Below are 40,802 nucleotides of genomic sequence, written 5' to 3'. Positions count from 1 at the left end.
CCATAAACCCCTACTTTAAATTGGTCTAAAGATAATACATCCACACCCATTTCAATCACTGATGTCTTCATGTCTATTGATTGTCTACCATTAAACATATCAGTCTGAGTTCGGTCATAGCTATAACGCATCCAAACATTTGAATCCGGTACATAAATTGAGGTATCACGGTCGTGAGCACTATGACGGAACATATTTAATGCCGCTAATTGGTTACCAAATACTGATGCTACTATCGGTGATTTATAAACATTTGAAAATGCGTTGGTATATTCAATGACTAATTTGCCATTTTCATCACGTCCAATTGTATAGTCAAATTCACTATCTTTTTTCTCAATGATATTCCAGATAGCATCATCTTGACCGACAACATCAACTAGATTGATTTTACCGCGTTCTGAATTTCCTCGGCCGATTTCAGTTATATCAATATTGGTTTTTCCTGACGTATTACCTTTTACGACAAGTTTATCTGACTCACCTTTTTCTGTATCCACATACATATTCAGTTTGCCATCTTCACCACGGTAATCACCATTGACAGTTAATACTGTATTTGCTGAGTCTTTACCTAAATCGATAGTTCCACCATTGACTAAATTGCCAATTGTTTGGTTATGATCTTCTAAATTAAGTGAACCTTTCTTATCAACGTTATAGTTAGATTTTTCGCTAAAGACATTCTCGGCTTTCGCGTTCCAAGAACCACCAGTTATATTGGTGTTTCCTTCATAAGTATGTTTACCACTAATAAAGTTATCACCAGAGATTACATTGACATTGCCTTTTCCATTTGCTTTGCTATCAATATCCCAGCCTACTTGATAATCATTATTAGTATGATTGAAATTAAGTTCACCCGCTGGTAATGATGGATCTTGATTTGCAAAATGGATAACCGGCACATCAATTGCTCCCGCTTTTTGTGGCGCTTCATTTGGTTTACCACCAATATTTAATTTACCGCCCTCATTGATGGTTATACCATCATTTTCACCATTAGCGTTTTTAGTTGTGTTTATTTTGGCATCATTAGAAACCGTGATTTCACTTTTATTACCAATTGATATATCCTTAACCACATTCAATGCAGAATCAGTTCCATCAACAAATACTTTACCGCCATTTCTAACAACTAAAGTACCGTTGACTGTATCACCAATATTGGCTTTAGCACCATTTAAAATATTTAGCTCAGCATGACCCGTATTTACATTTTTTTCTGGCCCTATACGCATAGTGGCCGCATTTAATGTTGAATCCTTACCTATAACATTAAAAATTGCAGTACCATTTGCAAATCCAAGCAATAGCGTATTTTTTGCATCAAATAAGCCGCCCTCTATGACATCAACTTTGGCATTACCATTAGCGCCAACAAATACTTGAATTTTCGATTTTTGAATGAATGCGCTTCCTTTACCTTTCACTGTTAGGGTGGTATTAGAACCAGCTTCACTTCCTATACTTGGCGAAGCCCAAGCAGTATTAGTGAAAGTACCACCATTTGTGATTAATACATTCGCATCACCACCTTGGAAACCAAAGTATGCAACACCCTGAGCATTAATAAGATGTCCATTATCAAGAATTAATTCACCTGAATTTCCTGCGCCTCGACCAACTAAAATTCTTGCTAACGATAGCGTACCGCCATCACTAATCGTTAGACGTCCTTTTCCATTTGTCCCTGATCCTAATGAATATTCCTCATTGGTTATTTGACCACTTTGAATTGTGCCAGTACCATTACCTTTGATTGTTTCATTCGAATTAATATGAATTGGTGCAGCTAATGCACTTTCAGACATCGCAGCTGTAATCATGATGGCTGCTGCAATTTTACTTACTGAAGATTTTGTTTTGCCTTTGGCTAGTTCCGATACTGCCAAGCTTATTCCTTGTCTATTTTTTAAAACTTTGTAGATTTTATTCATTTATTAAATTTCCTTGATTTTACGATATTAAACATAACCACTAGTCTTTTAGAAAGTTATGTAAAAATATTATTGATCGGATTAAATGATCAATCAATATTCAATCGATCGAAAATTTCTTATAAATATTGTAAGCATTATTTAATCTATTGTTTTTGTTTATTAAATATTAATTAATTCAATGAAAAAACAATGAAAATTTTTGATGAGATAATTTTCAGATAAACGTAAAAACCGCTAATCTAATTTTCGCTTAAAAAGTGATAAACATTGGACCTATTTTGCACACCAAACTTCTCAATTTATAACGGTTGATAACTTGGCTAGCTGACATAGACAACGCAAATAAATTTTTAATAAAATTTAAATGGTAAGCCATTATTTTATTTTTTCTCTATGATATTTATTAAATTTTTTTAACATTTACAGCGCTATTAATTAAACGATTTTTATAACAACATTATTTTTTTAGATTTAACATTGGGAAGATAACATTTTCGATGTACTGAGTTGAGGAAATAGACTTCAGCTAAAATATGGGTTTTCAGGCACTCTTAAGAGTACCTGATTTTAAAAGAGAATAGTTAATCGTTGTGATACTAGATTTTTGTTGAAAAAAGTTGATCTGATTGGTGATCAAGATAAGCTTGATTGACAAGTATTCCATCATTCACACCTTCAACTTCAGGCCCTTTATCCGTTTGTTTTAACATTTTTTTCGTAATGGTTAAAATACTTTTTTGCTGACATTTTGGACATTGGCAATATTCATAATTTAGCATTGACATTTTATCGTCAGTCTTTTTAACGAGCAAATCCCGAATATCTTTTTGAAGTTCTACATTGGCTAATGCATCGGCATAATTACCTACACGACTATTATTAATATTGTTTTCTAATTCTTCACTAGACAAAGAATGGAAAAAATATTTTTTGTACCAAGTTTGGCAATCTTCACAAAAGGCATCTTCTATGAATAAAGCTGTCAAAATTGGGTAAAAGAAGACTAAGAATTCAATCAGATAAACGCCAGCTAATAACATCCCTGAAATTGAACCTTTTGATGAGCTACCTTTAGTAATCGTGATTTCACGATAAGGAATGATATCATCTATTAATAAAGTTATAGTATCAATAGGCGATAAAAACAGTGAAATCCAATTGGACAAATAATGAGTGTCAAATAACAAAACTTCAAAAGTAACCAAATTTGAATAATAGGCAAACAAGCAGATTAAAAAAGTCATTAATATATTGATTTTGACATTACGGATCTTCGCTAATTGAGATAAATTAGATTGCAACATGATTATCACATAACACATCCCCACAATAAGACCGATATCAATAAGAATTAATGGAGAAAAATGAGAGATTATGGCATATACAACGCCAAGTAAAATAGCCACAAAAATACCCAGCAAAGTTAAAACAATCGTAGAGCCCAGATTGAATTTATTTGAAAATTGATAGTGTTCAGTTGAGGTGTTCATTATTTTTCCTTATATTTATAGATAAATCTACTTTGATTATTTCAATAGAAAAATTAGATAATTTATATTATTGACAGCAAGTGAAACCGTCATTATTTTCATAAAACATATCAAAGCTTTTTTGGGAGCGGCGTATTTTAGTATGAGTAAAAGGAAAGAAAAAGGGATTTTTTTAAATGTTAAAATCGAGCTATTTTTAAATTCATTAACTTCTCAATATTTTATAATAAAATCAATTGATATTGAGAAGAATTACGTTGTTATATCTAATTAATAAAATTATTCGATATTTTGTACTTGTTCTCGAATTTGTTCTATTAAAACTTTTAATTCAATGGCACTAGCCGTGACATCGGCATTAATAGATTTTGAAGCAATGGTATTCGATTCACGGTTGAATTCTTGCATCATAAAATCAAGTCGACGTCCAACGGCTTCATTTTTCTTCAAAATTACATAAGTTTCTTTAACGTGTGTCATTAGACGATCAAGCTCTTCAGCAACATCAATACGTTGAGCCATCATGACAATTTCTTGTTCAAACCTTGAGCTATCTAATTCGATATTGGCTTCAGCTAATTTAGATTGTAGACGCTCTTTTTGCCATTCCAAAATCTGTGGCATCCATTGACGAATCTTTTCAACTTGTTCCGTTATCCCTTCGAGCCGTTGGATGATAAGCTCACCTAATGCTTTACCTTCACGTTCACGTACAGTAATAAATTCATCAATTGTCGAATCTAATATTGCTAAAAGTTCTTGCGATATGGTATCTAAATTTTGCTCTTTAGCTGATAATACACCTGGCCAACGTAAAACATCGATAGGATTGACTTCGCCGGATTTGTGCTCTGACTGAATCCAATTAGCTGCATTTAAAATTTGTTTAGCTAGATCTTGGTTTAAAGATAATTCTTGATGTTGAGCAGCAGGATCCAATTCAAAACGCAAATGGCATTCAATTTTACCCCGCGTTAAACGATGACGAAGCCGTTCACGAATAATAGGCTCAAGTGAGCGAAACTGTTCAGGCAAACGAATGTAAGTTTCTAAATAACGTTGGTTGACCGAACGAAGCTCCCAAGAAGCGGTCCCCCATGGTTGATTTACTTCTTTTCTGGCATAAGCGGTCATACTGGAAATCATAATGGCTTCCTAAATTTAGTAAAAAACTTGCTGGGCATTGTATCACAAATTCTGTATAATGCGCTCTTAGCTTAGGCTAAACATCAACCTTTTCTTGTTGATGTCCTCCTAAATGGTAAATTCAAATAATTTTTTAAATATAACTGCTGGAGAAATGCATGCGCCCGTCAGGTCGATCTGCGGAACAAGTCCGCCCTATCAAAATTACCCGTCATTACACTAAGCATGCAGAAGGTTCTGTATTAGTAGAGTTCGGTGAAACAAAAGTACTGTGTAATGCAACTGTCGATGAAAGCGTACCCCGTTTTTTAAAAGGTCAAAATCAAGGTTGGGTCACGGCTGAATATGGTATGTTGCCTCGTGCGACTAATTCAAGAACGCAACGGGAAGCGGCAAAAGGTAAACAAACAGGTCGCACAATGGAAATTCAACGATTAATTGCTCGTTCATTAAGAGCAATGATAGATCTTAAACTTTTAGGCGAATATACCATTACCTTAGACTGCGATGTCATTCAAGCTGACGGTGGTACAAGAACAGCTTCAATTACTGGCGCGTGTGTAGCGCTAAATGATGCGATAAATAAAATGATTGCCGAAGGTAAAGTTAAACAAAATCCGATTAAATCATTGGTCGCAGCGGTGTCTGTCGGTATTGTCGATGGTCAACCTGTATGTGATTTAGAATATATTGAAGATTCTAATGCTGAAACTGATATGAATGTAGTAATGACTGATGACGGACGAATTATTGAAGTTCAAGGGACTGCCGAAGGTGAACCTTTTAGTCATGACGAATTATTAAAATTATTAGAATTAGCCAAAAATGGCATTGCAACAATTATTGATGCACAAAGACAGGCCTTAAAAGATTAATTGGAGAGGATCGATGAAATCATACAAAAGTGAATTTATTGAATTTGCTTTAAATCGGCAAGCATTGAAATTTGGAGAATTCACCTTAAAATCAGGTCGAAAAAGTCCTTATTTTTTTAATGCGGGTTTGTTTAACACCGGTAAAGATTTAGCGCTTTTAGGTCGCTTTTACGCTGCTGCTTTATTAGATGCCAAGCTCGAATATGACGTAATTTTTGGTCCTGCTTATAAGGGGATTCCGATTGTATCATCAACTGTCGTTGCATTATCTGAACATCACAACGTTGATGTTCCTTACTGCTTTAATCGTAAAGAGGCAAAAGATCATGGTGAAGGAGGCAATTTAGTCGGCAGTTCGATTTATGAGCAACGTGTTATGCTGGTTGACGATGTTATTACTGCCGGAACCGCAATACGTGAATCGATGCAAATATTGGAAGATAATAAATCAAAATTAGCTGGCGTATTAATTTGCTTAGACCGACAAGAAAAAGGTCGTGCCGATCTTTCTGCAATTCAAGAAATTAAACAAACTTATCATTGCGAAGTGATTTCAATTATTACACTTGATGATTTGATCCAATATCTTTATCAAGATCCAACCAGACAAGATCAAGTAAAACTAGTTGAAGCTTATCGTGAGCAATATGGTATAAACTAAAGTAAACTCTTACACAATCAGCTAATGAAATAAAAGCGTTGAAAAACGCTTTTACATCTTTTTACAATCCAATACATTTTTTAGACATTTAATTTGCTTTTTATCTATAATCTAGATTAGATTTATTTAGCCTTTTATTAGCAATTCAACAAGTATTTTTATAAACAAATAAACATTAACTAAGGATAATAAGATGAAAAAAACAATTTTATTTGCCATGTTACTCAATATTGGTATCGCCTTTAATAGTTATGCTGCTAACTCAGTTAATCAAGAATTGAATGTCAATAATACTTATCTTCAATTACAAGAATTAAAATATGGCAAAAATTTAATACCTGTTGGAAAAGTTGAAGCCAAAATTTCTGAAACTGTCGTATTAAAACCTGACACAGTACAATTTTCTGTAACTTTACTAACTGATGCCGCAACACCTAACGATGCCTCAGATCTCAATGTAAATATAATGAAACAATTTAAAGATGAATTATTGAAGTTGGGCTTAACTGAAGACAATTTAGAGACAATTGGTTATCAAAACAATGTGAGAGAGATAAATCAAGAAAATAGTCAAGAAAATTCAAAATATCAAGCAAATATGAATATTGTTATAAAGATTGATAATAACGATAGCTTTGTTGATCTCAATAAAATATTAGATAAATATAATATCAATGATATTCATCAAGTAAAAAGCGATAAAGTTAAAAATCTCTATGCTTTCAATATTCGCGAAACAGCCCAAACTTTAAATAACGCCAAAGATAGTCTTTATAAAAAATATTCAACCATTACCGATGAATTAAAAAAACTTCAATTAACTGATTTCACCATAACCAATTCAGATACGGATAAAATATCACCGGAAAGAATTACGGTAAAACAATATTATGTTCAGCATAATCTTATGGTCAAAACAACTAAGCTTGACCTTATTGGTAAAATTATTGCTAAAGCTCAAGAATTAAAAATGGTTGTCAATGATGATACTTATTACACCGTTTCGAAAGAAGCCGTTCAAAAAGCAGTTGAAGAGCATGAAGCAATATTATTAGCTAAACTTAAAAATAAAGTTGAAAGACTACTGGCGAAACAATATCTGTTAGGTGCACCAATACAACTTGATATAAGCGGTGGAGAATTTGATTTGCATTCTGAATACAATCCATCTCAACGTTATGCGAAAAGATTGTATGCTGATGGAAATATGAGGGCTGATGTTAATATTTATGCTCCAACAGAGTATAAAATAAATCTTGTTTTATCAGGTATTTTTGAAACACTTAAACCTATACAATAAACTTTTAAGATAAACCTATCATCAATTGAACACGCTCTCCTTAGTTAGCTCTTTAATTAAATGGTAAATAGTCGGAGAGCGTTTAACCCCAAATATACTTACCATTTTATTTATAATTTAAAGTAATTATTGTACAAATAGTTTACTAAATCAATCATCCATTTTTTCAAACTACTCTTTTAAAACTTCGATTCATTTAGAATGGCTCTGCACATAAAATTTAGCATTATCATAATGGTAGATAATTGTTGAGAAATCGAATGGTTCTCCTGCCGATGTATAAAATATCTCTTCAACACATAACGCCGGATCGCCTGCTTGTAAGCCTAAGTATTCCGCTATTTCAGCGTCTAATTTTATCGCTTTGAAATACTTATCTGAAAAACCAATGCTAATTTTACAGATATCTTTCACATAACTAAATATTGAATGCTCAGCAATTTCTTTATTCAAATATGAAACCAGTTTTTTGCGATAATAAGATTGTTCAAATCCATATATTTCGCCGTCCACATATCGCAAACGCTTGATGTAATAAACGTGTTCATCATCACTACATCTTAGATTTTCTTTTACTTTTTTGTCTGGTTCAATAACATCTACGTTAAATACTTGCGATGCACCAGGAAGATCGTTTAAATCTACACTAAAGCCGTGACTCTCTAGAAAATTGAGATATCCACTTTTTTTAGGCTGTCTGACAAAAATACCACTACCTTGTATTTGATAGATTACGCCATGGCGTTCAAGTTGATTTAAGGCTTTAATAATGGTTGTCCGACTAACTTGATATTGGTTAATTAACCCTTCAATATTGGGTAATTGGGTATCTTTTGGCAATTTTTGTTGATAAATTGTTCGTTTAATTTTTTCTGCAACATCCTGATATTTTAACATTTATTTCCCTTCTCTGTTTTTTAGATAGGCATATCCCATTTTATACAGGTTATTTTAATATTAAAGCAAACAAATTTAAAATTAGATCTAGATCACAAACAATAAAATTGGTAATTAACAATTTTCAATTTGTCGATAAGATAAGCTAACTGTATTTTTTATAAGGAACTTTAAACAATGTCATCAAAGATTCGAGACTATAATAAGTTGGCTGTTGATATTTTGAATGAGCTGGGTGGTGAAGATAATATTGTCACAGTCGCTCGTTGTGCAACACGTTTACGTTTGGTAACCCAAAAAACACCCGAAAATGCTAAAGAAAATATTGCTAAATTCCCTGGCGTAATAACCGTTGTTGAAAAAGGTGGACAAATTCAGGTGGTGATTGGCACAAATGTCGATAAGGTCTACAATGCTTTTATACAATTAATTAAAACAGATAATAAAGTTGCAAGTTCCGAAAATAAAAATATATTAAATCTTATCATTGCAACTATGTCAGCCGTTTTTGCGCCTTTCGTTTATGTTTTAGCCGCATCGGGAATATTACAAGGGATTCTAATCTTAATTAAATTAGCCTTTCCTGATTTCGGAACGACAGGCACTTACCAAGTATTCAATTTCATTTCGTGGGCACCCTTCGCCTTTTTACCTATTTTTATTGCGATTACAGCATCACAACATTTTCGCTGTAATATTTATATCGCCGTGGCGTGTTGTGCAGCCTTGTTATCACCAACATGGGCTGAACTGGCTGCACTCATCAAATCAGGACAAGAAGTTAATTTATTTGGTTTGGCATTGTCTGAAACTACTTATACATCTACGGTTTTACCCCCTTTATTCTTAGTTTGGTTGTTATCTTATTTAGAACGATTTTTAGAGCCACGTTTACATAGCATCATCAAACCACTCCTGATGCCTCTTATTTGCTTAGTCATTATGGTTCCGCTTACTTTGCTTGCAATCGGTCCGCTGACTGCAAATGCTGCACATTATATTGCTAATGGGTATAACTGGATTGTTAATCTTGCACCATCTGTGGCAGGTGGATTAATCGGTGCAGTCTGGCAAGTATTTGTTATTTTCGGTGTTCATTGGGGAATCACACCCGTTATCATTGAAAATATTAATCAATACGGTCAAGATTCATTCCAAGCTTTCCAAACAATTGCTGTTATTGGTCAAGTGGGCGCGGCGTTAGGATTCTATATCAAAACCAAAAATAAAGATATGAAAGGGGTCTCTTTATCCGCATTTGTTACCGGTATTTTTGGTATTACTGAACCGGCTATATATGGTGTGAACTTACGTTTTAAAAAACCATTCATTTATGGCTGTGCATGTTCAGCAATAGGCGGAATTGTTGCTGGATTTTTTACACCTTATTACTATACCTATGCCGCTTTGCCGGGTCCATTAACCATAGTTAATGCAATTAATCCTGAACATCCCGGCTCATTTATAGGCGTTTTAATCGGTTCAACAATTGCCTTATTTGGTCCGGTATTATTAATTCAAATTTTAGGTACCGGTGAAACAAAGTCATCGTCAACTGAGCAGATCGAAGATGATACGCCAAATGTTTTACTTGATGAAATTCAAATTACCAGCCCAATGACAGGGAAAGCGCTGCCACTGAGTGAAGTCCCTGATCCTGCCTTCGCGCAAAAGTTAATGGGAGAAGGTATCGCAATTGAGCCAACGGATAATCGCGTTTATGCCCCTGATGATGCGCAAATTACTGCAGTATTTGAGCGTTCAAAGCATGCAATTGGTTTGACCTTAAATAATGGTGTAGAACTATTAATCCATTGTGGTATCGATACAGTTAATTTAACAAATAACGAATTTAATTATCATGTATCATTAAATCAACAAGTTAAAAAAGGTGATTTGCTTATCAGTTTTGATACAGACGCAATTATAAAAGCGGGTTATCCATTAATCACCCCAATTATTATTGTTAATAGTACGCAGTATCAGCAAATCACTTTAACCGATAAAACAGACGTTACAACTCAAGATATCGTATTTGACATTAAGCAATAACAAGGAACACAGATATGAAGCAAAAAAATTTTTTATGGGGTGGTGCATTAGCTGCCCACCAATTTGAAGGCGGTTGGAATGAGGGCGGTAAAGGCCCAAGTGTCGTCGATGTTATGACAGCAGGTGCACACGGTGTGCCAAGACAAATTACGCAAGATATTGAAGCAGGAAAATTTTACCCAAACCATACCGCAATTGATTTTTATCACCATTATAAAGAGGATATTAAACTATTTGCGGATCTAGGACTTAAATGTCTTCGTACTTCGATTGCTTGGACAAGAATTTTCCCTAAAGGCGATGAACTACAACCTAATGAAGAGGGATTACGGTTTTACGATGCGGTATTTGATGAATTAATTGCCAACGGAATTGAACCGGTCATTACCCTATCCCATTTTGAAATTCCTTTGCATATTGCTCGTGAATATGGAGGATTCCGTAATCGTAAAACGGTTGAGTTTTTTGAACGATTTGCGATCACCTGCTTTGAGCGTTATAAAAACAAAGTTAAATACTGGATGACATTTAACGAAATTAACAATCAAATGGATACGAGTAATCCTATTTTCTTTTGGACTAATTCTGGTGTACAAGTCAAAGCAGGCGAAAATCCGCAAGAAATCCTTTACCAAGTTGCTCATTACGAACTCTTAGCCAGTGCTAAAGCCGTGATCGCGGGTAAAAAAATCAACCCCGATTTTCAAATTGGCTGTATGATTTCTCATGTACCAATCTATCCATACTCATGTAATCCTGAAGATATGATGGCTTCAGAAATTGCAATGCATCAACGATTCTTCTTCCCTGATGTTCATGTCCGAGGTTATTACCCTGCTTATGCATTAAAAGAGTTTGAGCGTGAAGGTTATAAACTTGATATTACGCAAGAAGATTTAGCATGTTTGAAACAAGGCACAGTTGATTACATTGGGTTTAGTTATTACATGTCTACTGTCGTTAAAGCCGATGTCAAAAATGATAACCGTGACAATATCGTCAATGGTGCTTTACCAAATGCGGTTGAAAATCCTTATATTAAAAGCAGTGACTGGGGATGGCCAATTGACCCTGAAGGCTTACGCTATACATTAAACCGTTTATATGATCGCTATCAATTGCCGTTATTTATTGTAGAAAATGGTTTCGGGGCAATTGATCAACTCGAAAATAGTCATCAAATACATGACCAACCTCGAATTGAATATCTCGGTGCACATATCAAAGCAATGTTAACAGCAATGGACTATGACGGGGTCGATGTTATTGGGTATACCGCATGGGGAATTATAGATGTTGTATCCTTTACTACTGGCGAAATGAAAAAACGTTATGGTGTGATCTATGTTGATCGTGATAACGAAGGTAATGGTAGCATGAAACGGTATAAGAAGGATTCCTTTGATTGGTATAAACAAGTCATTCAGACCAACGGTGAAAACTTAAAATAACGACTTAGTTAAGCCAAACTCATTTATGGGGATTTTGTGATATTTCAATCATCCCCATAAATTCAGCTTAACACCTTAGTGCTTTAAATAGCTAAAAAGGGAAGATTAACTGTTTGTCTAATTGTGGATCAATAAGGGTAACATGAAAGCCAATTAACCTAACCCCCCTATCATTTCGTCGTTCTTGCCAAACTTTGTACGCTTGTTCAATCAAATCTTGTTTATCCAACTTTGCCCAGACATGTTCTTGTGTCGTGAGTTGAAAATCATCAAATTTAAATTTTACCCCTTGTCGGGCAATCGATAAATCTGTTCTGACTTTACTTAATCGTTTTTCTAACTCATCATAAAGTGGATCGAGTTGCAGTAAACAGTCATCCCAAGTATGAATATCATCAACCAAAGTACGTTCAACCCCCACTGATTTACGTTGCCTGTCATTACAGACTTCACGCTCATCAATGCCTTGACATCTTTCATAAAGCACTCGACCAAACTTACCAAATTGATTAAGTAATTTGGTTAAATCATACTTCACCACATCTCGACAAGTAAATAACCCTAGTTCAGCCAGTTTTTTTTCGGTGACTTTCCCCACCCCCGGAATCTTTTTAAGAGGGAGTTGCTGTATGAACGAATCAACTTCGTCAGGTGTAATCACATACTGACCGTTAGGCTTGTTCATATCTGAAGCAATTTTAGCTAAAAATTTAAGTGGCGCAACACCAGCTGACGCAGTTAAACCCAGTTCATTAAATATAGCTTGGCGAATGTCTTTGGCAATTAATGTTGCCGAACCATGGCAAAGTTGACAATCAGTCACATCTAAATAAGCTTCATCAAGTGATAAGGCCTCGATTGCTTGGGTATAACGCTGAAAAATTTGATGAATCTGGTTTGAAACTTCTTTATAAACAGCATGTCTACCCGGAATAACTTTAAGATTTGGACACAGTTTTACCGCTTGTGCCATTGACATAGCACTATGAATACCAAATTGTCGAGCAAGATAATTGGCTGTTGCAACAACACCTCTTTTTCGTGGGTCACCCCCAACAGCAATGGGGATATTACGGTATCGAGGGTTGTCCCGCATCTCAACTGCCGCATAAAAACAATCCATGTCAACATGAATGATTTTTCGCATAATCTGAATGATAGTATCTAAAATATAACTGTATAAATATACAATACCATACCTTAAATGCTTGTGCAATCAGGATATCAATTACTTAACCAATTTATCAAAATCCACTAAACCTTTTTTATCATAGGGATCGCCAATCCAACGTATTGATGGTTTAAAGTTAGGATTAACTAAACTTTTTTCAGGCTGATATAAATTGTAACGTAAGCCTGCTAAATCAGACCAAGTATGAATTAAATCTTGTGAGCTAAATTTGCGATCAACGTAAGCTTGATAATCATTAGGATGTGTTTTCAACCAACTTGGTGATTGCCAAAGTATAAAGGGAATGGTATACATCGGTTTGGTTGGTGCTTTTTCATTTCGTCCTAAGACATCATACGGTGGTGTTTGATAAACCTCTTCACCATGATCGGAAAAATACAACATAAAACCGTTATCATGGCTCTGTTTAAAAGTATTAAACAATGTCGTTATTACATAATCATTATAGCTAATTGCATTATCATAGCTGTTGTAGACTTTGGCGTTATCATCGCCAATATTGAATGGAATGCCTGTCTTATCTTGAAAAACATTATATTCACTACTTTTCGGATAACGAAATTCATATTTCATATGCGTACCAAGTAAATGAATAACGATAAATTTCTTTTTAGCGGGATCGGTTAACACCTCTTTAAAAGGCTGAATCACAGCATCATCATATTGTCTGGCACTTTGGTTACGATCGTTATTCATATAATATTGTTTATCTGTTTGCTTAGAAAACATGGTTAACATCGTATTTCGTTTAGTCATTGTTTGTTGATTGGTAATCCAAAATGTTTTATACCCTGCTTGTTTCATAAGATGAATGAGTGAAGGTTGTGTTAAGTATAAATCAGGATGCCGCTCATCGGCGAAAGTCAGGGCTTGTTCTAAAATTTCGATCGTATATGGTCTGGATGAGACAACATCGTTGAAAACCAATAAATTTGGATTTTCTTTTTTAAATTGTTCAATCATCGGGGTGGTATTGCGGTTATAACCATAAATCCCCATTCTTGTACGGGTAGTCGATTCCCCAATGATTAAGACTAATGTTCTTGGTGTCTCTCCATTACTATCTGTTAAATTTTCTAATGAAGGCAAAGATTGCAAATTATTCAAAATATTTTCCATATTAGAAAGTTGTGAACGGTATGCAATATAGCTGCTCATTAATTGCCAAGGTACTGTCGTTTCCATACGGCTTAATAAATGTGCTCCCGCTTTCTCAAAGGAAGTTTTTTTTACCATTACACTGATTGCTAGTGGCATCAAAGCATAAATAGCAATCAATAGTGAAACCATCCACTTAGTTTTATTTTGAACATAAACCGGTTTGACTTGTTTCCAAAGAAATAGCGCCACTAAAATATAGACGACTAATACGGCAATCAATTTAAAACTTAAGTATTGCTGAATATATTCATTAGATTCATTGAAATTTGATTCAGCCATTATAAAAAAAACACTTTGTGAAAACTCCTGCCGATAAATCACAAAATAAGCTAACGAAATTAAAGACAATCCGCCAACTATAATCCCATAAATGGCTGCAATTTTACGAGTATGATTCGGAAAAAATAACACCGGTATGAGCCAAATTAAGCTATAAATAATAGAATCTCTTAACCCAATAAAATTAGAGTGTCCCGACAGAGAAATATAGAGTTGCAAAGCGGATGAAAAATAGGTAAAAAATAATATAATCAAAAATAACGAGGAAAAACTAAATTTCTGATCTTCTTTCAAATTTTGCATAAATATCAATAACGAATCATGATGAATAAGTTTTTATAAGATACATTGGGTAGATTAATAAAACCTTAAGCACTCACATTCGATATTGAAACTAACAAAAGCCAACGGTAATCATTAATGCTATGAAAGCAATATGAAGCATATTTTCAATGAATATACTGCTTAGCTAAAGATTAATTTTAGCGGATTAAATCGACTTCAAGCCTAATAGCTGAGCAACATGTTGATGTTCTGAACAGGTTAACTTTTTGGGTGAATGATTAAAAATAATCTGCCCTTCATCGACAACTAAACATCGTGAAAAATAATACAATGATTCATCCAGATAATGGGACACCATCATTAATGTTAATTCAAATTCTTCACAGATTTGGTTAACTAATTCAAGCATTTCAAAACGTAATGATTGATCCAGCGCTGAAAAAGGCTCATCTAAAAGTAAAATCGGACGATGTTGAATTAGACACCGCGCTAAAGCAACCCGTTGACGTTGACCACCCGATAATTGTTCAGGGTAACGTTGATTAAATCCTGTTAATCCAACTTTTTCTAAAATATCATCAATAATTTGCATTTGTGAAATATTCAGCTTTAAAGAAGGTTTTAATCCTAAAGCGATATTATCTTGAACCGTTAAATGGTCAAACAAATTATTATGTTGAAACAACATAGATACTGGGCGTTTTCCGGGAGTGACATTCGTCATATCTTGATCATCGAGTATTATTTTTCCTGAATCAGGTGAAATAAAACCGGCGATTAAACTCAATAATGAACTTTTACCCGCACCACTTGGCCCAACAATGACGACCCGTTCTTTTGCGGCAATACCAAAATTAAAAAACATTTTAAAATTATCATAATGATAATTAATATGATTGAGTGTGATCATCATCCACCAAAACCAATAAACTAAAAGAGATAATTAATAATATTGCCGCTGTGACACTACCATCTTGATAATGATAATGTGATAGCTGCTCATAGAGGTAATAAGGCAATGTGATGACTGACTGCCCACCAAATAGTGCGATAATGCCAAAATCCCCTAAAGATAAGATAGCCGAAAAAACAAAACTTTTTAACATTAATTTGTTTAATGCTTTATATTCAATCAAATAAAAATGGTTAACCCCGTCAATGCAAAGGGATTGGCTTAATAGCCAATAACGCTTAGTGACATCGAACATGGGGGTAGCCAGACTTTTAATGACAAAAGGTAATGCCATTAAAGCATTACACAATATTAATAAAATGCAGATAAACCAAGTATTACCTGCATACTGATAAAATAATATAAACAGTCCTGACGCTAAAATCATGCTGGGAATCGCTAAAATTAACGAACTGGCTAACATTAATCGATTACTCCACGTTACCTTTTGATAAATGAGCAATCGACTATTTGTCCAAAGAATAAATAGTGCCATTAACAGGGTTACGATGGCTGACCCCAATGCAATGAAAAGTGAAAACAGTGTTGCATGTTGAAAGGTTGGCGTAAACAGTGACAAACGGAAAAAATAAACACCATCAATCACGATATTTATCAAAGGAAGTAAAATAAATAATCCCCCCATAATAATCACGATTGAACTTAGCAAGGCAGCCAATCCAGAAACAGGAAAACGGTAGTTTTGCTTTATAAAGCGCATTGTGACTTGTTTATTATTATTAAACTTTTGCATTATTCCCATAAAACCTACGCAACAAAGCAATTGCAATAAGGAAAGCAAAACCGCTTGAATAAAATCAAAATCACGAATGGATTGATAAATTGCTACTTCAATGGTGGTATATTTGGGGCCACCGCCTAAAGCCAATACAATCGCAAAACTTGAAAAACAGAGCATAAAAATCAGCGAAGCCATAGGCAATATTTGCCGACGAAGATGTGGCCATTCAACCAATCGAAAAAAAGTGTAACCAGAAAAATTCAATTGAGCGGCTAGCTGTTTCTGTTCAACAGGCACACTCATCAGCGTACGGTAAAATAGACAACAAGCATAAGGAAAATTCAAAAATACGTGTGCTAATAAAATTCCTTGTAATCCATAAATTGACCATGAAAATGGCAAGCCGATATATCCAACAAAGATTGACAGTAATCCCTGTTGCCCATAAACGGATAAAAGCCCTGTCACAACAACTAGTGCAGGTAAAATAAACGTCACCGGCATTATTCGCAACAATAGACCTTTACCCCAAAACTCAACCATGGATAAAGCTTTTGCCATTAATATAGCCAAGAAAATAGAAAGACATGTTGATAGTGTGGCTTGATAAACAGTTATCCACAAAATATGTAATAAATAGCTGTCAATATAACTGTTTATCTCACCTGAAGTTATTGCGTAATAACCAATGGATAATAATGCACTACCCAGTACAACCATTATGCTACTGGCGGCAAGAATACCCGGCATTAACGTTCTAAAATTCAACATGTTAATGTCTATAATTACTTACTGATCGCTGATTGCCACTCACGAATCCAAGCTTTTTGTCCTTTTTCAACTTGCTCAGATCCAAATTCTAACGCCTTAGTGACAGGCTTTATTTGCTGATAAGCCTCAGGTAATGTCGTTTGAATAATCGGGTACATCACATTCTTTTCAGCAATCTGACGTTGTACTTCAGGTAAGAGTAAATACTGTAAAAACTGACGTGCTAACTCGGGTTGCTGACTGTATTTGATTATACCTGCTACTTCAACCTGACGGTAATGTCCTTCATCAAAAATGGCTGCCTCATAGCGATGATCATTTTTCATAATATGAGCAATCGGCGATGTACTGTAGCTTAAAACAAAATCAGCTTCGCCTTTCAAAAACATACCATAAGATTCACTCCAGCCTTTGGTGACGGTTACCGTATTTTTAGCAATCTTTTTCCATACATTGGCAGCATCATCGCCATAGATATTTTTGATCCAAAACAGTAGACCTAGTCCTGGCGTACTGGTTCTTGGGTCTTGATAAATAATTCGCCAATTGGCTTTATTATCAACAAGTTGTTGCATACTATGGGGAGGATTTTTGATTTTATCTTTGTTATAAATAAAAGCAAAATAACCATAATCATAAGGAAGAAAATCATTATCCCACCAATCAGTGTTAAGATTATCAGGTTTAATGATTTGATGAGGAATAACAATATTGGCTAACTTAGCTTGCTGTAAAATGTTATTGTCTAAGCCTAAAATAACATCGGCATTGGTCTTTTTCCCTTCGAGCCGGATCCGATTTAAAATTGATACACCATCCCCTAACGAAATGATATCCAACTGACAATCACACTCCGCTTCAAAATCTTGCTTAATGGCCTCACCTGGGCCCCACTCAGACATAAAAGAATTGTAACTATAAACGGTTAAAGTTGGCTTAGCATTGGCGGTATCAATCAAGAAAAAAGCTGAAAAAACAAAAAACAAAAGAAGATTCTTACGAAACATTTTGCCTCCAAAATAGTAAATAAAAGACAAAAGGTTTGAGCAGACACAATAACTCAAATCCCTCCGCTGGCATGATCCAGTTCAGGTTCGACGGGTTATGTTAACCAACATTCTCAGCCATTTGGGCACCCCGTTGAGAACGATAAATAGTTTAGTGTTTACCTCATTAATTGTAAACAGTTGTAATTGCGATAGCATGAATAATAACAAGCAAGTTTAATCACTGTTAAGGTAAAAAGGTAACGAATTAATGCTCAAAAATTAGATAATTTTAAAGCGATTTTAATTGTCTCTTATTATGATTATTACCTAAGTTTAATCACTGTTTAACGGATTGAGTATTCAAGAAATCCAAATAAAAATAAGTTATTAATTAAAAAAATAGTAGATGTTACTCAATTGCTTTGTATATAATAAAAACGTCAGTTATTTGATTTTTATTAAAGGATTAATTATGTCTCAATCTTTCAAGAGCCCTCGCTGGATGCGTGATTTAAATCGCTATCTAAATTCAAAACCTCAATTCGTTTTATCCGGAAACATTCATGATCGACAACAATCGAAAATTGATACTGAAACCATCATTTCCGAAACATTAGTCTTGTCGATTTATCGAATATTAAAAAATGCAAAATTTAATCACGTCTTATTGTGGAATTCAGCTGTTGGATTCGAAGAAATTCAAACACCAGACTTACCCGCAATTAAAAGCGATACGTTGTTTAAACGCCTAAGATTAAATGCTGTTCCCAAAAAAGATTCCGCAAAAATAAATCATTTAAGTAACACGTTAGATCAACTAGTCAGCTATGATCAACAGCCTGTTGCGTTGATAATTGATTATGAATCACATTTGTCTAAAAATCGTCATAATATGAGTTTTAGTGAGCATCAACTTTTTGCGCGTTCTTTAGCACTTTCACAACTTGAATACCCAAAACCTAAAGGTTCAAACGATCGGTTATTTATAAATACCATTATTTGGCTAGTTGAAAAAGAAAGTAATTTACCCGATTGGTTACTCATTAATAACCCTAAGATTCGTCATATTCCTGTGACAGCATCCAGTTAAGCAATCCGTAAAAATATAAATGATGAATAACTAGAGTAGCTCGTTTTTTAAAAGATCATCGCACAAAGCCAGTTTACTTAAGAGGTCATAATGAATTTAAAATAGATTGATATTGATTTAATATAGATAAATTAAAAACCAATAAGAGTTTTCGGGCTTTTTTTGAATTGTATATTTAACAAAATAATAGATGCCATTTGCTAACCCAAATCGGGCTAAAATGCGTGTTTTCTATCGACTGTATTAAAATTAATCTTTATAAATAATCATTGTCATTCTACAATTCAATATAAATAAAAATGATAAAAATAACATCAACATTGAGTTGAATATAAGGAATACAAAATGGAGTTAGAGCGTCACTGTGGTCATTGCCAAACTGAACGATTCGATAATGAAATGCTAAGTAAGCAAATGATCGATGATAAAACATATCATTATGACCTATTATCCGTTTCATTCAAAAATTCTATTGATACAAAACCATTAAAAAAATTTCAATTGATTAGTGAAACTATGCCTATTAAAGAGCATAAATCTAAACTAGGGTTATGGCAATTATCTATACGCGCCAATAATGTTCGCTTACGTGCATCAAATTTACAAATCAAATTGGATGAAAACCGACTAAAAACACTTCAATTAGCCTGTTCTAAAAACCAATTAATGGCAATGTGGACTAAACGCTCATCTTTCTTTCCTGATGCCAATAATCTTGGATTATTATCATTAATGGAACGTAACAATATTAGTGAAGATGATCTAATCATTTTACTCAGTGCACAAGAAGATCAATTTAAAACGGCAAATAACGTCATCAATGAATGTAAACAATTAGCCAATGATTATGATATTGATATATTAAGCGATGAAGAGTTAGCAAATTATTTTAAGCAACCTAGATTAAGACTATATCAACTATTGGATGAGCGAATAGAAGGATTTGCCGAACTGGGTCATGAAGAGCTCGATCAGTGGACACAGCAGTATCGTTTTGAAAAACGTATACCATTTTGTCGGCTCTTGGTTTTATTGAGCATTCCTAATGAACATTGGATTAAACCGCCGTTAAAAAAATACTCATCTCGAATTATCGATTTCTTTCATAAAAAAGTATCAATGAGTATCTTGCAAGGCCCGTTAGTTAGGATGAACCTAGGTCGTTTTACACCACGTATTGATCTTAACTTATTAGGAACCGCATCTTTACCGTCAAATAAACTACTTGATCATATTCTTGCTCGACAACCTCGTCAGCAACAAATCGATATTAAAGCCGTATTCGAAACGAATGAACTTCTTGAAATTAAATTACGCAACTTATTTCGGGCAACCACTATTTATCAACGGGATACGGGCATTGACAGTCTTTATATGGGCTTTCCTTTTTTAGTTTATCAAGAAACCAGTGGCAATCGGTTACCCAGAATAGCACCATTATTACTTTGGCCCATAAAAATGAATGACGATATAGCATCAATGAAACGACTTACACTCGCCTTTGATCGTCAACGAGAAGAAATAAGAATCAATCCCGCACTTAAAGGGATTTTGGGCAAAACACTTTTTAATCAATGGAAACATGTTTTTGATGACTTATTATTACGTTCAACGTTAAATACCCTTGAGGTTATGAATGAATTAAAGTCGTTAGGACAAATTTTGTCGAGTCAAATCGATGATTTACCAACATCCTTTGAACCAGAAAAAGGTAAAATCTACTTTGCTTGTTCCGCTGTGTTATTTGATGCCAACTTTATAGGACAATCAATTGGTGAAGAACTTAGTCAATTAAAAAAACTCGACTACGACAACACAGCACTTGAAACCGCACTAAAACTGAAATCCAATTCTCAAATCGATGAGCAAATTGAAAAACCAGACGTACAAAATTGTTTTTTTTCGGTTGCCAGTGACCCAAGCCAAGAAAACGCTGTTTTACAAGCACGATTAGCGCCCGGTTTGTTAATTGAAGGCCCACCAGGAACCGGAAAAAGTCAAACCATTGTTAATATGGTTGGCGACGCAATTGGACGCCATAAAACGGTACTGATTGTTTGTCAAAAAAAAGCGGCCCTTGAAGTTGTTCATAAGCGTTTAACTGCCGAAGGCCTTGATACGCGCAGTATAATGATTAACGATATTAATGCTGATCGATCCAAATTGATCAATAGTATTCGTCAACAGCTTGATTTGCTGGACAAAAACCTGCCTTCAGATGACTACATTAAAGCGCGCATCAAACTGGCAAAAACAGTAACAAAACTGGAAGCACAGCTCGATCAATATGATGAGGCATTATATACTCAACAGACCCACTTTGGTTTAAGTTATCGGGAGTTAATCGCTGATTTAATCACGATTGCCAACAATCCACCCAAATTAACCGTACCGGAATTAGGCAAAGTATTTCAGAATCTTGATGTCAAACAACTATCAATGATTAAAAATCAGTGTTCACCCTTACTTTCACTGTGGTTACCGGCAAAATTTGAACATAGTCCATTATCAGAATTAACAGAATTTTCAAATGATCCAATTACGATAAATTTATTTAATCAATCACTGACTCAATTTATTCAAGTTGAGCACGTTAGAACAGCAAATCTTGATAACCAACCTATCCAATTTGATGTTGATGATCCCCTCCCTCATCAACAGTGGCTTAAAAAAGAGAGTGAAGCTTTTTTAAATATCACGGAAAATCTTCGGGAGCGATTATTAAAATGGTTACCCTTGTTCAAAATTCAAAATATCCAAACCGGTAACTTAGAAGGTAATAGACTCATCAATGGGTTAAAATTTTTGCAAGATCAGCTATCTTATTTAAACTCAGATGGTTGGTGCCACCTGTCTCAAAAATTATGTTATTTAGAGCCAAAGATACTAGAAGATTTACTGAGTAAAGCAAGAAAACTCATTACCCCTAATGCTTGGTACAAATGCCTGAGTTTGCAACGCTATTTAGCAAAAAAAGGACTTTTTAACTTTTTAGCTATGCACGGTGAGGAAGCAAACATTAACCGCATTCCAATGCTTTATGAGTCGCTATTATTAGAGTCTGAATATCGGCCAATTCGCAAAACGTTACTGAGTATCTTTGTTGATTTGCAATTACCTCAACACAATTTAACGCTTAATCTTGATAACACTCAATACTTGATCGAGGAAACATTATCGGAACTTGAAGAAGTCAAAGCATGGGCTGATAAAATTCACCAAGCACCTTATAGTCAGTATGTGGAGCAATCATTATTGAAAAGTAGCGACGCTTTTCAAGATTTAATTAATGAATACGAAGCGGCCTTTGTTCGTTATCAATATCGTCAAGATTCAGAACAACATTTATCCTTGCTCAATCAATTTTTAAATGAAAACCTGTATCAAAACTGTTTACAGGCGATTGTTAAAAATCAACCAACACCTTCAACTATTGACGCTATTTACCATGTTTTACCTTCATTAAAAGCGTATCAATCATTTCGTAAAGAAGCGATTCAATTATCTGAAACTGCACTTGAAGTATTGGCAAAACTAAGACCTTTTGAATCCGAACTAGCCTTATTAAGTCCAGAAAATCAACAATATCAATTCAGACAACTATTGGATTATGAAGCTAAAACGATTTGGAAATTGTACATCGAACAAGAAAACCCGATATTACAGATTGATCAGCAAGTTATCAATCAAACCATTGAACAGCTAAAATCTTACGACGAACAGCTGCATCAACTGAATAAACAGTTACTACTTAATAATATAAAATGTAATCAGATAGCTGATCCCAAAAGGTGGGAAGGAATAACAAGGCTAACAGGTCAACGCGCCAAACGATTACGTGAATTCATCGAGCAAGGTATACCGCTTGGATTAATGTACTTAAGACCAATTTGGTTAATAAATCCCGACACCGCAAGTCGCTTATTGCCATTAAAAGCGGGATTATTTGATTTGGTCATCTATGACGAAGCCTCACAAATGCCCATTGAATACGCTATACCTACTCTTTATCGGGGCAAAATTGCCATAGTCAGTGGTGATGATAAACAGATGCCACCCACTACATTTTTTGGTGTACAAACAGACGCTGACATAGACGAAGAGGCTGATGATGATACTATTCAAGCACTATCAGAAGAAGTTAACGAAAATCCTCTACTCAATCGTTGGAATTTAAAAGAAATTATGGATTGTCCGGATTTATTACAACTTTCTCGCACTGTGTTGCCAACAACTTATTTACAAATTCATTACCGTTCCGCTTATCGTGAGCTGATTAACTATTCCAATACCGCTTTTTACCATAGCCAACTAAACGTACCTGTCAGACATTCAGCTAATATCATTAAGCAAATCAAACCACTTGAATATATTTGGGTAAATGGTCTATATGAAGATCAACGCAATTATAGTGAAGCAATAAAAGTTGTTGAAATGGTCGATAACATTTGGAAAAAAGATGCGACTCATCGTCCATCCATAGGCGTTGTAACCTTTAACAAAAAGCAGGCAGATCTGATTGAAAAATGTTTTTATGAAAAAGCCAATTTAGATAAAAAATTTTCAGACATTTTTGAACAAGAAAATCAACGATTCGATCAGGGTGAAGATGTATCAATTTTTATCAAAAATGTTGAAAATGTGCAGGGCGATGAACGTGATGTTATCATCTTTTCAACGACATTTGGTCGTAATAAACAAGGTATTTTCAGGCGAAATTTTGGCATACTAGGGCAACAAGGTGGCGAAAGGCGCTTAAATGTAGCAATCACCCGAGCTCGCCAAAAAGTCATTTTGATCTCATCAATGCCTATTGAAGATGTTTCTGATGCGCTAGCCAATAAACGTGCTCCAACATCCCCTCGTGATTACCTACAATACTATTTAGCTTATTCTAAAGCATTATCTGAAGGTAATTTTACTTTTGCTGAATCATTACTTAACCTGATCGAACAGGCACATAAGCAATCTGATTTGCCAATACCAACACAACACGATGACGGACTGCTTGACGATGTAGAAACTTTTATTCGTTCGCTCAATTTATCCTATAGCCGCCACTCAGGCAGTGGCGTATTTACATTAGATTTTACGATTGAAGATCCGAGCACTAAACTTTATTGTATTGGCATTGAGTGCGATGCGCCAATTCACCCGTTATTATCCAATGCACGATATAGAAACATTTGGCGACAATCGGTATTATCTAGAACCATTCCGCATATATTTCGCCTATCTTCACGTAACTGGTATGAAAATAATGATCATGAAAAGCAACGACTACAACATTATATTGAAAATATATTGGGAACAAAGATCAAGCACACACTCAACGACTAGAATGTCAATCAAATTTTGACTCTGTTTATCACCAAATTGATCGATTAACATCGGTCATTTTTGTCAATCATGCTTTTGATTGAAAAATACCCTAATAGGAAATCAAAACCCTGTTAAACTAAAGTAAACGACATCATCTGAGCCGTGACAAGTGTTTACTTTATCGGTATTATATTGGGCATTTATGATAATTGATTAGGTTTAGTGTGAATATTCAACAATTACTAACTCAACGTGTTTCGCAAGCAATGATAATGGCCGGTGCTGATAATAACTGTGATGCCTTAATTAAACAATCAGCTAAAGTACAATTTGGCGATTATCAAGCTAATGGCATCATGGCAACCGCCAAAAAACTAGGAATGCCACCAAGAGCGTTGGCGGAAAAGGTTTTACAACATCTAGATATTGATGACATTGCCGAAAAAGTCGAAATTGCTGGCCCCGGTTTTATTAACATCTTTTTAAAAAATAGTTGGATTGCTCAACAAAATGAAGTTGCACTGAGTAGCGATAAACTGAATATTACCTTACCTGCAAAAGCACAAACGATTGTTGTAGACTACTCAGCACCGAATGTTGCCAAAGAGATGCATGTCGGTCATTTACGTTCAACAATCATCGGGGATGCCACTGTACGAGTTTTAACTTTTCTTGGTCATAATGTTATCCGTGCTAACCATGTCGGTGACTGGGGAACACAATTTGGGATGCTCATTGCTTATCTGGAAAAAATGCAAAATGAACATGCTAATGATATGCAACTATCCGATCTGGAATCGTTTTATCGAGCAGCAAAAAAACATTACGATGAAGACGAAGTTTTTGCTGAAAAAGCACGTAATTATGTTGTAAAACTGCAAGGTGGTGATGAATATTGTCGTGAAATGTGGCGAAAATTGGTCGAGATTACCATGACGCAAAATATTGCGACTTACAAACGGTTAAATGTCACACTTTCCGTTGAAGACACCATGGGCGAAAGCATTTATAACAAAATGTTACCCGGCATTGTGGCAGATTTAAAACATAAAAAATTAGCGGTAGAAAGCGAAGGGGCAATCGTTGTATTTTTAGATGAATACAAAAATAAAGAAGGCGAACCAATGGGCGTGATTATTCAAAAACGCGACGGCGGTTACCTTTATGCAACAACCGATATCGCCTGTGCCAAATATCGTTATGAAACACTACATGCCGATCGCATACTTTATTATACCGACTCACGTCAGCATCAGCATTTAGAACAAGTTTGGACAATTGTACATAAAGCCAAATATGTGCCTGATTCTTTAAAACTCGAACACCATATGTTTGGTATGATGTTAGGAAAAGACGGTAAACCGTTTAAAACACGATCAGGTGATACGGTTAAATTAAATGATCTTTTAGATGAAGCGACTGAACGGGCAAAAGTCTTAATTCAAAGTAAAAATCCAGAACTCACTGAACAAGAGTTAGCACAAGTCGTCGATGCCGTTGCAATTGGTGCGGTTAAATACGCTGATCTTTCTAAAAATCGTACCACTGATTATGTTTTTGATTGGGACAATATGCTTTCTTTTGAAGGTAATACGGCACCCTACTTACAATATGCTTATACTCGTGTGTTATCGGTATTTAGAAAATCCAATATTTCAGAAGATGACTTATCGGGAAGTATTATTTTAGAAACAGAAAAAGAACGCGCATTAGCCACTCGACTAATTCAATTTGATGAAACTATTTCAGTGTTAGCAAATGAAGGCACGCCTCACGTGCTTTGTGCTTATCTTTATGACATTGCAACGCTTTTTTCAAGTTTTTACGAAAACTGCCCTATTTTAACAGCTGAAAATGAAAACCTAAAATTAAGTCGCTTAAAACTGGCTTCTTTGACAGCTAAAACACTGAAAGTAGGATTAGATATGTTAGGCATAAAAACCGTTGAAAAAATGTAATTTCAACAAAATAGATGCCTGATGTTATAACGCCATTCATCACTTTATTAAATCGGTTGTCAACAAAAGTTTTGGCAACCGATTGACCTGATTAAACTGCTCCAAACTTTATCGCATCCGCGTTATTAATATAATATTTCTTGACCAATTTTCTTTCTCACACAATTTGGTTAATCGCTTGTTCGGTTTAATCTTATAACACAGGTTTCACAATACAAATTTCGAGTTTTTCGCAATGCTCTTTAGCAAATGCGGCGAATTCAATAAAATGTGGTGTATGATTGTGCAAATCAATTGCTTGTTTCGAAGCCCATGTTTCAATGACGACATAAACATCGAGATCATCGATGCTTTGATTAAGTTCATAACGAATACATCCCGCTTCTTTACGGCTTGCTTCAACAAGTTTTTTAAAAAGCGTTTGAAAAGCGGCATGATTTTCTGACTTGATTTTTAGCGTAGCAACAATATTTAACTGGCTCATAATAACCTCTTATCTTAGGCAAACTTTATCAACTTTATACTAACATAGGTTGTTTTAACATCAATAAAAAAGCATTATGGAAAATCTCATTTTTTTGACAATCGCTTATTGATAAAAATTAATCCGTTATCCTAATCATGTTACCCAAAATAAAACCAAAATTGTTAATGACCATCAAATGATGACAAGAAAATCTAAAAAATAATACTTTAACCATATCATTTATTTGCATATTTTCACTGTTAAAACGCTTGATCTTAATCAAGATAGGTTTAGAATTTCTGCTACTAAATAACCTGCTAGAGTCTTTAAACTATGAAGCCATGTGAATCAACAATCCAGATTTTAAACATTGTTGGTTCTATTTTTAATCCTCCTTTATGGAGGATTTTTTTTAGCTGTTATTTTTGAATTTTTAAACCAACTTTAGGTAATTTATTTGTAGAGGCATATTATGACAGACAACAAAAAGATGTTATTAACCAGTCGAGATCAAAGTTTAAAAGCATTTTTAATGAACAAAATCAAGCAAAATGGCGGTTGGGTTAATGCACATATGCACGCTGATCGTGCTTTTACAATTACCGTTGACAGTTTTGATGTGTACCAAAAACAGACATTGATTGAAAAATGGGATACGTTAGACAAAGTCAAAGCCGCCATGACCGAAGAAGACTATTATCGTCATTTTAGTATGGCTGTTGAACGAATGATTGAACAAGGTGTTAGTGCCATGGGCTCATTTGTGGATATTGACCCTATCGCTGAAGAACGTGCAATCAAAGGCGCATTACGAGCACGAGAAACCTATAAAAACGATATCACCATTAAACTGGTGAATCAGACCTTAAAAGGCGTGATTGATAAAGAGGCCCGCTATTGGTTTGATAAAGGAGCCGATCTTGTCGATATTATTGGTGGCTTACCTCGCCGTGATGAACGTGATCATGGTGAAGGTATGGGACTTAAACATCTGGATGTATTAATGCAAACGGGCAAATCTTTAGGCAAAATGGTGCATGTTCATGTAGATCAATTTAATTCATCCGATGAGATAGAAACAGAGCAATTAACAGATAAAACCTTAGAACATGCAATGCATGGTCGTGTAGTGGCAATTCATAGTATTTCAATTACTGCCCATAGCTTAGAATATCGTCAAAAATTATACCAAAAAATGAAAGAAGCCCAAATGATGGTGATTGCCTGCCCGTTTGCGTGGATTGACAGTCCAAGGCGTGAAGAACAAGGCCCAACCCGTAACTCCTTAACCCCTGTTGATGAATTAGCCGCAGCAGGAATTCCTGTTGCGATTGGTACTGATAATGTCAGTGATTATATGCTCCCCTTTTCAACGGGTAATATGTGGGAAGAGCTAAAACTGCTTGTAACCGGATGTCGATATACCGATTTAGATAATGTGGTTAACGTCGCCACTCGGAATGGACGTAAAGTGCTGGGACTTGAGTAATTAACGCAAAACGTTATAAACCAAGTTTTTAAAGCAAACTATTCCCTTTAAAGATTAAAAATCCCAACAACGCTGAAATTGTAGGGATTTTTACTATTACTGAACAGCGTCAATGATTAACGACGCTTTAATATTGATAAAAAATTAAGATCCAGCTCGATAATTTGGTGGCTCTTTGGTTATTAGCACATCGTGAACATGGCTTTCTTTCATGCCAGCGCCGGTTATTCGATAGAATTTAGATTGCGTTCTTAACTCATCGATAGTGGCACAGCCAGTTAATCCCATACAAGAACGTAATCCTCCCATTTGTTGGTGAATGATTTCTTTTAATGGGCCTTTATAGGCAATACGGCCTTCAATACCTTCAGGAACTAATTTATCAGCGGCATTATCAGATTGGAAATAACGATCAGATGAACCTTTCGCCATTGCGCCAAGTGATCCCATACCTCGATAAGATTTATAAGCTCGACCTTGATATAATTCGATTTCACCAGGGGCTTCTTCTGTTCCAGCAAACATTGAGCCAACCATAACACATGATGCACCTGCGGCAATGGCTTTAGCAATGTCACCCGAAAAACGAATACCACCATCAGCAATAACAGGAATATTATGTCGTTGAGCCATTTCAACTGCATCCATAATGGCACTAATTTGTGGCACACCAACACCTGTCACAATACGCGTAGTACAGATAGAACCTGGACCAATACCGACTTTAACTGCATTTACCCCTGCATCGATTAATGCTTTTGCACCTTCCGCAGTAGCAATATTCCCCCCAATAATTTGTAATTCCGGATACGCCTGCCTTGTCTGACGAATACGCTCTAATACACCTTCTGAATGTCCATGAGATGAGTCAATCAATAAAACATCAACACCTGCTTCAACCAATGCCGCAATCCGTTCTTCATTGCCTGCACCAGCGCCCACCGCTGCCCCTACGCGCAAACGCCCTTTTTCATCTTTGCAAGCATGTGGTTTTTGTTCTGCTTTATTGTAGTCCTTAACCGTTATCATTCCTTTAAGGTGAAATTTGGAATCAACAACTAACACTTTTTCAACACGGTGTTCATGCATTTTTTTCAGCACAATTTCACGTTGTTCGCCCTCTTTTACCGTAACAAGTCGTTCTTTTGGTGTCATGACTGCCGTTACCGGTAACGATAAATCAGTCGCAAAACGAACATCTCGAGCGGTAATAATCCCGACTAACTCTTGAGATTGAGTAACCACAGGGAAACCGGCAAAACCATATTCTTTAGCAAGTTCGATAACATCTCGAATCGTGGCAGTAGGTAAAACGGTCACGGGATCTTGGACGATACCGCTTTCATGCTTTTTCACCCTTTTTACATGGTTAGCCTGAGCTTCGATTGACATATTTTTATGGATAAAACCAATTCCGCCTTCTTGCGCAAGGGCGATGGCTAAATCGGATTCAGTCACCGTATCCATTGCAGCTGACAGCATCGGAATATTGAGTTTAATTGTTTGGGTTAGCTGAGTAGAAATAACAGCAGTGTTGGGTAATACCGTGGAGTGGGCAGGAACTAATAACACATCATCAAATGTAAGTGCTTCTTTAACTATACGAGACATGACAATATTCACCATTGAGTTGAATTGTTGATAAAATATTGCCGATGTATTCTACTGACTTTTGCGATAAAAGACCAGCGGTATTTTGATTCTTGAAATAGTTTGAACAGTTATCCTTCTTATTATTTCATCAAAAATAATTATATCTCATACAAACTAACCTTATAAAAAAAGATTAATGATCAAACAGCCGATTAATCCACTGACAGATATCACTGTTTCGAGTAAAGACCATGATTTCAATGTTTCGGTAATGCTCAGATTAAAATATTCTTTAAATAACCAAAAGCCAGGATCATTTACATGCGAAAAAACGACACTACCCGCACCCGTTGCAATAACCATTAATTCTGGGCTAACACCCGTTGAAGCAATTAATGGGAAAACAATCCCACCTGCCGTTAGTGCTGCAACCGTTGCCGACCCTAAGGCTAATCTTAATAAGGCTGCAATTAGCCACGCCATAACAATGGGGGAAACAGTCGATCCATGCATTATCTGTTCGATATAAACTTTCACGCCACTATCGACAAGAACTTGTTTAAATGCCCCACCACCCCCAATAATCAATAGCATCATTGCAATAATTTTAATTGAATCAACTAAGCTAGTATTGATGTCTGACATGCTACGGCCACGTAATAAACCAAAAGTGAATATGGCTATTAATACTGATATCAGCGTTGCAATGACTGGATCCCCAAAAAATTCAACATAGGGTAGCAACCAATGCCCATTATTTAACGTCATTTCACTTATGGCTCGGATTGACATTAATATAACTGGAATCAATGCGGTAATAAGACTGACACGAAAACTAGGCATCTGCTGTTCAGTAAATGTTTTAGTATTATATAAGCCTTCTTCAACAGGATGATTAATCGCACGAATAAAAGGTAATTTAGTTAAAATAGGCCCAGCTAGTATGACGGATGGAATACCTATAATTGTGCCATAAAGTAAGGTTTTTCCCATATCGGCTTTAAATATTTGTGCAATCGCTGTTGGTCCAGGATGAGGCGGTAAAAAACCATGTGTAACCGACAAAGCCGCCGCCATGGGAATACCAATATATAGCGGAGATATACCTAAGGTTGCTGCTATAGTTAAAATCAAGGGTAACAATAAAACGAAACCAACCTCATAAAACAGAGCAAATCCAACAATAAATCCCGTAAGCGTCACTGCCCATTGAATCTTTTTATCGCCGAAAGTGGCAATGAGCGTTGTTGCTATCCGCTGTGCACCTCCACAATCGGCGAGTAATTTGCCTAACATTGCGCCAAATCCCATAATTAATGCTAAGCTGCCAAGCGTGCCACCGACACCATTTTTAATTGATTTGATGACCTCCATAACGGGCATCCCTTCCAGAACACCGACACTAAGTGCCACCAAAATTAATGCGATAAAACCATTAACTCGTAAAGGTAACATGAGAATCAATAACATCAAGACACCAAAAGCAATAATGATTAATGGCATAATCAACTCCTCTTAATCAACAACATCCAATCTGGTTAAATTGACACAGCTAGACTTAAATACTTTAAACATAATTAGAAAATTGCAATTCAATTAAGATTTGAAAACATCGCATTTTATGGGTAAGTACGAATAAATTAACAATAAGTATTTACCCACATAGTATCGATATATGTGGGAATGTTAGAGGAAAATTTACACTATTTATTAGAAATGAGAATAAGATCACACTTTTAAATTTAAACTTCTTTTTGCGCCATTAAAATATAATTTACATCCACATTGTGACCTAATTTGAATTGATTTTTTAAAAGATGATATTCCATACCAATAATGCCTTCAACCGCTAATTTAGATTGCTCGACTAAGTCCATTAATTCTGAAGGTCGAATAAAGCGATTAAAATCATGTGTTCCTTTTGGGACAAGCCGAGCAATGTATTCAGCACCATAAATAAGTAATAACTTTGCTTTGGTATTTCGATTGATTGTCGATAAGAATAGTTTGCCACTGGGTTTTAGCAACTTAGCACAAGCATTAATGATGGAGAATGGATCGGGGACATGCTCTAATAACTCCATACAAGTAATCACATCATAATATTCTGATCGTTCTTCTGCATGCGCTTCAACGGTTTGTTTTTCGTAATCGATAGAAAGACCATTTTGCTCTGCATGCACTTTAGCAACGTTTAAAGACTCATCCGCCAGATCGATAGCGGTCACTTGCGCACCAAGTTTAGCAAGGCTTTCTGATAAGATGCCACCACCACACCCGACATCTAACACCTTTTTGCCAGTAAGAGATTCGCATTGCTGCAATATATAATCAACACGTAATGGATTAATGATATGCAAAGGTTTACATTGACCATTTGGATCCCACCATTGTGCGGCTAATTGTGAGAATTTATTTATTTCGTTAATATCGATATTTTGTGACATGCTGGCGTTTTTAAAGTGTAAAAAATGGGGTTTACTATATGCTAACTCCAATCAATTATCAATAAAATAGCTTACACTGCCCGCTTTTTATTAACAAAAAAATCCACTTAGTTTAATCGCTCAAATGATATACTTGTTACCAATAAAAAATAGACAATTAATTTAATTCATAAAAACGGTATAAATATAATATAAGGAAGAAGAATTATGATAATCGCGCTAAGAACAAATCGACCTAGTTTAATAAAAATAATGGATATACCAATTATAGGCAGTTTTATCATGTTTATTTTTGCACTGATTCCAATGTTTATTTTAATGATAACCGATGGTGCTTTTGGATACAGTTATCAAGATCTCCAAACAAATATAATATATTTTATAGTAGGCGTTTATAACTTCATTTTAGCCTTCTTTTTTGGTATCAGTATTTGGATTATGATATTACCTTCCTGGTTACTTTTTAACCTTATCGGTATATTGAAACTCATCGGTTGGATCTAATAATAATCGAATCATTTGATTCATTTTAATGATTGACGCCAATTCTAGTTAAATTTTTAAACAATATTGTCAATGACTGTAATGATTTCTTGTGAATAGTTTGATTTCATGGCATGATTTAAAGTTTTAATTAAGACATAATTTTACTAAACGCAAATTAAACTATTTATTAAGAATCAAAGGAAAATTCATGAGTACAGGTACTATGAAGAAAAGTCATTCCCAATGGAGCTCACGCATGGGATTCATGCTAGCAGCAGCTGGCTCTGCTGTGGGTTTAGGTAATATTTGGAAATTTCCCTATATGGCGGGTGAAATGGGTGGTTCAGCATTTGTGCTCACCTATTTACTCTTTATGTTTATCATTGGGCTACCTATCCTTGTTTTAGAATGGTTGATCGGGCGCCGAGGGCAAAAAAATCCGATTCATACCATGCAAGATGTGGCCGTTTCTGAAGGTCGTTCAAAATTATGGGGCTGGGTAGGAATAATTGGGGTACTTGGTTCATTCTTAATTCTCTCCTTTTATAGTGTGATTGGTGGCTGGGCAACAGATTACATCGTTCTAGCAGCGCAAGGCACATTTGAAGGTGCGAATGGTGGAATAACCGAAAATCTCTTTACTAATTTTCTGGGCGATGTAAATAGTTTATTAATCTGGCATACAGTATTTATGTTTGCAACGGCCTTTATTGTCGCTCTCGGCGTTGGAGCTGGCTTGGAACGTGGCTGTAAGATTATGATGCCTGGTTTAGGTATATTACTCTTAGTGCTGGTTGGGTATGCCGCATATGCCAGCGGTTCTTCTTTCTGGAAGGCTTGTGATTTCTTATTTACACCTAACTGGTCTGCCTTAAATGGCACGGCAATATTAGCTGCTTTAGGTCACGCATTTTTCAGTCTATCTTTAGGTATGGGAATTATGATGGCATATGGCTCGTATTTAGGGAAAGATGTCAATCTACTCTCAACAGCCCGAACAGTGGTCATTTTGGATGTGATTGTGGCGGTTTTATCAGGATTAGCAATATTCCCGCTTGTTTTTGCTAATGATTTACAACCGGGTTCTGGCCCTGGTCTCATCTTTGTGACACTACCAATTGCATTCGGCAATATGGCTGGCGGTTCAATTTTAGGCATATTATTCTTTATATTCTTAACGTTTGCTGCATTAACCTCGTCAATCTCATTATTAGAACCGACTGTAGAGTTACTCGAAGAAAAAACCCATATGGGACGCAAAACGGCAACCATTGTCACCAGTATTATTATTTGGGCTTTAGGTATTGCTTGTATTCTTTCATTTAATAAATGGGCAGATGTCACATTATTTGGTAAAAATATTTTTGATTTACTTGATTACTTAACCAGTAAAATCATGTTGCCAGTAACCGGTTTAGGTACCATTATTTTTGCTGCATGGATGATGAATCAAAAACGAATTCGTGAAGAACTTAATCTAAACGCTTTCTGGTTTAACATTTGGACAATCTTAACCCGTTTTATTATTCCAGTGGCAATTGTTGCTATTCTTGTTTTTGGATTTTTTCCAGAAGGGAAATAGTTAATTATCATCTGCAAAGCCTTGATATTTTCAAGGCTTTCTTCCCACCAAGCTAACAAAAAAACAGCAAACAATTACCAAAATTACTTAATCTCTATTGAAAACCTCATTTTCATTCCCATATAACAATACAACAATAAATCAAACTATTATGACAGTGTTATTCATTTAACAGTTATACCCTTTTGCAATCAAATCTGCTCTTGCAGACGTTGAAAGCATGGATAGCTTTATTAATCAAGGTTATCGGTATAAATTGTTAATTGAATCAGTTAAATATATTAGAGGAACTAGTCAATGAGTAAGCAAGGTACAGAAACTCGTGGATTTCAATCCGAAGTTAAACAAATTCTTCATTTAATGATACATTCTTTATATTCCAATAAAGAAATATTTTTACGAGAGTTAATTTCGAACGCATCCGATGCGGCTGATAAATTACGTTTTAAAGCACTTGAAAATCCTAGCCTTTATGCTGGTGATGCTGAGCTTGGCGTACGTATTTCTGTGAATAAAGAAGCAGGAACTTTAACCATTGCCGATAATGGTATCGGTATGACACGTGATGAAGTTATTGAAAATTTAGGTACGATTGCCAAATCTGGCACCAAAGCATTTTTGGAATCAATCGGTAGCGATCAAGCTAAAGACAGCCAACTAATTGGTCAATTTGGTGTTGGTTTTTACTCTGCATTTATAGTAGCAGATAAAGTCACCGTCAAAACTCGTGCTGCAACTGCTAACGCTGATGAAGCGGTTATGTGGGAATCGGCTGGCGAAGGTGAATATACGATTTCTGATGATAATAAAGAGACACGTGGTACTGAAATTATTTTACATCTGAAAGAAGATGAAAAAGAGTTTTTAGATGACTGGCGTTTACGCTCAATTATCAGTAAATATTCTGATCATATTTCACTCCCTGTTGAAGTACAAACCATCGACGAAGAAAGCAAAGACGTAAAATGGGAAAAAGTAAACAAGGCTCAAGCCCTTTGGACTCGGAGTAAATCTGAAATTACCGACGAAGAGTACAAAGAGTTTTATAAACATATTTCTCATGATTTTGCCGATCCACTCAGTTGGAGCCATAACCGAGTAGAAGGTAAACAAGAATACACCAGTTTACTTTATATTCCTTCAAAAGCGCCTTGGGATATGTGGAATCGTGATAACAAACACGGTCTAAAACTTTATGTACAACGTGTCTTTATTATGGATGATGCAGAGCAATTTATGCCAAACTATTTACGCTTTGTAAAAGGTTTAATTGACTCTAATGATCTTCCATTGAATGTATCACGTGAAATATTGCAAGATAACAAAATCACCCAAAGTTTACGCAATGCATGTACCAAACGTGTATTACAAATGTTAGAAAAACTGGCTAAAGATGATAAAGAACAATATCAACAGTTCTGGAGCGAATTTGGCTTAGTGTTAAAAGAAGGAACGGGTGAGGACTATGCTAACCGTGAAGCTATCGCGAAATTGCTCCGTTTTGCTTCTACGCATTCGGATAGCAATGCGCAAACCATCTCCTTAGACGATTATATTAGTCGTATGCAAGAAGGTCAGGATAAGATCTACTACATTACCGCTGATAGTTATGGTGCGGCTAAAAATAGTCCACATTTGGAATTATTTAGCAAAAAAGGCATTGAAGTCTTACTATTATCTGATCGTGTTGATGAGTGGATGATGAGTAATTTAACTGAATTTGAAGGAAAACAGTTCCAATCAATCAGTAAATCTGACGAATCGATTGAAAAACTTGCCGATCAAAATAGCGAAGAACAAAAACAAGCAGAAAAAGAGCTTGAACCATTTATTGAACGTGTCAAAGCAGTGTTAGGTGATAAAGTAAAAGAAGTTAAATTAACGCATCGTTTAACCAATACACCTGCAATAGTGACTACTGCAGCGGATGAAATGACCACGCAAATGGCAAAACTTTTTGCGGCTGCCGGTCAAAAAGCGCCTGAAATCAAATATACGTTTGAGATCAACCCTGATCATAAGTTAGTAAAACGTATTGCTGATACACAAGACGAAACGGCATTTAGCGACTGGATTGAATTATTATTAGATCAAGCGCTACTGGCAGAGAAAGGATCATTAAGTGATCCAAGTAAATTTATTCAAACCATGAATAAACTGCTTGCAGAATAATCGAAAAATAATAAAACCCGATATTAGATAGTAATATCGGGTTTTTTATTAACTTTTATTTAAGTTAGGTAATCGAAATTTACTAAAAATATGATGCCTATCACATTTTCTTATATTTCTTCTTTTCATTTTCTACTGTCTATTCATAATACCTAAAGTTTTCAATCAGACGGTGACAGATGAAAGTTTATAAAATTCTTAATAACAATGTAGTCGTTACACTTGATTCCAAAGGCAATGAACTCATTGTCACTGGTCGTGGCATTGGATTTAAAAAACGTGAAGGAGACTTGATTGATCCTAAACTGATTGAAAAACAATTTTCCCTCAACAACCAAGAAACGCTACCAAGATTTGCTGAATTACTATCCGAAATACCCATTGAAATATTCACTACTTCAGAAATCATCATTAATCACGCCAAGCAAGTCCTGAATGGCAAACTGCAAGACAGTATTTACATTTCACTCACTGACCATATTCATTTTGCTATAGAGCGCCATAAACAAGGATTTGATATTCCAAATAGTTTTTTATGGGAAACAAAAAAACTTTATCCTAAAGAGTTTCAAGTTGGTTTATATGCTTTATCGGTCATCAAAAAACGTTTATCCATTGAATTACCTGAAGATGAGGCGGGTTTTATTACCTTTCATATTATTAATGCTCAACTTAATGATACGATGCCCAATATTGTCAAAATGACGAAAATCATGCGTGAAATTCTTAATATCGTCAAATACCATTTTAATTTTGAGTATGATGAAGATTGTCTTTCTTATCAACGCTTTGTGACACACTTAAAATTCTTCTCACAACGCATTTTGAGTCAAACTCAACCGGTTCAACAAGATACCTCATTATATGAATTAATTCGTAAAAAGTATGAGCAGGCATATCTATGCACAAAACAGATTGATCTCCATTTAATTCAACAATATCAACATCCACTTACCGATGATGAAAATCTGTATTTAACCATTCATATCGAACGACTACGCACTGAGCTCAAAAAATAATGTGATGTAGTTCACAATTTGAACATATTAAAATGAGAAATCATATTCACTATCTTTTATTTATGCTAGCCTAAGCGAATAAATTTTGGATTGTTATTGCATAGCATTTTATGTTGTGTAAGCAAAACCTAATCACCTCAACTTGAGGTGGTTAGGTTTTTTTTTGCATTTAAAAAAGGATAAGGTATGAAAAACAAACAACTTGCCGAATCAATTATTGAATATGTTGGTGGTCAAGACAATATTATCAGTCTGGTACACTGTGCAACTCGTCTAAGATTTGCATTAAAAGATGATAATAAAGCTAATGCAGATATCCTCAAAAAACAAAAAGGGGTGATAACGGTTGTGCAAAGTGGTGGACAATTTCAAGTTGTCATTGGTAACAATGTGGCAGATGTATATAACAATATTATGCAACTAACCAACCTCAATGAGAAATCCAATGCCGAGGCACAACCAAATAAAAAATCAGGTTTTTTATCGAAATTAATTGATCTCGTTTCCGGAATTTTTATTCCTGTTCTAGTCGTAATAGTTGCCGGTGGGATTTTAAAAGGTTTAATCTCTTTATTACAAATTTTGGATATTGTCCGTGCACAAACACCAACCTATGAATTCTTATATGCCATTGCTGATGCCCCACTCTATTATTTACCTATTATTTTAGGTTTTTCTGCGGTAAAAAAATTTGGTGGCAACCCCTATGTTGGAATGGCGATAGGTGGCGCCTTAGTTCATCCAAGTATCGCCAATATGATACCTAGCGGTCAATTTTCCTTAGAAACCGAAATGTTTTCAATACCAATACAATTAATTCCTTATGCATCATCGGTTTTCCCGATTATTTTGGCAGCTTGGTTCTATTCTTTACTAGAACGAACTTTCAATAGAATCATGCATGATTCATTTAAAAAATTTATCGCTCCCCTGCTCGGAATTCTTATCACTGTTCCATTAACTTTTGCGGTAATTGGCCCTGCGGTAACGTATGTCAGTAATGCTATCGCAAGTTGTATCATCTTCATGTATGAACTCAGTCCAGTTATAGCGTCCATGGTTTTAGCGGCACTTTGGCAAGTCATGGTAATATTTGGTATTCATTGGGGACTTGTTCCATTTGCCTTAAATAACTTATCGGTTTATCAAAATGACTTTATGTTACCGATTCTGTTCCCTGCTGTGTTCGCACAAGTTGGTGCCGTATTAGCGGTAAGATTTCGAGCCAAAGATCCTGAATTCAAAGCATTAGCAAGTTCGTCGGTATTATCTGGGATTTTTGGGGTAACCGAACCGGCAATTTATGGTGTCAATTTACCATTAAAAAGACCATTTGTTATTGGTTGTCTTGCAGCAACTGTAGGTGGAGGCATTGTTGGTTATTATCACAGCGTCATTTATTCATTTAGTTTTATTAATATTTTCTCCTTCTTACAACTCATTCCACCAACAGGTATAGATGAAAAATTTTATGCGGTCGTCGTTGGTTGTATTCTGTCATTCACGTTAGCGCTGATTGCAACCTATTTATTTGGTATGCCAAAAACAAAATCGACAGTTCAAGATGATGCTGCAGCAACAAACAATCCTAACCCTTCTAATCCGGTTAATCTGCATCCTGTCACGATTTTCAGTCCGTTAACAGGAAAAATAATACCATTAAATCAAGTCAATGATCCCACCTTTGCCAGCGAACTAATGGGTAAAGGCATTGCTATTATTCCAACAGAAGGGAAAGCTTATGCCCCTGATGACGGTGAAGTCGTATCACTGTTCAGAACCAAACACGCTATCGGATTTCAAACTGATTCTGGCGTGGAAATATTAATTCATATCGGGATCGATACGGTTAAATTAGACGGTCAACACTTTCAAGCACATGTTCAAGCCGGTAGCCAAGTCAAAAAAGGCGATTTACTCGTCAGTTTTGATATCGAGGCAATCAAACAAGCAGGCTTTGAAGTTACCACGCCGATCATCATTACTAACAGTGATGACTATCAGAAGATCCAGACTATTCATCAATCAGAGACTATTGAAAAGGGTGACGTTTTATTGACGTTATCAGCAAATAAGGAGTAACACATGCTAACACAATTTCCGAATGATTTTCTTTGGGGCGGAGCAATTGCTGCCAACCAAGTTGAAGGAGCCTATCGTGAAGATGGCAAAGGTTTATCTACATCAGATTGTACACCCAATGGTTTATTTGGTGACATCATCGATCGTAATAAAAACACAATTACCGGCATTAAAGATCGTGCCATTGATTTTTATCATCGCTATCCTGAAGATATCGCTTTATTTGCTGAAATGGGATTTTCGTGTTTAAGAACGTCAATTGCTTGGACTCGAATCTTTCCAAATGGTGATGAAGAACAACCAAATGAAAAAGGACTCGCGTTTTATGACAAACTGTTTGACGAAATGTTAAAACACAACATCACCCCACTTGTCACCTTATCGCATTACGAAATGCCCTACTACCTTGTCACACAATATGGTGGATGGGGAAATCGTAAAGTCATCGAATTTTTTACTCGTTATGCCAAAACCGTATTTGAGCGTTACAAGAATAAAGTGAAATATTGGTTAACTTTCAATGAAATCAATATGTCATTACACGAACCCTTTACCGGTGTCGGATTGGATAGACACAGTAATAAAGAACAGATCTATCAAGCCATTCATCATCAGTTAGTCGCCAGCAGTCAAGCGGTAAAACTATGTCATCAAATTATTCCCGATGCCCAAATAGGTAACATGTTATTAGGCGCTGTTGCTTATCCTTTAACACCTAAGCCTGAAGATGTTCGGGCTACACTTCAAGAAAACCATGGTTGGCTATTTTTTGGTGATGTTCAAGTTCGAGGTTATTACCCAACTTATATGAAACGTTTCTTCAGAGAAAACAATATTAATTTAACGATTACCGAACAAGATCGACAAGATCTTAAAGAAACGGTCGATTTTGTATCGTTCAGTTACTATA

Annotated in this window: 28 protein-coding genes and 1 riboswitch (1 of these 29 cut by a window edge); of the genes, 15 read left to right on the top strand and 13 right to left on the bottom strand. The window is 35.4% G+C overall.

All coding sequences use genetic code 11. The features are described 5' to 3' along the window. The 3 genes from ACGH6R_RS06855 to ACGH6R_RS06845 all read right to left on the bottom strand — a co-directional run. A partial coding sequence (locus tag ACGH6R_RS06855) for an autotransporter outer membrane beta-barrel domain-containing protein (RefSeq protein ID WP_411599243.1) occupies positions 1 to 1,940 on the bottom strand: 1,940 nt, incomplete at its 3' end. A gap of 599 nt (positions 1,941 to 2,539) precedes the next feature. Further along, the gene (locus tag ACGH6R_RS06850) at positions 2,540 to 3,433 is read right to left on the bottom strand and encodes a hypothetical protein (protein WP_411599242.1); all 894 of its coding nucleotides are present in this window, start codon (positions 3,431 to 3,433) and stop codon (positions 2,540 to 2,542) included. A 279-nt stretch (positions 3,434 to 3,712) separates the two neighbouring features. Continuing rightward, positions 3,713 to 4,579 (bottom strand): YicC/YloC family endoribonuclease, encoded by an 867-nt coding sequence (locus tag ACGH6R_RS06845; RefSeq protein ID WP_411599241.1) that lies wholly within the window; start codon positions 4,577 to 4,579, stop codon positions 3,713 to 3,715. A gap of 158 nt (positions 4,580 to 4,737) precedes the next feature. Here ACGH6R_RS06845 and rph point away from each other — a divergent pair, with 158 nt between their 5' ends. From rph to ACGH6R_RS06830, 3 genes are all read left to right on the top strand, one after another. After that, positions 4,738 to 5,454, top strand: a complete 717-nt coding sequence (gene rph / locus ACGH6R_RS06840) for a ribonuclease PH (protein ID WP_220215281.1) — start codon at positions 4,738 to 4,740, stop codon at positions 5,452 to 5,454. A gap of 13 nt (positions 5,455 to 5,467) precedes the next feature. After that, on the top strand, positions 5,468 to 6,115 hold the full coding sequence (gene pyrE / locus ACGH6R_RS06835; RefSeq protein ID WP_267352167.1) for an orotate phosphoribosyltransferase: 648 nt from the start codon (positions 5,468 to 5,470) through the stop codon (positions 6,113 to 6,115). A gap of 193 nt (positions 6,116 to 6,308) precedes the next feature. Then, entirely contained in the window at positions 6,309 to 7,415 is a 1,107-nt protein-coding gene (locus tag ACGH6R_RS06830; RefSeq protein ID WP_411599240.1) for an SIMPL domain-containing protein, read from the top strand. A 192-nt stretch (positions 7,416 to 7,607) separates the two neighbouring features. Here ACGH6R_RS06830 and ACGH6R_RS06825 read toward each other — a convergent pair whose 3' ends face one another. Further along, complete coding sequence (locus ACGH6R_RS06825; protein ID WP_267359312.1) at positions 7,608 to 8,312, bottom strand: GntR family transcriptional regulator; 705 nt, start codon at positions 8,310 to 8,312, stop codon at positions 7,608 to 7,610. A gap of 177 nt (positions 8,313 to 8,489) precedes the next feature. On the opposite strand from ACGH6R_RS06825, the gene ACGH6R_RS06820 reads away from it, so the two are divergent. Beyond that, positions 8,490 to 10,364, top strand: coding sequence for a glucose PTS transporter subunit IIA (locus ACGH6R_RS06820; protein ID WP_267377836.1), 1,875 nt, complete (start codon positions 8,490 to 8,492; stop codon positions 10,362 to 10,364). A gap of 14 nt (positions 10,365 to 10,378) precedes the next feature. Then, the gene (locus ACGH6R_RS06815) at positions 10,379 to 11,815 is read left to right on the top strand and encodes a 6-phospho-beta-glucosidase (protein ID WP_411599239.1); all 1,437 of its coding nucleotides are present in this window, start codon (positions 10,379 to 10,381) and stop codon (positions 11,813 to 11,815) included. Between the two features lie 91 nt (positions 11,816 to 11,906). Here the strand turns inward: ACGH6R_RS06815 and dinB are convergent, their stop codons facing one another. From dinB to thiB, 5 genes are all read right to left on the bottom strand, one after another. Then, a complete protein-coding gene (gene dinB / locus ACGH6R_RS06810; RefSeq protein ID WP_267352172.1) occupies positions 11,907 to 12,962 on the bottom strand; it encodes a DNA polymerase IV in 1,056 nt (351 codons plus the stop codon). A gap of 81 nt (positions 12,963 to 13,043) precedes the next feature. Then, on the bottom strand, positions 13,044 to 14,750 hold the full coding sequence (gene cptA, locus ACGH6R_RS06805; protein ID WP_267377832.1) for a phosphoethanolamine transferase CptA: 1,707 nt from the start codon (positions 14,748 to 14,750) through the stop codon (positions 13,044 to 13,046). 187 nt (positions 14,751 to 14,937) lie between these two features. Beyond that, entirely contained in the window at positions 14,938 to 15,597 is a 660-nt protein-coding gene (gene thiQ, locus ACGH6R_RS06800) for a thiamine ABC transporter ATP-binding protein (protein WP_267352174.1), read from the bottom strand. A 22-nt stretch (positions 15,598 to 15,619) separates the two neighbouring features. Then, complete coding sequence (gene thiP, locus ACGH6R_RS06795; protein ID WP_411599238.1) at positions 15,620 to 17,197, bottom strand: thiamine/thiamine pyrophosphate ABC transporter permease; 1,578 nt, start codon at positions 17,195 to 17,197, stop codon at positions 15,620 to 15,622. Between the two features lie 14 nt (positions 17,198 to 17,211). Next, entirely contained in the window at positions 17,212 to 18,204 is a 993-nt protein-coding gene (gene thiB, locus ACGH6R_RS06790) for a thiamine ABC transporter substrate binding subunit (RefSeq protein WP_411599237.1), read from the bottom strand. Between the two features lie 40 nt (positions 18,205 to 18,244). After that, positions 18,245 to 18,347, bottom strand: a riboswitch (TPP riboswitch). Between the two features lie 311 nt (positions 18,348 to 18,658). Between thiB and ACGH6R_RS06785 the strand changes: the two genes are divergently transcribed. From ACGH6R_RS06785 to argS, 3 genes are all read left to right on the top strand, one after another. Next, positions 18,659 to 19,276, top strand: a complete 618-nt coding sequence (locus tag ACGH6R_RS06785) for a hypothetical protein (RefSeq protein ID WP_267359300.1) — start codon at positions 18,659 to 18,661, stop codon at positions 19,274 to 19,276. 345 nt (positions 19,277 to 19,621) lie between these two features. Next, entirely contained in the window at positions 19,622 to 24,616 is a 4,995-nt protein-coding gene (locus ACGH6R_RS06780) for an AAA domain-containing protein (RefSeq protein ID WP_411599236.1), read from the top strand. 206 nt (positions 24,617 to 24,822) lie between these two features. Beyond that, positions 24,823 to 26,556, top strand: a complete 1,734-nt coding sequence (argS, locus tag ACGH6R_RS06775; RefSeq protein WP_411599235.1) for an arginine--tRNA ligase — start codon at positions 24,823 to 24,825, stop codon at positions 26,554 to 26,556. Between the two features lie 193 nt (positions 26,557 to 26,749). Here argS and ACGH6R_RS06770 read toward each other — a convergent pair whose 3' ends face one another. Beyond that, on the bottom strand, positions 26,750 to 27,040 hold the full coding sequence (locus ACGH6R_RS06770; RefSeq protein ID WP_267377823.1) for a putative quinol monooxygenase: 291 nt from the start codon (positions 27,038 to 27,040) through the stop codon (positions 26,750 to 26,752). Between the two features lie 454 nt (positions 27,041 to 27,494). Between ACGH6R_RS06770 and ACGH6R_RS06765 the strand changes: the two genes are divergently transcribed. Then, positions 27,495 to 28,511 carry an amidohydrolase family protein gene (locus ACGH6R_RS06765; protein WP_267377822.1) on the top strand — a complete coding sequence of 339 codons (1,017 nt, stop codon included), beginning with the start codon at positions 27,495 to 27,497 and terminating at the stop codon, positions 28,509 to 28,511. 144 nt (positions 28,512 to 28,655) lie between these two features. Here ACGH6R_RS06765 and guaB read toward each other — a convergent pair whose 3' ends face one another. From guaB to ubiG, 3 genes are all read right to left on the bottom strand, one after another. After that, on the bottom strand, positions 28,656 to 30,122 hold the full coding sequence (gene guaB, locus ACGH6R_RS06760) for an IMP dehydrogenase (RefSeq protein WP_220215297.1): 1,467 nt from the start codon (positions 30,120 to 30,122) through the stop codon (positions 28,656 to 28,658). Positions 30,123 to 30,284: 162 nt separating this feature from the next. Continuing rightward, complete coding sequence (gntT, locus tag ACGH6R_RS06755; RefSeq protein WP_267377820.1) at positions 30,285 to 31,607, bottom strand: gluconate transporter; 1,323 nt, start codon at positions 31,605 to 31,607, stop codon at positions 30,285 to 30,287. A 239-nt stretch (positions 31,608 to 31,846) separates the two neighbouring features. Next, entirely contained in the window at positions 31,847 to 32,551 is a 705-nt protein-coding gene (gene ubiG / locus ACGH6R_RS06750; protein WP_267377818.1) for a bifunctional 2-polyprenyl-6-hydroxyphenol methylase/3-demethylubiquinol 3-O-methyltransferase UbiG, read from the bottom strand. A 207-nt stretch (positions 32,552 to 32,758) separates the two neighbouring features. On the opposite strand from ubiG, the gene ACGH6R_RS06745 reads away from it, so the two are divergent. The 6 genes from ACGH6R_RS06745 to ACGH6R_RS06720 form a co-directional block, all read left to right on the top strand. After that, positions 32,759 to 33,055 carry a hypothetical protein gene (locus ACGH6R_RS06745; RefSeq protein ID WP_267381754.1) on the top strand — a complete coding sequence of 99 codons (297 nt, stop codon included), beginning with the start codon at positions 32,759 to 32,761 and terminating at the stop codon, positions 33,053 to 33,055. Between the two features lie 190 nt (positions 33,056 to 33,245). Then, a complete protein-coding gene (locus ACGH6R_RS06740; RefSeq protein WP_220215301.1) occupies positions 33,246 to 34,619 on the top strand; it encodes a sodium-dependent transporter in 1,374 nt (457 codons plus the stop codon). A 297-nt stretch (positions 34,620 to 34,916) separates the two neighbouring features. Then, positions 34,917 to 36,791: a molecular chaperone HtpG gene (htpG, locus tag ACGH6R_RS06735; RefSeq protein WP_267352184.1), complete on the top strand. Its 1,875-nt coding sequence runs from the start codon at positions 34,917 to 34,919 to the stop codon at positions 36,789 to 36,791. Positions 36,792 to 36,970: 179 nt separating this feature from the next. Next, a complete protein-coding gene (gene licT / locus ACGH6R_RS06730) occupies positions 36,971 to 37,810 on the top strand; it encodes a BglG family transcription antiterminator LicT (protein ID WP_411599234.1) in 840 nt (279 codons plus the stop codon). A gap of 186 nt (positions 37,811 to 37,996) precedes the next feature. Continuing rightward, positions 37,997 to 39,892, top strand: a complete 1,896-nt coding sequence (locus ACGH6R_RS06725; RefSeq protein ID WP_267359287.1) for a beta-glucoside-specific PTS transporter subunit IIABC — start codon at positions 37,997 to 37,999, stop codon at positions 39,890 to 39,892. A 3-nt stretch (positions 39,893 to 39,895) separates the two neighbouring features. Continuing rightward, positions 39,896 to 40,802: the 5' portion of a glycoside hydrolase family 1 protein gene (locus tag ACGH6R_RS06720; protein WP_411599233.1), read on the top strand. The gene runs 488 nt beyond the window's last position; the window shows 907 of its 1,395 coding nt (coding positions 1-907); it begins with the start codon at positions 39,896 to 39,898; its stop codon lies off the right edge, out of view.

It is taken from the genome of Gilliamella sp. CG13, assembly GCF_046635805.1.
Lineage (GTDB): Bacteria > Pseudomonadota > Gammaproteobacteria > Enterobacterales > Orbaceae > Gilliamella > Gilliamella apicola_I.
This window is presented reverse-complemented; position numbering and strand designations above follow the sequence as displayed.

What these genes read in the sequence shown, in the direction of transcription:
- ACGH6R_RS06850 (WP_411599242.1), bottom strand. Translation starts at nt 3,433, where the DNA reads ATGAACACCTCAACTGAACACTATCAATTTTCAAATAAATTCAATCTG.
- ACGH6R_RS06845 (WP_411599241.1), bottom strand. Translation starts at nt 4,579, where the DNA reads ATGATTTCCAGTATGACCGCTTATGCCAGAAAAGAAGTAAATCAACCA.
- rph (WP_220215281.1), top strand. Translation starts at nt 4,738, where the DNA reads ATGCGCCCGTCAGGTCGATCTGCGGAACAAGTCCGCCCTATCAAAATT.
- pyrE (WP_267352167.1), top strand. Translation starts at nt 5,468, where the DNA reads ATGAAATCATACAAAAGTGAATTTATTGAATTTGCTTTAAATCGGCAA.
- ACGH6R_RS06830 (WP_411599240.1), top strand. Translation starts at nt 6,309, where the DNA reads ATGAAAAAAACAATTTTATTTGCCATGTTACTCAATATTGGTATCGCC.
- ACGH6R_RS06825 (WP_267359312.1), bottom strand. Translation starts at nt 8,312, where the DNA reads ATGTTAAAATATCAGGATGTTGCAGAAAAAATTAAACGAACAATTTAT.
- ACGH6R_RS06820 (WP_267377836.1), top strand. Translation starts at nt 8,490, where the DNA reads ATGTCATCAAAGATTCGAGACTATAATAAGTTGGCTGTTGATATTTTG.
- ACGH6R_RS06815 (WP_411599239.1), top strand. Translation starts at nt 10,379, where the DNA reads ATGAAGCAAAAAAATTTTTTATGGGGTGGTGCATTAGCTGCCCACCAA.
- dinB (WP_267352172.1), bottom strand. Translation starts at nt 12,962, where the DNA reads ATGCGAAAAATCATTCATGTTGACATGGATTGTTTTTATGCGGCAGTT.
- cptA (WP_267377832.1), bottom strand. Translation starts at nt 14,750, where the DNA reads ATGCAAAATTTGAAAGAAGATCAGAAATTTAGTTTTTCCTCGTTATTT.
- thiQ (WP_267352174.1), bottom strand. Translation starts at nt 15,597, where the DNA reads ATGTTTTTTAATTTTGGTATTGCCGCAAAAGAACGGGTCGTCATTGTT.
- thiP (WP_411599238.1), bottom strand. Translation starts at nt 17,197, where the DNA reads ATGTTGAATTTTAGAACGTTAATGCCGGGTATTCTTGCCGCCAGTAGC.
- thiB (WP_411599237.1), bottom strand. Translation starts at nt 18,204, where the DNA reads ATGTTTCGTAAGAATCTTCTTTTGTTTTTTGTTTTTTCAGCTTTTTTC.
- ACGH6R_RS06785 (WP_267359300.1), top strand. Translation starts at nt 18,659, where the DNA reads ATGTCTCAATCTTTCAAGAGCCCTCGCTGGATGCGTGATTTAAATCGC.
- ACGH6R_RS06780 (WP_411599236.1), top strand. Translation starts at nt 19,622, where the DNA reads ATGGAGTTAGAGCGTCACTGTGGTCATTGCCAAACTGAACGATTCGAT.
- ACGH6R_RS06770 (WP_267377823.1), bottom strand. Translation starts at nt 27,040, where the DNA reads ATGAGCCAGTTAAATATTGTTGCTACGCTAAAAATCAAGTCAGAAAAT.
- ACGH6R_RS06765 (WP_267377822.1), top strand. Translation starts at nt 27,495, where the DNA reads ATGACAGACAACAAAAAGATGTTATTAACCAGTCGAGATCAAAGTTTA.
- guaB (WP_220215297.1), bottom strand. Translation starts at nt 30,122, where the DNA reads ATGTCTCGTATAGTTAAAGAAGCACTTACATTTGATGATGTGTTATTA.
- gntT (WP_267377820.1), bottom strand. Translation starts at nt 31,607, where the DNA reads ATGCCATTAATCATTATTGCTTTTGGTGTCTTGATGTTATTGATTCTC.
- ubiG (WP_267377818.1), bottom strand. Translation starts at nt 32,551, where the DNA reads ATGTCACAAAATATCGATATTAACGAAATAAATAAATTCTCACAATTA.
- ACGH6R_RS06745 (WP_267381754.1), top strand. Translation starts at nt 32,759, where the DNA reads ATGATAATCGCGCTAAGAACAAATCGACCTAGTTTAATAAAAATAATG.
- ACGH6R_RS06740 (WP_220215301.1), top strand. Translation starts at nt 33,246, where the DNA reads ATGAGTACAGGTACTATGAAGAAAAGTCATTCCCAATGGAGCTCACGC.
- htpG (WP_267352184.1), top strand. Translation starts at nt 34,917, where the DNA reads ATGAGTAAGCAAGGTACAGAAACTCGTGGATTTCAATCCGAAGTTAAA.
- licT (WP_411599234.1), top strand. Translation starts at nt 36,971, where the DNA reads ATGAAAGTTTATAAAATTCTTAATAACAATGTAGTCGTTACACTTGAT.
- ACGH6R_RS06725 (WP_267359287.1), top strand. Translation starts at nt 37,997, where the DNA reads ATGAAAAACAAACAACTTGCCGAATCAATTATTGAATATGTTGGTGGT.